The organism is Alteromonas sp. AWM4_230 (assembly GCF_056158305.1).
On sequence record NZ_JBSWTB010000001.1, the window covers coordinates 777,240 to 834,910 of the forward strand.

Annotated in this window: 52 protein-coding genes (2 of these 52 cut by a window edge); 34 read left to right on the top strand and 18 right to left on the bottom strand. The window is 45.0% G+C overall.

All coding sequences use genetic code 11. The annotated features are described in order from the left end of the window. On the bottom strand, nucleotides 1-515 hold the 5' end (the start) of the coding sequence (gene queG, locus ACXACS_RS03345; protein ID WP_474804064.1) for a tRNA epoxyqueuosine(34) reductase QueG. It extends 628 nt beyond the left edge of the window; only the first 515 of its 1,143 coding nucleotides appear in the window; it begins with the start codon at nucleotides 513-515; its stop codon lies beyond the left edge, outside the window. A gap of 6 nt (nucleotides 516-521) precedes the next feature. Between queG and ACXACS_RS03350 the strand changes: the two genes are divergently transcribed. The 15 genes from ACXACS_RS03350 (at nucleotide 522) to ACXACS_RS03420 (ending at nucleotide 18,599) form a co-directional block, all read left to right on the top strand. After that, nucleotides 522-2,021, top strand: coding sequence for an NAD(P)H-hydrate dehydratase (locus ACXACS_RS03350; protein WP_474804067.1), 1,500 nt, complete (start codon nucleotides 522-524; stop codon nucleotides 2,019-2,021). Between the two features lie 69 nt (nucleotides 2,022-2,090). Then, complete coding sequence (tsaE, locus tag ACXACS_RS03355; RefSeq protein WP_474804070.1) at nucleotides 2,091-2,573, top strand: tRNA (adenosine(37)-N6)-threonylcarbamoyltransferase complex ATPase subunit type 1 TsaE; 483 nt, start codon at nucleotides 2,091-2,093, stop codon at nucleotides 2,571-2,573. Between the two features lie 85 nt (nucleotides 2,574-2,658). Then, nucleotides 2,659-4,008, top strand: coding sequence for an N-acetylmuramoyl-L-alanine amidase (locus ACXACS_RS03360; protein WP_474809203.1), 1,350 nt, complete (start codon nucleotides 2,659-2,661; stop codon nucleotides 4,006-4,008). A gap of 94 nt (nucleotides 4,009-4,102) precedes the next feature. After that, nucleotides 4,103-5,968 (top strand): DNA mismatch repair endonuclease MutL, encoded by a 1,866-nt coding sequence (gene mutL, locus ACXACS_RS03365; RefSeq protein WP_474804072.1) that lies wholly within the window; start codon nucleotides 4,103-4,105, stop codon nucleotides 5,966-5,968. After that, complete coding sequence (miaA, locus tag ACXACS_RS03370) at nucleotides 5,952-6,905, top strand: tRNA (adenosine(37)-N6)-dimethylallyltransferase MiaA (RefSeq protein ID WP_179984844.1); 954 nt, start codon at nucleotides 5,952-5,954, stop codon at nucleotides 6,903-6,905. Before mutL ends, miaA begins: the two co-directional genes overlap by 17 nt. Nucleotides 6,906-6,983: 78 nt before the next feature. Beyond that, the gene (hfq, locus tag ACXACS_RS03375) at nucleotides 6,984-7,232 is read left to right on the top strand and encodes an RNA chaperone Hfq (protein WP_014951092.1); all 249 of its coding nucleotides are present in this window, start codon (nucleotides 6,984-6,986) and stop codon (nucleotides 7,230-7,232) included. 17 nt (nucleotides 7,233-7,249) lie between these two features. Then, entirely contained in the window at nucleotides 7,250-8,539 is a 1,290-nt protein-coding gene (gene hflX, locus ACXACS_RS03380; protein ID WP_474804077.1) for a ribosome rescue GTPase HflX, read from the top strand. 67 nt (nucleotides 8,540-8,606) lie between these two features. Continuing rightward, nucleotides 8,607-9,758, top strand: coding sequence for an FtsH protease activity modulator HflK (gene hflK / locus ACXACS_RS03385; protein WP_474804079.1), 1,152 nt, complete (start codon nucleotides 8,607-8,609; stop codon nucleotides 9,756-9,758). Between the two features lie 5 nt (nucleotides 9,759-9,763). Continuing rightward, complete coding sequence (gene hflC, locus ACXACS_RS03390) at nucleotides 9,764-10,645, top strand: protease modulator HflC (RefSeq protein WP_474804081.1); 882 nt, start codon at nucleotides 9,764-9,766, stop codon at nucleotides 10,643-10,645. A 295-nt stretch (nucleotides 10,646-10,940) separates the two neighbouring features. After that, on the top strand, nucleotides 10,941-12,542 hold the full coding sequence (locus ACXACS_RS03395; protein ID WP_474804084.1) for an AbgT family transporter: 1,602 nt from the start codon (nucleotides 10,941-10,943) through the stop codon (nucleotides 12,540-12,542). Nucleotides 12,543-12,752: 210 nt separating this feature from the next. Further along, complete coding sequence (gene hemH, locus ACXACS_RS03400) at nucleotides 12,753-13,832, top strand: ferrochelatase (protein ID WP_474804086.1); 1,080 nt, start codon at nucleotides 12,753-12,755, stop codon at nucleotides 13,830-13,832. A 93-nt stretch (nucleotides 13,833-13,925) separates the two neighbouring features. Next, the gene (locus ACXACS_RS03405) at nucleotides 13,926-14,327 is read left to right on the top strand and encodes a DUF4112 domain-containing protein (RefSeq protein WP_474804088.1); all 402 of its coding nucleotides are present in this window, start codon (nucleotides 13,926-13,928) and stop codon (nucleotides 14,325-14,327) included. 132 nt (nucleotides 14,328-14,459) lie between these two features. After that, a complete protein-coding gene (locus tag ACXACS_RS03410) occupies nucleotides 14,460-15,344 on the top strand; it encodes a dioxygenase family protein (protein ID WP_474804090.1) in 885 nt (294 codons plus the stop codon). A 151-nt stretch (nucleotides 15,345-15,495) separates the two neighbouring features. Continuing rightward, entirely contained in the window at nucleotides 15,496-17,136 is a 1,641-nt protein-coding gene (locus ACXACS_RS03415) for an acetolactate synthase large subunit (protein ID WP_474804092.1), read from the top strand. Nucleotides 17,137-17,168: 32 nt separating this feature from the next. Then, nucleotides 17,169-18,599 (top strand): aldehyde dehydrogenase family protein, encoded by a 1,431-nt coding sequence (locus ACXACS_RS03420; RefSeq protein ID WP_474804094.1) that lies wholly within the window; start codon nucleotides 17,169-17,171, stop codon nucleotides 18,597-18,599. Nucleotides 18,600-18,741: 142 nt separating this feature from the next. Here the strand turns inward: ACXACS_RS03420 and ACXACS_RS03425 are convergent, their stop codons facing one another. Then, nucleotides 18,742-19,107 carry a DUF2237 family protein gene (locus ACXACS_RS03425; RefSeq protein WP_269918491.1) on the bottom strand — a complete coding sequence of 122 codons (366 nt, stop codon included), beginning with the start codon at nucleotides 19,105-19,107 and terminating at the stop codon, nucleotides 18,742-18,744. 175 nt (nucleotides 19,108-19,282) lie between these two features. On the opposite strand from ACXACS_RS03425, the gene ubiG reads away from it, so the two are divergent. The 5 genes from ubiG (at nucleotide 19,283) to ACXACS_RS03450 (ending at nucleotide 23,713) form a co-directional block, all read left to right on the top strand. Next, nucleotides 19,283-20,032, top strand: coding sequence for a bifunctional 2-polyprenyl-6-hydroxyphenol methylase/3-demethylubiquinol 3-O-methyltransferase UbiG (ubiG, locus tag ACXACS_RS03430; RefSeq protein WP_474804097.1), 750 nt, complete (start codon nucleotides 19,283-19,285; stop codon nucleotides 20,030-20,032). Between the two features lie 252 nt (nucleotides 20,033-20,284). Then, nucleotides 20,285-21,259 (top strand): esterase/lipase family protein, encoded by a 975-nt coding sequence (locus ACXACS_RS03435; protein ID WP_474804100.1) that lies wholly within the window; start codon nucleotides 20,285-20,287, stop codon nucleotides 21,257-21,259. Then, on the top strand, nucleotides 21,259-22,257 hold the full coding sequence (locus ACXACS_RS03440) for a lipase secretion chaperone (protein ID WP_474804102.1): 999 nt from the start codon (nucleotides 21,259-21,261) through the stop codon (nucleotides 22,255-22,257). Before ACXACS_RS03435 ends, ACXACS_RS03440 begins: the two co-directional genes overlap by 1 nt. A 188-nt stretch (nucleotides 22,258-22,445) precedes the next feature. Next, on the top strand, nucleotides 22,446-23,054 hold the full coding sequence (locus ACXACS_RS03445) for a glutathione S-transferase family protein (RefSeq protein WP_474804104.1): 609 nt from the start codon (nucleotides 22,446-22,448) through the stop codon (nucleotides 23,052-23,054). Beyond that, nucleotides 23,054-23,713 (top strand): glutathione S-transferase family protein, encoded by a 660-nt coding sequence (locus ACXACS_RS03450; protein WP_474804107.1) that lies wholly within the window; start codon nucleotides 23,054-23,056, stop codon nucleotides 23,711-23,713. The genes ACXACS_RS03445 and ACXACS_RS03450 overlap by 1 nt, the downstream gene beginning before the upstream one ends. On the opposite strand, the gene ACXACS_RS03455 is transcribed toward ACXACS_RS03450, so the two are convergent. Beyond that, complete coding sequence (locus ACXACS_RS03455) at nucleotides 23,706-24,605, bottom strand: LysR family transcriptional regulator (protein ID WP_474804110.1); 900 nt, start codon at nucleotides 24,603-24,605, stop codon at nucleotides 23,706-23,708. The genes ACXACS_RS03450 and ACXACS_RS03455 overlap by 8 nt on opposite strands. 164 nt (nucleotides 24,606-24,769) lie before the next feature. Here ACXACS_RS03455 and ACXACS_RS03460 point away from each other — a divergent pair, with 164 nt between their 5' ends. Next, nucleotides 24,770-25,486 carry a hypothetical protein gene (locus ACXACS_RS03460; RefSeq protein ID WP_474804113.1) on the top strand — a complete coding sequence of 239 codons (717 nt, stop codon included), beginning with the start codon at nucleotides 24,770-24,772 and terminating at the stop codon, nucleotides 25,484-25,486. A gap of 32 nt (nucleotides 25,487-25,518) precedes the next feature. Here ACXACS_RS03460 and ACXACS_RS03465 read toward each other — a convergent pair whose 3' ends face one another. Next, nucleotides 25,519-26,424: a homocysteine S-methyltransferase family protein gene (locus tag ACXACS_RS03465; RefSeq protein WP_474804116.1), complete on the bottom strand. Its 906-nt coding sequence runs from the start codon at nucleotides 26,422-26,424 to the stop codon at nucleotides 25,519-25,521. A 27-nt stretch (nucleotides 26,425-26,451) separates the two neighbouring features. Beyond that, nucleotides 26,452-27,624 carry an ROK family transcriptional regulator gene (locus ACXACS_RS03470; RefSeq protein WP_474804119.1) on the bottom strand — a complete coding sequence of 391 codons (1,173 nt, stop codon included), beginning with the start codon at nucleotides 27,622-27,624 and terminating at the stop codon, nucleotides 26,452-26,454. Between the two features lie 362 nt (nucleotides 27,625-27,986). Here ACXACS_RS03470 and ACXACS_RS03475 point away from each other — a divergent pair, with 362 nt between their 5' ends. Further along, nucleotides 27,987-28,958 carry a carbohydrate kinase family protein gene (locus ACXACS_RS03475; RefSeq protein ID WP_474804122.1) on the top strand — a complete coding sequence of 324 codons (972 nt, stop codon included), beginning with the start codon at nucleotides 27,987-27,989 and terminating at the stop codon, nucleotides 28,956-28,958. 114 nt (nucleotides 28,959-29,072) lie between these two features. Here ACXACS_RS03475 and efpL read toward each other — a convergent pair whose 3' ends face one another. The 4 genes from efpL to ACXACS_RS03495 all read right to left on the bottom strand — a co-directional run bounded on the left by efpL (nucleotide 29,073) and on the right by ACXACS_RS03495 (nucleotide 33,978). Next, the gene (gene efpL / locus ACXACS_RS03480; RefSeq protein ID WP_025257482.1) at nucleotides 29,073-29,648 is read right to left on the bottom strand and encodes an elongation factor P-like protein EfpL; all 576 of its coding nucleotides are present in this window, start codon (nucleotides 29,646-29,648) and stop codon (nucleotides 29,073-29,075) included. A 97-nt stretch (nucleotides 29,649-29,745) separates the two neighbouring features. Continuing rightward, nucleotides 29,746-31,476, bottom strand: a complete 1,731-nt coding sequence (locus tag ACXACS_RS03485) for a cisplatin damage response ATP-dependent DNA ligase (protein WP_474804125.1) — start codon at nucleotides 31,474-31,476, stop codon at nucleotides 29,746-29,748. Further along, nucleotides 31,476-32,492, bottom strand: coding sequence for a ligase-associated DNA damage response exonuclease (locus tag ACXACS_RS03490; protein ID WP_474804128.1), 1,017 nt, complete (start codon nucleotides 32,490-32,492; stop codon nucleotides 31,476-31,478). Before ACXACS_RS03490 ends, ACXACS_RS03485 begins: the two co-directional genes overlap by 1 nt. A gap of 274 nt (nucleotides 32,493-32,766) precedes the next feature. Next, nucleotides 32,767-33,978, bottom strand: a complete 1,212-nt coding sequence (locus ACXACS_RS03495) for a DUF418 domain-containing protein (RefSeq protein ID WP_474804131.1) — start codon at nucleotides 33,976-33,978, stop codon at nucleotides 32,767-32,769. A 298-nt stretch (nucleotides 33,979-34,276) separates the two neighbouring features. Between ACXACS_RS03495 and ACXACS_RS03500 the strand changes: the two genes are divergently transcribed. The 3 genes from ACXACS_RS03500 to ACXACS_RS03510 all read left to right on the top strand — a co-directional run bounded on the left by ACXACS_RS03500 (nucleotide 34,277) and on the right by ACXACS_RS03510 (nucleotide 38,885). After that, a complete protein-coding gene (locus ACXACS_RS03500) occupies nucleotides 34,277-36,766 on the top strand; it encodes a ligase-associated DNA damage response DEXH box helicase (protein ID WP_474804135.1) in 2,490 nt (829 codons plus the stop codon). Nucleotides 36,767-36,952: 186 nt separating this feature from the next. Then, the gene (pdeM, locus tag ACXACS_RS03505; protein ID WP_474804138.1) at nucleotides 36,953-37,657 is read left to right on the top strand and encodes a ligase-associated DNA damage response endonuclease PdeM; all 705 of its coding nucleotides are present in this window, start codon (nucleotides 36,953-36,955) and stop codon (nucleotides 37,655-37,657) included. Between the two features lie 178 nt (nucleotides 37,658-37,835). Further along, the gene (locus ACXACS_RS03510) at nucleotides 37,836-38,885 is read left to right on the top strand and encodes a Gfo/Idh/MocA family protein (RefSeq protein ID WP_474804141.1); all 1,050 of its coding nucleotides are present in this window, start codon (nucleotides 37,836-37,838) and stop codon (nucleotides 38,883-38,885) included. 120 nt (nucleotides 38,886-39,005) lie between these two features. On the opposite strand, the gene ACXACS_RS03515 is transcribed toward ACXACS_RS03510, so the two are convergent. The 3 genes from ACXACS_RS03515 to folM form a co-directional block, all read right to left on the bottom strand. After that, nucleotides 39,006-39,899 carry a carbon-nitrogen hydrolase gene (locus ACXACS_RS03515; protein WP_474804144.1) on the bottom strand — a complete coding sequence of 298 codons (894 nt, stop codon included), beginning with the start codon at nucleotides 39,897-39,899 and terminating at the stop codon, nucleotides 39,006-39,008. After that, the gene (locus tag ACXACS_RS03520; protein ID WP_474804147.1) at nucleotides 39,886-40,950 is read right to left on the bottom strand and encodes an agmatine deiminase family protein; all 1,065 of its coding nucleotides are present in this window, start codon (nucleotides 40,948-40,950) and stop codon (nucleotides 39,886-39,888) included. Before ACXACS_RS03520 ends, ACXACS_RS03515 begins: the two co-directional genes overlap by 14 nt. A gap of 145 nt (nucleotides 40,951-41,095) precedes the next feature. Continuing rightward, entirely contained in the window at nucleotides 41,096-41,803 is a 708-nt protein-coding gene (gene folM / locus ACXACS_RS03525) for a dihydromonapterin reductase (RefSeq protein ID WP_474804150.1), read from the bottom strand. A 162-nt stretch (nucleotides 41,804-41,965) separates the two neighbouring features. Between folM and folE the strand changes: the two genes are divergently transcribed. Further along, nucleotides 41,966-42,649 carry a GTP cyclohydrolase I FolE gene (gene folE, locus ACXACS_RS03530; protein ID WP_474804153.1) on the top strand — a complete coding sequence of 228 codons (684 nt, stop codon included), beginning with the start codon at nucleotides 41,966-41,968 and terminating at the stop codon, nucleotides 42,647-42,649. 83 nt (nucleotides 42,650-42,732) lie between these two features. Here folE and ACXACS_RS03535 read toward each other — a convergent pair whose 3' ends face one another. Both ACXACS_RS03535 and ACXACS_RS03540 read right to left on the bottom strand, forming a co-directional pair. Further along, the gene (locus tag ACXACS_RS03535) at nucleotides 42,733-42,960 is read right to left on the bottom strand and encodes a hypothetical protein (RefSeq protein ID WP_474804156.1); all 228 of its coding nucleotides are present in this window, start codon (nucleotides 42,958-42,960) and stop codon (nucleotides 42,733-42,735) included. Nucleotides 42,961-43,329: 369 nt separating this feature from the next. Continuing rightward, the gene (locus tag ACXACS_RS03540) at nucleotides 43,330-45,279 is read right to left on the bottom strand and encodes an alpha-amylase family glycosyl hydrolase (protein ID WP_474804159.1); all 1,950 of its coding nucleotides are present in this window, start codon (nucleotides 45,277-45,279) and stop codon (nucleotides 43,330-43,332) included. A 336-nt stretch (nucleotides 45,280-45,615) separates the two neighbouring features. Here ACXACS_RS03540 and ACXACS_RS03545 point away from each other — a divergent pair, with 336 nt between their 5' ends. Beyond that, nucleotides 45,616-46,833, top strand: coding sequence for an MFS transporter (locus ACXACS_RS03545; protein WP_474809204.1), 1,218 nt, complete (start codon nucleotides 45,616-45,618; stop codon nucleotides 46,831-46,833). A gap of 140 nt (nucleotides 46,834-46,973) precedes the next feature. Beyond that, nucleotides 46,974-47,789, top strand: coding sequence for a mechanosensitive ion channel family protein (locus ACXACS_RS03550; protein WP_474804162.1), 816 nt, complete (start codon nucleotides 46,974-46,976; stop codon nucleotides 47,787-47,789). Between the two features lie 69 nt (nucleotides 47,790-47,858). Here the strand turns inward: ACXACS_RS03550 and gloA2 are convergent, their stop codons facing one another. After that, a complete protein-coding gene (gene gloA2 / locus ACXACS_RS03555; protein ID WP_474804165.1) occupies nucleotides 47,859-48,242 on the bottom strand; it encodes an SMU1112c/YaeR family gloxylase I-like metalloprotein in 384 nt (127 codons plus the stop codon). Nucleotides 48,243-48,261: 19 nt separating this feature from the next. Next, a complete protein-coding gene (locus ACXACS_RS03560) occupies nucleotides 48,262-49,212 on the bottom strand; it encodes an aldo/keto reductase (protein WP_474804168.1) in 951 nt (316 codons plus the stop codon). Between the two features lie 274 nt (nucleotides 49,213-49,486). Here ACXACS_RS03560 and ACXACS_RS03565 point away from each other — a divergent pair, with 274 nt between their 5' ends. From ACXACS_RS03565 to ACXACS_RS03580, 4 genes are all read left to right on the top strand, one after another. Then, entirely contained in the window at nucleotides 49,487-50,023 is a 537-nt protein-coding gene (locus tag ACXACS_RS03565) for a lipocalin family protein (protein ID WP_474804171.1), read from the top strand. Between the two features lie 97 nt (nucleotides 50,024-50,120). Then, nucleotides 50,121-51,167, top strand: a complete 1,047-nt coding sequence (gene pyrC / locus ACXACS_RS03570) for a dihydroorotase (protein ID WP_474804174.1) — start codon at nucleotides 50,121-50,123, stop codon at nucleotides 51,165-51,167. Between the two features lie 198 nt (nucleotides 51,168-51,365). Continuing rightward, nucleotides 51,366-52,745 (top strand): ATP-dependent RNA helicase DbpA, encoded by a 1,380-nt coding sequence (gene dbpA, locus ACXACS_RS03575; RefSeq protein WP_474804177.1) that lies wholly within the window; start codon nucleotides 51,366-51,368, stop codon nucleotides 52,743-52,745. Nucleotides 52,746-52,782: 37 nt separating this feature from the next. Continuing rightward, nucleotides 52,783-53,181, top strand: coding sequence for an ACT domain-containing protein (locus ACXACS_RS03580; protein WP_474804180.1), 399 nt, complete (start codon nucleotides 52,783-52,785; stop codon nucleotides 53,179-53,181). On the opposite strand, the gene ACXACS_RS03585 is transcribed toward ACXACS_RS03580, so the two are convergent. Next, the gene (locus ACXACS_RS03585; RefSeq protein ID WP_474804183.1) at nucleotides 53,178-53,870 is read right to left on the bottom strand and encodes a lysoplasmalogenase; all 693 of its coding nucleotides are present in this window, start codon (nucleotides 53,868-53,870) and stop codon (nucleotides 53,178-53,180) included. The genes ACXACS_RS03580 and ACXACS_RS03585 overlap by 4 nt on opposite strands. 118 nt (nucleotides 53,871-53,988) lie before the next feature. Next, entirely contained in the window at nucleotides 53,989-56,055 is a 2,067-nt protein-coding gene (locus tag ACXACS_RS03590; RefSeq protein WP_474804185.1) for a M13 family metallopeptidase, read from the bottom strand. Nucleotides 56,056-56,326: 271 nt separating this feature from the next. Here ACXACS_RS03590 and ACXACS_RS03595 point away from each other — a divergent pair, with 271 nt between their 5' ends. Together ACXACS_RS03595 and ACXACS_RS03600 are read left to right on the top strand one after the other, a co-directional pair. Then, nucleotides 56,327-56,950, top strand: a complete 624-nt coding sequence (locus ACXACS_RS03595) for an RraA family protein (protein ID WP_474804187.1) — start codon at nucleotides 56,327-56,329, stop codon at nucleotides 56,948-56,950. Between the two features lie 226 nt (nucleotides 56,951-57,176). Then, on the top strand, nucleotides 57,177-57,671 hold the 5' end (the start) of the coding sequence (locus ACXACS_RS03600; protein ID WP_269919007.1) for an ABC transporter ATP-binding protein. It continues 1,347 nt past the right edge of the window; 495 of the gene's 1,842 nt are visible here — the first part of the coding sequence; its start codon is at nucleotides 57,177-57,179; its stop codon lies off the right edge, out of view.

Consider the following 57,671-nt stretch of genomic DNA (forward strand, 5'->3'; position numbering starts at 1 on the left):
GAGCCCGCTTCTTTATTAAGTGTCAGGCTGTGCTTACCGGTCCACCCAATACCCGCTTTTTCCGCAATAGCATGTTCCAGAACTGGTGCTGAATCCACAAACGGACGGTATTGGGTATGCGTAAGGGAGGCGGTTATTTTTTCGCCGAGCTGCTTTAAGCGCTTACGTAACACCTTGTGATAGTCACGGCCTAGCGCATAGCGACTGATATAGCCTATTTCTGGCTTTTTTAAATGCTTAGCAAACGAGGCGTCAGGAGGTAAGTAATTCATGCGAACACTGATTACACGCAATGTACCTGGAACCAGTTCATCTGGCCGGGCACGCTTCATCCCATGGCTTTCCATAAAGGCCATATCACCGTGGTAGCCATTGTCTAACCATTCCTGTAGGTGTGACTCGTGCTGATGTAGATCAATATCGCTGATGCCAACCTGTTGAAAGCCTAGCGCTGTACCCCAAGCCTTGATATTGTTGGTCAATTCAACAAGGTCGATAGAACTAATTTCGGACATTTGCTTATGCTAGATACTCAATTAACGTCAAGTTTATCATACAAACTATTTCGGGCCGATCAGGTTAGGGAAAATGAAGGGCAAGCCGCCGCCGACTCTGGCTGTGATATGTTCACCTTAATGCAAAGAGCCGGTGACGTGGTATTTAAACAATGCTTAGAGCTAATGCCTAATTCAGACGTTTATTTAGTATTGGTGGGCCAAGGTAATAATGCGGGCGATGGCTATATTGCAGCGATCAACGCAAAACTCGCTGGTAAGCAAGTTCACCTATGTGCGGTAGAGCCTGAACGTACTCTCGACGGCGATGCGGGTAAAGCACAGCAGCGCTGGCTTGATGCTGGCGGCAGCATTAATGGGTTTGACGCGGCGTTGTTAGACAGATCAGATGTAGTTATTGATGCGCTTCTTGGTACAGGTATCAACAGTTATATACGCAATGAATTTGCTGATGTTATCGATGCCGTTAACTCGTCATCAACCCCCGTGGTGAGCGTGGATGTGCCTTCAGGACTAGATGCTAACACAGGTCAAAGTCTAGGGCGCTGTGTTCAGGCTGATATAACGGTGACCTTTGTGGGTATAAAGCCCGGGCTTGTCACAGGTGCGGGCAAACAATCATGCGGCAAACTGGTTTACGCTGATTTAGGTATAGGTAAAGCCTTTCAAGCGTTAGCCAAAGCGAGCGCGACCATGCTGAATATCGATCACTTCAAGGGAATGGGTCCTCGGGAGATCAACAGCCACAAAGGGACTTACGGACGACTGTTATGTATAGGCGGTAACCGAGGCACTGCAGGGGCAATTCGACTTGCCAGCGAAGCGGCCCTTAGAAGTGGCGCGGGTATGGTGCGAGTGTATACCCATGAATCGTCGGTGGTTCAGGTAAGTGCAGGCAGACCTGAACTTATGGTGACCGACTTCAATTTGGAAGATGCATTAGCTTGGGCAACCTGTGTGGTAATTGGCCCGGGTCTTGGGCAAGATGACTGGGCTGAAGAAACATTCGAAACCACAATGAAGCATTGTCAAAGTCACAACAAGCCTGTGGTTATCGATGCTGATGCGCTTAACCTTTTGTGTCAGCAGTCCACAGCGTACACCTTGTCGGACAGTATCTTAACGCCTCACGCGGGTGAAGCAGCGCGCTTACTGGGTGTTTCTATTGACGATGTTGAAAGTGACCGCTTTAACTATGCAAGACAGTGCTCACAGCGATACCACGCCGTTTGTGTGCTGAAAGGGGCGGGCACGCTTATCGATAACGAAAAGAAAACCTGGGTTTGCCGTCACGGTAACCCCGGCATGGCCACGGCAGGAAGTGGTGATGTGCTAAGCGGAATTTTAGGCGCACTGCTTGCGCAAGGCGTTGAAACAGATATTGCAGCAAAATATGGCGTAGTGCTTCATGCTAAGGCTGGTGATGATATTGCCCAACTGTATGGTCAACGTGGTATGATAGCGAGTGATTTGTTCGACGCAGTACGTGCGCTTATCAACCACTAAATAGGTTGGTTTTGTCTTAAACGGGCAGGCATCTACTGTGTTTCTTTATACTACTGTGGAATATTGTTGATGTCTTACCCGCATACCTCTTTTTTTGCTAATGAAGTAGATGATACCGCTCAGCTTGCCAGGGATTTAGCGCAAGCGGTTTCGAGTCAACTCCCTACCGATGCTGTTATTTATCTTGACGGCGACTTAGGGGCAGGGAAAACAACATTTAGCCGTTATTTTATTCAGTCCCTAGGTCATTCAGGTAGCGTTAAAAGTCCAACCTATACATTGGTTGAACCTTATCAGTTGGATAGCGTCAATATTTATCACTTCGATTTGTATCGCTTGGCCGATCCGGAAGAACTAGAGTTCATGGGAATTCGAGATTACTTCGGCTCCGGGGCAATCGCGCTTATTGAATGGTCGGAAAAAGGCGGCGAATACTTGGCATCCCCAGACTTAGTGATTAGTATAAATATTACACCAGCGGGTAGGCAGTTCAATTTGGAAGCGAAAAGTGCCCACGGTGCTAAATTGCTTCAGCAATGCAAACGCGTGTAGCGAATATTTGAGCTGAAAGAGACATTGAACAATTAGTGGCTCCGACGTTTACGAGAGCGGCATGACAATAACAAAAAGGCTAATTATGGTGCGCAGTATAGTTTCGGTATTATTCTTGTGTTTCGTAGTGCAGTTTGCACACGGCGCACAAAATAACATCGACGGAGTAAGGATATGGCCGTCGCCGGACAATACGCGCGTTGTTTTCGATATGAAAGCCGCGCCAGAGTTCACCTATTTTACGCTCAAAAATCCCCTTAGACTGGTTATCGACCTTAAAAATACCCGCGATTCAGCAAAGCTTTCAGGCATAGAAAATAGCGGAGATTTAATCAAAAAGCTGCGCTACTCAACGCCTAAAAATAAGTCATCGGCTAGGATAGTTGTCGAACTTAACAGAAATACAAAGCCCTCGTTGTTTGCTGTAACGCCCGACGGCTCTCTTGGGCACAGGCTTGTGGTTGATTTGCCCGACAGTGCACCTAAAACATCCGCAACACTGTCGGCATCGACATCAACGGGCTCAGTGGTGATTGACGATAAAAGTAGCGCACGTGATAGAGATATTATTGTCGCCATTGATGCTGGGCACGGTGGACATGACCCAGGCTCAGTTGGGCCCGCAGGAACATATGAAAAGCATATCACGTTGAGCATAGCCAAAAAGCTTGAAAGCAAGATCAATCGGGAACCCGGTATGCGTGCAATAATGACACGCGGCAGTGACTATTATGTATCACCTAACCGTCGCCCTGAAATTGCCAGAGAGAAAAAAGCAGACTTACTTATCTCTATCCACGCCGATGCGTTTAGTCAGCCACAACCGCGAGGCGGCTCGGTATGGGTACTTTCAACGCGCAGAGCTGACACCGAACTAGGCCGTTGGTTAGAAAAATCAGAGCGTCACTCTGAGCTGTTAGGCGGTGCCGCTGAAGTCATTAATGATAAATCTAGCGAAAGATACCTTACGGAAACTATTCTGGGCTTATCTATGGATCACAGCATGGCGACTAGTCATGACTTAGGCAATAAAGTGGTAGAAGAACTAAAGCAAGTGACCAGTCTTCATAAAAGAAAGCCACAAGCTGCAAGCTTTGCCGTGTTAACTGCGCCCGATATCCCTTCAATTTTGGTTGAAGTTGGTTTTATATCGAACCCGCAAGAAGAGAAAAACCTAAACTGGTCTAAACATCGCGAACGCTTAGCGAATGCAATGTTTAATGCGACTAAGCGTTACTTCAAGCAAGTTCCCCCTGATGGTACACTATGGGCACAAGAAAGGGCGAACAACCGTACGCACAAAGTAAGAAGCGGCGAGTCGCTTTCACTATTGGCACAGCGCTATAACGTGAAAGTAAGCAGCATCAAAGCAGCTAATGATCTCTCAAGTGATGTTGTACGCGTTGGGCAGGTACTAAATATTCCGAGAACATAAACCCGGGTTTTGTTCCATCGGCTTTTTCAGCGCTCGTTGCACTTACATGTTGTATCGCCACCAATCCATACAGTTATTATCATAGGGTAGCCCTTTGCCTATACAGCTTTTATCTCCCCAACTCGCTAACCAAATTGCCGCTGGTGAAGTGGTTGAACGACCTGCCTCTGTCGTGAAAGAGCTGCTGGAAAACAGCCTCGATGCCGGCGCTACCAAAATAGAGATCGATATTGAAAAAGGCGGCCACAAGCGCATTCGATTAAAAGACAATGGGTCAGGCATTGTAAAAAGTGAACTGCAGTTAGCGTTGAGTCGCCATGCAACCAGCAAAATCACCACTCTTGATGACTTAGAACAAATTTTGTCCCTTGGTTTTCGCGGTGAAGCACTTGCTAGTATTAGTTCGGTGAGTAGGTTGACTCTGACATCTCGAACAGAGTCTCAAGCCGAGGCATGGCAGGCGTATTGTGAGGGCAGGGAAATGGCGGTAAATATTCAGCCAGCGGCCCACCCTGTTGGCACCACCATTGATGTAGCAGACCTGTTTTACAACACGCCAGCAAGACGTAAGTTTTTACGCACTGAAAAAACCGAATTTCAGCATATCGAAGACGTTATTAAGCGTATTGCGTTAAGTTACCCCAAAGTTTCTTTTGTTTTAAAGCACAACGACAAAGTGATTAAGCGCTTTATCGCCGACAAAGAAGGCAGCTTACAAACACGGATAGGCGCCGTAGTTGGGCAGAAGTTTGTTCAAAATGCTGTGCACATAAATACGGAATATGAAGGTCTTCACATAGACGCATGGCTCGGCAACGAAGCTATGTTGCGCAGCAGCAATGATTGCCAGTTTAGTTTTGTGAACGGTAGGGGCATGCGCGACAAGCTTATTATGCATGCTATCCGGCAAGCGTATGAAAGCGTCTGGGGCGTTATCGAGCAACCGAGCTTTGTGGTGTATTTAGATGTTAATCCTAAAGATGTTGATGTGAATGTTCATCCTGCTAAGCACGAAGTTAGGTTTCAGCAAGGCAGGCTGGTGCATGACTTTATCTGTAAAACGGTGAGTGATGCACTACACGCCATGACCGACGAGCAGCCACTGACAGGAATAGATACAAATCGCGCTTCGGGCTCTGATTTCATGGCTACACAGGTAGAACACGACTACATTAGGCCCCTACAAGAACAAACGCCTGATAACGCACGCGCTTTTAATGAAACCTCTCATTATCCTGCGGGGGCATATTCGCAAAATGATACGCAGAGTAACGGTCAATATCCCGGCAGTGCGAAACCTTCGTCAGCGGGAAGCTTTAGTGGGGGCGGCGGCGCTAAGCTTTTGCAAGGCAGAGGGCAAAGTCGAGGGCCAGGCGCGGCTTATCAATCTAGTTATAACGCCTTAATGACGCCAAATAGTAACATCGCCGATAGTGATAACGGCGAACAGCGGGCTCATGCTCACGTTAATCTTTCTCCCTTGTGTAGAATTTACCCAAAATCAGAAAAAATTTACCTTCTTTTTGCAACTAAAGTTGCAAGTATCTGGTTAAGCGAACTATTTTTAAAAGCGAAGCATGGGCAGCCGCTATTGATGCCTGTCGCCGTTTCACTTGAAAATGTGGATGAAAAGCTTGTCGAATTATTAAACGCATCGCATTTTGAAATTAACAAGGTAGCTGGAAAGTACCGCTTGCAGCAGGTGCCTGCCGGAACAAGGCATTTACCTTGGCTAAAATGGTTTGAATCCTTTTTATCCATCAAGGGTAGCGGTGAATTAGATTCTTTTGAAGGTGCGATGTCATCGCTCGTTTTAAAAGAGCAAGTGTTCGACGACGATGTATCAAATATGCTCTGGTACTGGTTGGATCAGCAAAGCGAAGCGAAACAATGGGAAATTATTGAGCAATTTGCTAAAGTGCGCCCCTTAAATTTAGTGCTAGATGTGTGGGGAGAATAACGTGTCCAATGGCATAAATTCTGCATTACCTGTAATAGCAATTATGGGCCCCACAGCGTCAGGCAAGACGGGGTTGGCGTTAGATATAGCAGCTCAGGTCGATAGTGAAGTAATTAGTGTAGATTCAGCCCTTGTATACAAAGGCATGGATATTGGCACAGCGAAGCCGACGCAGGAAGAGCAAGCGGGGGTAGTGCACCACTTAATTGATATTATCGACCCGGCAGATAGCTATTCGGTGTCGCAATTTGTAAACGATACGAATGGGCTTATCGGCGATATTTTAGCTCGAGGCAAGGTGCCAATTCTGGCTGGAGGTACAATGATGTACTTTAATGCCTTGATAAATGGAATTTCGCCACTACCTAAGTCAGATGAAAAGATACGAGATGATATAACACAGCAGGCACAACGCTTGGGTTGGTCTAAATTACACGATGAATTACGTGGTGTAGACCCAATCAGTGGTGAGAGAATCCACCCCAATGACCCACAGCGTATTACTCGTGCACTGGAAGTGTATAGAAGTACCGGCAAGACGTTGACATATTGGCAACAACAAGAGGGTGAAAAGTGCCCTTATAACATTGCACAATTTGCCATAGCGCCCGCAGACAGGGCAGTGTTGCACGAACGGATCGCGACCCGGTTCGATATGATGTTAGAGCAAGGGTTCGAAAAAGAAGTATCGAAACTTTATGAACGCAGTGATCTACATGAAGATCTACCTTCTATACGTTCAGTAGGGTATCGACAAATGTGGCAGTACCTAGACGGCCAATTGAGTTACGCAGAAATGCGTGAAAGAGGTATTATCGCTACAAGGCAGCTTGCCAAGCGTCAGCTTACGTGGTTACGGGGCTGGGAGCAGGTTACATGGCTTGACACATTTGCTAACGATAATTTGATTAAAATTACAGCGAAAGTCACACTTTAAATGTTTGAGTGTGGTATACATTAGACGTGCAGTGATAGTGAAATTTCTATCATGAATAATAAAAACTAAGGATATCAAATGGCTAAAGGGCAATCTTTACAAGACCCATTCTTGAACGCTTTGCGTAAGGAACGTATTCCAGTATCAATTTATCTGGTAAACGGTATTAAACTTCAGGGGCAGGTTGAATCATTCGACCAGTTCGTTATTTTACTGAAGAACACAGTAAGCCAAATGGTGTATAAGCACGCGATTTCTACTGTTGTTCCAGCACGCGCTATCACTATGCCTAGCGCAGGAGATTCTGAAAATACTAAAGGTGAATAATTTAAAAGGTAACGCGCTTGTTTGACCGTTATGAAGCCGGTGAACAGGCTGTACTTGTTCATGTTAATTTTTCCGACGAGAACAGTAAAGAAGACTTAAGTGAGCTTGAATTACTTGTGTCTTCAGCAGGGGTAAATGCGGTCGAAGTCATCACGACGTCACGCAGTGCGCCTCATGCTAAGTTTTTTGTCGGATCAGGTAAGGCAGAGGAAATAGCAGCAGCGGTAAAAGCACACGATGCCAACGTTGTTATTTTTAACCACGCGCTTTCTCCTTCTCAGGAGCGTAATTTAGAAGCGGTGTGTAAATGCCGGGTGTTAGATAGAACAGGGCTTATTCTCGATATTTTCGCGCAGCGCGCGCGAACTCACGAGGGTAAGCTTCAGGTTGAACTAGCCCAGTTGAGACATATCTCAACCCGTCTCATCAGAGGATGGACTCACCTTGAGCGTCAAAAAGGTGGTATTGGTCTTCGCGGTCCGGGTGAGACACAGCTAGAAACTGACCGTCGATTGCTTCGTGGTCGTATCAAAGCCATTCTTCGTCGCTTGGAAAAAGTGCAAAAGCAGCGTGAGCAAGGTCGTCGCTCGCGCAAACGCGCTGAAATTCCAACGGTATCCTTAGTTGGCTATACGAATGCGGGAAAGTCGACGCTATTTAACACCATTACCGACTCACACGTTTACGCTGCTGACCAGTTGTTCGCAACGCTAGATCCTACGTTACGTAAAATCGAGTTAAAAGATGTTGGCCCCGCAATTTTGGCCGATACGGTTGGTTTTATTCGTCATCTTCCCCACGACCTAGTTGCTGCGTTTAAAGCAACGCTTCAAGAAACACAAGAAGCTGATTTACTGCTTCATGTTGTCGATATTGCCGATGCAAAATACCGTGAAACCATGGATGAGGTGAACGACGTACTTGAAGAAATTGAAGCAGGTGACATTCAACAATTACTAATCTGTAATAAGATTGATAAACTAGACGACGTTCAGCCGCGTATAGAAAGAAATGACGAAGGCGTTCCCGTTAGAGTGTGGTTGTCTGCACAGACGGGTGAAGGGACGGAATTGTTAAGCCAAGCTTTGACTGAATGTTTAGCTAAAAGCATGGTGAACTATACGTTGAAGATTCCACCCGCACAAAGTCAATTGCGTGGCGTGTTGTTCGAGCTAAACTGTATTGCAAGCGAAGAATACGACAGTCAGGGAGACTGGGTAGTTGATGTAAGAATGCCCACTGCCGATTGGAACAGGCTTGAAAAACGTCTGGAAAACGGAATATCAGAGTATGTTGTGCGACATTAAGCAGTGCTAAACACTGTATTGAGCATGCAAAATTCAAAAATATAACAGTAATCTATGGAGTATCAGCATGGCTTGGAATGAGCCGGGTGGCAATAATAACGACCCGTGGAAGAATCGCGGTGGGAAAGAGCAAGGTCCCCCAGATTTGGACGATGTTTTTAAAAACTTATTTGGTAAGTTTGGAAAGTCAGGTGGCAACGGTGGTGGTTCAGGCAAAAGCCTAGGCGGCATCGGTGCTGGTATTCTAGTAGGTTTACTTGTCGTGATCTGGTTCATTAGTGGTTTTTATACCATTCGTGAAGCTGAGCGCGGCGTAGTCCTTCGTTTTGGTGAGTATCACCAACAAGTTGAGCCGGGTCTTCGCTGGGCGCCTACGTTCATCGACTCTGTTATTCCTGTTGATGTTCAATCAATACGCGATCAGTCGTCATCAGGCTCTATGCTTACTGAAGATGAAAACGTAGTGAGCGTTCAAATGGAAATGCAATTTCGCGTTGTTGATCCATACCGTTGGACGTTTGCCGTTGAAAGCCCTGAGCAAAGCTTAAGTCAATCTCTTGATAGCGCTATCCGTTATGTGGTTGGTCATTCTACAATGGATGACGTTTTGACTGACGGACGTGAAGTAACCCGTCAGCGTGTATGGGAAGAACTACAAGCTATCATCGAACCATACAATATGGGTGTTTCTATCATTGATATGAACTTCCGTGATGCTCGTCCACCTGAGCAAGTTAAAGATGCATTCGATGATGCTATCGCTGCCCAGGAAGACGAACAGCGTTTCATTCGTGAAGCAGAAGCTTATGCTAGAGAAATTGAGCCTCGTGCACGCGGTCAAGTCAATCGCATGAATGAAGAAGCTCAAGCCTATAAAGAGCGCGTTACGCTAGAGGCACAAGGTGAAGTGGCTCGCTTTAAAGAGCTGCTTCCTCAATACGAACGCGCCCCTAAGGTTACTCGCGAGCGTATTTACCTTGAAACCATGGAAGAAGTACTTAGCAATACCAGCAAAATCATGGTTGATAGCAAAGGTGGCAATAACATGATGTATCTACCGCTAGATAAAATTATGGAACGCCAGCAATCTACAAGTAACAAAAATACGCGCAACACGCTGGAAGGCTTACAAGCACCAGTAACCGATGCTAATGGCCGCAGCCGCAACAGTTCGCCAAGTTCAGGCTTGCGTGGCGATAGCTACAGAGAAGGGAGATAAGCATAATGAAGAATATTTTTATTGCAGCATTCGTTCTTCTTGTTTTGCTTGCATCAGGTTCTCTGTTTGCAGTTAAAGAGGGCGAACGCGCTATTGTTATTCAGTTTGGTAAAGTTCAAAGAGACGACGCGACTGGCGATACGAAAGTGTTCGAACCAGGTCTTCATTTTAAACTTCCGTTTATCGATTCAGTACGTGTGCTTGATGCGCGTATTCAAACGTTAGATGGTTCACCAGACCGCTTTGTAACAAGCGAGAAAAAAGACCTTATCGTTGATTCTTACGTTAAATGGCGTATTGAAGACTTTGCCCGTTACTACCTATCAACAGGCGGTAATAAGCTTCAAGCCGAAGCACTACTAAAGCAAAAAGTGAACAATGGTCTACGTTCAGAGTTTGGTACACGTACTATCGCGCAAATCGTTTCTGGCGAGCGTTCAGCATTAATGAACCAAGCAATGGAACAGGCGTCTACATCATCAGACGAGCTAGGCATTGAAATTGTTGACGTACGCGTTAAGCAAATCAACCTACCTACTGAAGTGAGTAACTCTATCTTCCAACGTATGCGCGCAGAGCGTGCTGCTGTTGCTCGTGAGCACCGTTCAGAAGGTCAGGAACAAGCTGAAGTAATTAAAGCTAACATTGATGCAAAAGTAACAGTAATGCTAGCAGATGCTGAGCGTAATGCTCGTCAATTGCGTGGTGAAGGTGATGCGATTGCAGCTCAAATTTACGCTGACGCTTATTCTAAGAATGCAGATTTCTACAGCTTCTTGCGTAGTATGGATGCATATAAAGAGAGCTTTAACAGCAAACAAGACGTTATGGTAATTGCACCTGACAGTGACTTCTTTAAGTATATGAATCAGTCTAACGGCAACTAAAAACCAAATGTTTTTATAAATATAAAGGCCAGTCTTTTAGACTGGCTTTTTTATATCCACTCGAAAGGTAACTTGCTGATTCACAGAGGCTATTTTTTTATTTCACGAGGCCAATTTGGCAAAGTGTACAGTGAGTTTACCTCTCATTTTCCCTATCCACTGCCAAATTTTCACTAAATCGGGTAAAATACCGCCTGAATATTATTAAAACACGTCACTCATTAAGTACGAAGTTAGCGCCGTCCCAGCGATAACTTTGATGCAGTAGGCGTAAATAAACGACAGAGGGAAGATTTTGACAACGGAAAACAAGAGTACAGCGTCTGCCGATAATAACGGCGGACAAGGTGGGTTATTCTCGCGATTTCTCGCTACGGTGGAATGGTTAGGAAATCTACTTCCACACCCAGTAACATTATTTGCGCTGCTTTCACTTTTCATAGTGGTACTAAGCGGCATATTAGGTTACTTCGACATTGCGGTTGCCGACCCTCGCCCTGTTGGTGCGAAGGGGCGTGAAGAAGACGGCATGATTGAAGTCATATCGTTAATGAGCGCAGAAGGTTTGCAGCGAATAGTGACTGGGCTTGTCACTAACTTCACCGGGTTTGCGCCACTTGGCACCGTGCTTGTTGCCCTTCTTGGTGTATCGGTAGCTGAACATTCGGGCCTTTTGTCGGCAGCAATGCGCGCATTAGTTATGAATGCTTCAAAACGCGCTGTAACCTTTGCTATTGTTTTCGCCGGCATTATTTCAAACACTGCCTCTGAGCTCGGTTACGTGGTGCTCATTCCGCTTGCAGCGATGATTTTCCACTCTCTAGGACGCCACCCGCTAGCCGGTCTTGCGGCGGCCTTTGCAGGTGTTTCTGCAGGTTACAGTGCAAACCTATTGTTAGGGACGGTCGACCCACTATTGTCCGGCATAACAGAAGCGGCAGCGCATATGATTGACCCTGATTACATGGTTGGGCCAGAAGTAAACTGGTACTTTATGTTTATCAGTACTTTTGTAGTGGCCACTATGGGGGCGCTAGTTACTGAAAAAGTGGTAGAGCCAAGACTGGGAAAGTTTGACCCATCTGAGGCATCAATCGATTTAGGTAAGCAATCAATGGATGCGCCTACAGACTTAGAAAAGAAAGGTCTGCGTTGGGCGGGAATATCTTTTGTTGTGGTTTGCGCAATACTGGCGTTAACAGTAGTACCTGAAAACGGTATTTTGCGTCACCCTGAAACGGGTGAAGTGGCGGGCTCTCCGTTCCTTAAAGGCATTGTTGCCTTCATCTTCATTACTTTTGCCATTCCAGGTTTTGTTTACGGTAAAGTGACTAAGTCGATGAAAAATGACAAAGACGTTATTGATGCCATGTCTAAAAGCATGGGCGCTATGGGTCTTTACATAACGTTAGTATTTTTCGCTGCGCAATTTGTTGCGTTCTTTAAATGGACGAACTTAGGCACAGTATTAGCCGTTAAAGGTGCTGCACTATTGCAAGCGGCAGGGTTAGATGGCCCAGCCGTATTTATCCTATTCATATTGATGTGTGGTGTGGTTAACTTATCGTTAGGTAGTGCATCTGCGCAGTGGGCAGTAACGGCGCCTATTTTCGTACCTATGCTTATGTTAATTGGGTACGCGCCAGAAGTTATTCAGGCGGCTTATCGTATTGGTGATTCAGTAACTAACGTTATAGCACCTATGATGAGCTACTTTGGACTTATCCTTGCCATGGCCGCTAGATACAAAAAAGACTTAGGTATGGGCACGCTTATTGCCATGATGTTGCCTTACTCTATGGTCTTCATAGTAGGTTGGACTATCTTATTTTACATCTGGGTATTTTTACTTGGCATGCCGGTAGGTCCGGGCGCAGCCACTTACTATCAGCCCTAAGTAAATAATTAGCTTTATTGCCACAATATTTATTAGGTGGCAGTTAAACAGCGGTATGTGTTTTTAAATATTATTTTTAAACATATGCCGCTTTTTTAATGCCTAAAATCTATTAGTGCAATCGTAGTTTTTTGGCGTTATAGCAGATCATAATCTAAGGTAATTCAGTATAATACGGATATAGCGCAGTACTTCTCGGACTATGAATACATGAAATACAAATCAAACAAAGGCTTTACCCACGGGCAATCAGATAAAATTGGTGTTCTTGTAACGAATCTGGGGACGCCAGAAGCGCCAACTAAACAGGCTCTACGCCCATATTTGAAAGAATTTCTATCAGACCCTCGCGTGGTCGAAGTACCTAAAGCGATTTGGTGGTTTGTATTAAATGGCATCATCTTAAACTTTCGCCCCAAGCGTTCGGCAGAGGCCTACTCTACTGTGTGGACCGAAGAAGGTTCACCGCTAATGGCTATTACGAAAGCGCAAGCATCAGCGATAGCAGAACGTTGTAAAGCACAATACGGCGATAATGTTATTGTCGACTTTGCTATGCGCTACGGTAAACCTGCTATAAGCGACACTATCGATGCTATGCTGGCAAAAGGCGTACGCAAGCTTGTAGTGCTTCCGCTCTATCCACAGTACAGTGCGTCGACGACGGGCTCTACCTTTGATGCTATTGCAAAAGATTTTACGTCGCGCCGCTGGCTCCCAGAGCTTCGTTTCGTTAACCACTACCACGACCGCGACAATTTTATTGCTGCACTTGCCAATAAAGTAAAAGCGCACTGGGAAGTACATGGCCGCGCAGATAAACTCATTTTGTCCTATCACGGCATTCCGAAGCGCTACTTGATGAATGGCGACCCTTATCACTGTGAATGCCATAAAACATCGCGTTTGCTTGCCGAAAAGCTCGGGCTCTCGCACGACGAGTATATGACAACGTTTCAGTCTCGTTTTGGTCGTGAAGAGTGGTTAACACCGTATACAGATGAAACATTGAAATCATTACCTGAAAAAGGGGTTAAATCGATTCAGGTTATGTGCCCCGGTTTTTCAGCCGACTGTTTAGAAACCATTGAAGAAATTGGTGAAGAGAATCGCGAATACTTTATGGAAGCCGGCGGTGAGCGTTATGAATATATCGCGGCACTTAACAGTGATAAAGAGCACATAGATGTGCTTTTTGACATAGTGAAAGAAAATCTACATGGCTGGGCGGTAGAATCAGACAACGGTTTACGTGCGGGCTTAGCGAGAGCGCTGGGCGCTGAAAAGTAGCGTTTGAAAAGCTGACAGCAAACGTTTCGAGAAAAACCAATAGGGAAATCACTCTTGGTGGCGCATTGATTAAATTAAAAGGGAGATAAGGTCGTGGAAGGCAAAGCACCAAAGGAATTACTTAAAGCGCAAAAACTGGCGAACTTGCTGGACACTGCCGTAAAGCTCCCTTTTATTCCGATAAAAATAGGCTTGGATTCAATCGTGGGCCTTATCCCTGGAGCCGGTGACGCGCTGATGCTCTTCGTTTCACTTCGAATAGTTTGGCTGGGAAAATCATTGGGTATGCCCAAAGCGTTAATAGCTCAAATGGTAAAAAACTCAGCAATCGACTTTGGCTTAGGTTTTATTCCATTTGTTGGCGACATCGTGGATATATTCTATAAAGCCAATCAGAAAAATGTTCGTATCATGGAGCGCTGGTGGATAAGCGAAAATAAACATGAGGTAGATAAAGTAACACAGAAGGCGCTATCCGAATGGAGTGCTGAATAACCTAGGTTTAGTTACCCAAATACCTGCGCTTTTTTCACTTTGCTTATTTACAGTGTAAAGCTTGAGTAAATAAGAGAACCTTGTCCTTTAGCTAAATGTCTTTTTTGCAAAGACAACCAAGGGCAATGTACGATGACATCAAACAAATTAACGGAAGAGCCGCTCAAACGACGCCGCTTTATGAAAACAGCGGTGGGACTTACATTGGCTCCTATTGCGATCGGGTTGTGGGGTTGTGGAGGTTCTAATTCCACCTCTGCAAGTTCCACAGCATCTACCTCCTCATCTTCCAATAACGACACCGATTCAAATGCCGAACCTGAAGAAGATTTTGACGGTTGGGCAAGCGGTGGCACGTCAGCTATGACGTCAGACTTTCCAGACGATAGTTTATTTGACACTGCTTCTGTATGCAGTGTGGCTCTCACAGGTTCTCAAACGGAAGGCCCGTGCTATTTTCAAAGTGATTATCTTGACGACATATCATATGAGCAAACAGGTTTGCCGATGATGTTGTGTCTTCAGTTAATTGATGAAGCGTGTAATCCCCTATCGGGTTATGAAATTGAAGTATGGCATTGCGATGTAGACGGCGTTTATTCAGGAGATACCAGTGATAGTGCTGATGCCAGCGGATTCAATTCGGCATTTTGCACGGGAAATGAAGTGGATGCATTAAGTGCGAAGTGGTTCAGAGGTATTGCGGTGACAGATACTAGCGGAAGAATAAACCTAAAAAGCTGTTTTCCCGGCTGGTATAGCAGCCGAGCTATCCACATTCATTTTCGTATACGTCGCAACAACACTGATCAATTGGTTTCTCAATTTGGCTTTTCCGATAGCTTTTGCCAAGATATTTGTACCAATCATCCCGACTATAGTCACCGGGGTGAGCCAGACACGTTGCTGGGACAAGATACAGTGTTTGGCAGTGACTACAATGAATATACATTTAGTGTGTCACAAAACGAAGATGGTTCTTTGCTCGCATACAAGCGCATAATAATCAGTGATTAGACTTCCATTTTCTCTCCTATACACTATTTTTTAACATGCCCGTTAGCAACGGGCATTTTATTACGCACAGTAAACCCATTCGCAGCATTGTTTCGTAGCACATCTCATAAGAACTTTATTTTCTGCTCAAATTACAAGGAGCGTGCAGCACATGAAAGCGTCCGATTTATTTGTTAAAGCGTTAGAAGCAGAAGGCGTGGAATACGTCTTTGGTATCCCAGGTGAAGAAAACCTCGACTTACTTGAGTCGTTGCGCGAGTCCTCTATTAAACTGGTGCTGACTCGTCACGAGCAAGGCGCTGGTTTTATGGCTGCTACATATGGCAGGCTTACCGGAAAAGTGGGCGTGTGCCTTTCGACCTTAGGGCCTGGGGCCACTAATTTAGTCACGCCCGCTGCCTATGCTCAGTTAGGCGCCATGCCAATGTTAATGATTACTGGGCAAAAGCCAATCAAAACCAGCAAACAAGGTCGCTTTCAAGTTATCGACATAGTGGACATGATGCGACCTATCACCAAATTTACCAATCAGGTTGTTAGTGGAGACAGAATTCCTTCAACGGTTCGAGAAGCGTTCCGTCTTGCTTCTGAAGAGCGGCCCGGCGCGGTACATATTGAGCTACCCGAAGATATAGCAGCAGAGCAAACTAGCGCGCAGATATTAACGCCAAGCAGTACGCGAAGACCGATAGCTGAATATAAAGCGATTACTTCGGCAATTACGATGATAGAAGAAGCGCAGTCTCCGCTCTTGCTTATAGGCGCCGGAGCAAACAGAAAGCTAACAGCGAAAATGCTCAGGGAGTTTGTTAATAAAACCTGCATTCCATTTGTTACCACTCAAATGGGTAAAGGGGTACTAAACGAAAGCGATCCGCGTTTCGCCGGGAATACGGCATTATCTGATGGCGACTTCGTGCACCGAGCGATAGAACGGGCTGATCTTATCATTAATGTGGGTCATGATGTGGTAGAGAAGCCGCCGTTTTTCATGCATCACAACGACAAAAAAGTGATTCATGTCAACTTTGATTCGGCTGCCGTAGACCCTGTTTACTTCCCGCAACTCGAAGTGGTTGGAGATATTGCTAACAGCATCTGGCAAATTAAAGAAGGCATTACCCCCCAGGACGATTGGAAGCTAGATTTCTATAAAGATGTGCATCAGGCGTATGTAGAACACCGCGCTGAAGCAGAAGATGACAATCGTTTTCCTATTTTACCCGAAAGATTTGTTAGAGATATTCGAAAGGTCATGCCAGATAACGGCATTGTCACCTTAGATAACGGTATTTACAAAATTTGGTTTGCGCGTAATTATCCTGCTTTTCATCCCAACACCCTGCTTTTAGATAACGCTCTTGCCTCAATGGGAGCGGGCTTACCATCTGCCATTGCGGCTAAATTAGTAAAACCGGAGGCGCCAGTACTCAGCGTATGTGGCGATGGTGGTTTTATGATGAATAGCCAAGAAATTGAGACAGCTGTAAGGCTCAACCTAGACTTGGTGGTGATCATCTTGCGTGACGACGCGTACGGAATGATTAAGTGGAAGCAAGCAAACATGGAGTTTGACGAATTTGGTTTGGACTATGGCAACCCAAATTTTGTTAAGTATGCGCAAAGCTATGGTGCTCAAGGCTGGCGTGTGGACGATACAGACGTACTCATTCACATGGTAGATAAGTGTTTAAACACAAAAGGTGTGCACATTATCGATTGCCCTGTTGATTACAGCATGAATGACGAAACATTAAACCACACAATAAAAGAGTTGAGTGCCAAGCTTTAAAACACAGTATTGAAAAGGTAAGGAGTTAAAAAATGTTGAAGGAAAGCTACCCCTACTATTTAGCCAGTGAACCCGAATACGCGAACACCGACCTAGAGGTAACCAATAAATACACAGGCGAAGTAGCGACTAAAGTTGCTATGGCTGATGCTGATACCATTGATAAAGCCATAGCTGCGGCAGAGAAAGCGCAGCCTGCCATGGCCGCAATGGCGCCTTTTGAAAGACAGGCAGTGTTAGAGCACTGTGTTAAACGCTTTACTGAGCGCGCAGACGAACTGGCGCAAGCTTTGTGTATTGAAGCAGGTAAACCTATTAAAGATGCCAAGGGCGAAGTGACCCGATTAATAGACACCTTTAAAATTGCCGCAGAAGAATCGGTTCGTATCAATGGCGAAACGGTAAATTTAGAAATATCAGCGCGGGCAAAAGGTTATCAAGGCATGACCAAAAAAGTCCCCATTGGTCCGTGCTCGTTTATATCCCCTTTTAACTTCCCGCTAAACTTGGCTGCCCATAAAGTGGCACCTGCCATTGCCGCTGGTTGCACATTTGTACTTAAACCGGCCTCGCGAACACCTATTGGCGCACTAATTATTGGCGAAGTATTGTCAGAAACAGATTTGCCCAAAGGGGCGTTTTCAATTCTGCCGTGTAGCCGTGATGGCGCTGACTTGTTTACCACAGACGAAAGACTAAAACTGCTAAGCTTCACGGGCTCTCCAGATGTGGGTTGGGCACTTAAAGCAAAGGCCGGTAAAAAGCCAGTTGTGCTGGAACTAGGCGGTAATGCAGCCTGCGTAATTGATGAAGATGCTGACATTGAAGACGCGATCGACCGGGTGATTGTTGGGGCTTACTATCAGTCTGGTCAAAGCTGTATCAGTGTTCAGCGCCTTTTAGTACATAGTAAAATATACGATGAATTTAAATCGCGCTATGTAGAAAAAGTAAGAGCATTGGTGTCTGGTGACCCTTCAAATGAAGATACTTTCATCGGCCCCATGATTTCTGAGGGCGAAGCTGAACGTTTGCATGGTTGGATTACAGAGGCCAAAGAAAAGGGCGCATCTATCTTATGTGGCGGTACTCGCGAAGGCGCAATGCTTGAAGCTACGGTTATGGAAAACGTGCCCAAAGACTGTGATGCCAGTGCCGAAGAGGCGTTTGGTCCGCTATCTATTCTAGAGCCTTTCGACAACTACGACGACGCGCTTAAAGAAGTAAATAACAGTCGTTACGGACTTCAAGCTGGTGTGTTTACTCGCGATATTTATAAAGCACATAAAGCTTGGGATGAACTAGAAGTGGGCGGCGTTGTTATTGGTGATGTGCCTAGCTGGCGGGTGGATAACATGCCTTATGGCGGCGTTAAAGATTCAGGACTAGGTCGAGAGGGTATTCGCTACGCGATAGAGGATATGTCTGAGACGCGTCTTATGGTTATTCGAACGCCCCAGTAAGCTAAGAAAGCTTTTTATTAATAAATAAAAAGAGCATGTTTAGGCAAACATGCTCTTTTTTTATGGTTAGTTTCATCAACCAATACCTGGTGTGAAAGGCTCACGTTGAGGCTCATCAGTGGAAAATATCTTGTCCAATCCCCTAGTTTTTGTCAGCCGCATATTCTTCTAATAAAGATAGCGGAATGATATCTAGGGCTTTTTCATGGGTAGCTTCCAGTCGCACCTTGGGCGCAACACCGGCTTCGTAAGCTTCTAACCAACGAGCAGCGCACAGGCACCATCTGTCGCCGTCGAGTAGACCGGGGAAAGACATGCTAGGCCAGGGGGTTATTAAATCGTTACCCTGTCGTAAGGAAAACTGTAGAAATTCATCGCTAACCACAGCGCATACACTGTGATTGCCCACATCAGCATCGGGTACATAGCAAAAACCTTCACGGGTAAACCCCGTATTTCCGCAGCATAGCTGGAGCGGTCGACCATATACATTTTTTGCGTTTGCCAAAATCAGAACCCTCTTTCACAACGTATATTCTTATAATGTGTTTTTATCTAGGTGCCTATTTAGAATATAAAGGTGTACGTCTTAAATGCTCACCCTAATGTATTCACCTTATGACCCTGAACATTATGGGTCAATAGAAAAGCACTAGTGTACTTACGTTTAAAGGTAAAAAATCGTGCTCGATAAAAGTAAAAAAACCGGGGAAGTTAACTTTTCTGAAGAAGAAATTTCGCGCTTTGACTCACTGGCAGAGTCATGGTGGGACCCCAGCGGCAAATATAAAACAGCCCTTGAGTTTAATCGAGCGCGCTTGGATGTCATTAAAGCGCAAATAGAGGATCATTTCGGCAAAGGTAACCTCCCACCGGATTATTCGTCTTTGTCTATTGTTGATATAGGTAGCGGCGGCGGGCTTATTAGCGAGCCTCTGGCCAAGCTTGGTGCAAAGGTAACTGGCATTGATGCAAGTGCAGTAAGTGTGGAAGTGGCAAAACGCCATGCGGAAAAAAATGGTGTATCGGTAACTTATAAACACATGTTGTCCAGTGAACTAGTTAAAGAAGCACAGCAATATGACATTGTTATAAACGCTGAAGTGGTAGAGCATGTGCCAGATCAGCAGCAGTTAATTGATGAATGCGCTAGCTTGGTCAAACCGGGCGGGCTGCTTATTCTTGCCACTCTAAACCGAACACTTAAAAGCTTTGTAATTGCTATTGTGGGGGCTGAATACGTAATGCGGTATTTGCCTGTGGGAACCCATGATTGGCAAAAGTTTGTAAAACCTAGTGAATTAGAAAAATGGGTCGGTGAAGACTTCACACTGAAACATCAGATAGGTATGAAACTCGACCCTTTCAAGGGAGAGTGGCTAACCACTTCTAGCCTTGCGGTAAACTTTATCCAATCCTATTCCAGAAGTTGATAACGGTTTATTAATTGTGTTTATGGTTCGTATTTCGAGTGAAAATGGTATGGGCGAGTATACTCTCGCGTGAGTACTATCTTGCTGAATTTAATAGATATTGATAGTTAGATGACGATAAATATCACAACTTGATGTTTATCCTCCTTATTAAAGTTTCAACATAAAGGTTGATCTTTACAGTGTGTTTACATAATTATAACAAAGGTCTGACCACAGACCACAACGTTATAATTATGAGGCACACACACGATGAGAATATCCAAAGATAATAGAGCAAGGAATGCTCTCATTGTTACTTTGCTTGCCATAACAGGCGCTGTCAGTACCCTAGTTGTAGGGGCAGGACAAGCCTTCGCAGGAACATACGCAAAAACTGAAAACCCCATAGTATTGGTCCACGGCCTGTTTGGCTTTGAAGACATACTCTTTGTAGATTATTTTTATAAGGTTCCGCATAAACTCAGCCGCAACGGCGCTGTGGTATATATTGCTGAAGTTTCACCAGCAAATTCCACAGAAGTGCGCGGCGAGCAGTTGCTTGAGTATATCGACGAAGTACTCGCCTTGTCTGGCGCAGACAAAGTGAATCTAATTGGACATAGCCACGGCGGCCCAACGGCACGTTACGCCGCAAGCGTGGCGCCAGAAAAAGTTGCTTCGGTAAGCTCTGTCGCCGGTGTTAATTGGGGCAGTAAAGTCGCAGATGAATTACGGGATGCTTTCGCTGAGGGCTCAGTGGGAGAAGGCGCCGCTGGCGTCGTTGTTAATGCATTTGCCAACATTATTGAAATTGCGTCTGGGTCAGATCCCCGTGAAAAGCCCACCGACTCAATCGCTGCACTTGATTCTCTATCAACTGCAGGCTCAGTAGCGTTCAATCAAAAATACCCTGAAGGCATGCCTACCGCCTACTGTCGCAACGACGGTAAGATGTTGGCTGAAAATGGCGTGTATTATTTCTCATGGAGCGGCGGAAGAACTTATACCAATGCTTTAGACATTGTCGACCCTTTCCTAGCTATTACTGGCACTGCGTTTAAAGAGCCAAACGATGGCTTAGTCTCAACGTGTAGCTCGCACTTGGGCAAGGTGCTAAAAGATAACTACAAAATGAATCACCTCGATGAAGTAAACCAGAGTTTTGGAATTACGCACTGGTTTGAAACCGACCCGGTAGATGTGTTTGTACGCCAGGCTAATCGTCTTAAAAGATTGGGCTTGTAGTGACAAAAGGTAAAGTACGCCATGCGTATTCAATACTCACAGGGCTAGTTGCTCTGTTAGTATTGGGTACTGTTGTTTATATCCAATTTGCACCTGACACCAAAAAAAACGGGGCTGGGCATTCCTCCGAACGCTTGGAAGTTAGCAGGCAAAAAGAAACCAGTGGAAAGCTGGGCGAGAAGGGAACAACGCGTAAGGAGACAGATGCGCGCCTCCATCTAAAGAGCGAAGCAGAAAGCGCAAATAAAAGCCTTACTCCTTTTAAGCTTAACTATTCAACCAAAGACGCTTTCGACCGCTTTATATTTACGCGTACAACAGACGACCCGCAAACCGTTAAGTTTGCCTATACCACCTACGTTAGCAACGTGTTTACGCCAACTACCCAAGCGGTAGCGTCTGACTTATTTACCCGATATGTAGATTATAAAGTGGCGCTTTCTTCCATCGAGACGGAGGTCGACTTGGCTACTCATAGTTTACAGGATGTGTCTTACAAACTTGATGAGCGCGAGGGGATAAGACGGACCTACTTCGACGACACCGAATACCATTATTTATTTAGCCAAGAAGCGCAGGTGGACGAGGCGGCGCTAGCGCGTTTACAACTTGCTCAGGAAAGCACGCTGTCTAGGCATGAAAGAAAAGCGCTTATTGTTGAGTCACTGAAAACGGGAAATCAAGCCGAACGCGATGTTTTCCAGCCAACGCTGAATATACATCGCATCAACGAGATAAAACGCAGTTATAGCAATATTAATGATCGGTATAACGCAGTGGCGGCAGAGTTTGGAAGTACGGTAGCAGACCGCTTTGCGAAAACCTGGGAAAAGCAGGCTAACTGGAAAAACAAAATTGCAGATTATCAGGCGTTTCGCGAAAGCCTATCGCAGCAGGCACTTTCGCCGAGCGAGGCAGAGGATGCCCAGCGCGAATACCTGTCTGCACGCTTTACTGATAATGAAATAAAACGTCTTAAGGTGATTACGGGCTCATAACTAATGATCGGACCCCAATCCTGGCTTTTCATTGTTTTTCAGTATTTAAAAATACCCAAGAGGTATAACCATAAAAGAACTGAATAGTTCTGTGCATAGACAGAGTGATTTGAAAGCGGTATGTGCAATTACTAATCTAGAACCAACCCTATATTTAGCAATCTGTCATAAGGTCTGTGGCAATCATTATGAAAATATACGAAACGAAAACCGCACCTAACCCACGTCGAGTACGCATGTTTTTAGCCGAAAAAGGCATTGATGTTGATTACGTGCAAGTCGATATTCAAAAAGGTGAAAACCTAAGTGCAGAAATGCGCGCTAAGAACCCGTTAGGTAAAATACCCATTTTAGAGCTTGATGACGGTACCTGTATTGCAGAAACCGATGCGATCTGTACTTACTTTGAAGCATTGCAACCAGATCCCCCTTTAATGGGAACAACGCCCGTTGAAAAAGCAACGATATCTATGTGGCAGCGCCAAGTAGAGTTAGCCTTCATGATGCAAATTGGCATGTGCTTTCAACATACCACAGGTTACTTTAAAGATCGTATGACACCTGTACCTGAATATGGCAAAGAAGCGGGTATCAACGCGTCTAAATATCTCAATATTCTAGAACGCCGACTTGGTGTAAAAGAATACATCGCTGGCGATACCTTTTCTATCGCCGACATAACCGCGTTATGTGCTATGGATTTCGCCCGAGTGGTAAAAATTCGTATGACTGACGACCACGTTAATTTAGCGCGCTGGTATGAGGCCGTAAGCAACCGAGCGAGTGCAAAAGCCTAATGATAGATTTATATACCGCAGCCACCCCTAATGGTTGGAAAGCGTCAGTAGCGCTTGAAGAAATGGGACTTGAATATACAGCTCATGCTGTAAACTTAATGAAAGGCGAGCAGAAAACCCCTGAGTTTTTAGCCATGAACCCGAACGGACGTATACCGGTTATCGTAGATAGAGAAGCCGATGGCCACGTTGTTTTCGAATCCGGCGCAATTATGATTTATCTCGCTGAAAAGACCGGAATGTTCTTACCCCGCGATGCTAAGGGAAAGAGCCAAGTTATCCAGTGGTTAATGTTTCAGATGGGTGGAATAGGCCCTATGATGGGGCAAGCCAACGTGTTCCATCGTTATCTAGAAGAAAAAATTCCCGTAGCAATAGCGCGTTACCAAAACGAAGTGCGACGTTTATTCACCGTACTGGATAATAGGCTAGAAAATCGTGAATATCTGGTAGACGACTATAGTATTGCTGACATGGCTAACTGGTGCTGGGTGCGCACTTATGAATGGTCAGGTGTTAGCATTGAAGGCTTGGACAACCTAATACGCTGGAAGAACAGTATTGAAGCGAGGCCTGCAGCGCGACGTGGCGTGGAAGTGCCTAATAAGATAGATAAAGAGGCGCTGCTTAAAGGCGCCAAAAATGTGGTTACTAAATAACGCTTTTAACTGAATCGACAAACCGATTGAGCCAGCCTGATGCCATACTCGGTTTGTAAATCAACTCAAAATGCTCTTCATGGCAAAAGTCATAATCTGATACGGACACGCAAGTAAGATCATGACTTTTCGCTATGAAGTCAGGTACGTAGGCCAAAGCCAGTCCTTGCCTGACAATAGACAGCAGTGTGCCAAAATCATTACATCGATAGTGTATAGAGCGGGGGACTTTGTCGTCTCTCCACCCATCAGAGCCTATGCCCCGTTTTATTCCACAAAAAGGTGAAACGTCAGGGCAAGCAAAAGCGAAAGCGAACAAACTTTGACTTGTTAATATACCGTTCTTTGCTTCAGCTACCGCAGGGTGATTTTTTGCGGCCGCAACCACATAGGTAGACGACCCTAATAATATGCGATGCAGTGACGGGTCTTTCTCTCGTTCTTCCATTGCAAAAGAGGTGGCGATAGCCACGTCGCTACCCCCTTTAGAAACGCTATCCAGCGCTTTCCCTTCCCAGCAAGCGTGGATATTGACGTGAAAGCGATCTTGTGAAGAGGAAGGTTTAGCAAGCAAAGTTGGCAAGTAATATTGAAGCAAGAGTGATGGGCCAGAAACGGTAATGTTGTATAAAGCAGTATTACCCCTAAACTCACTGAGTGCCTGATCGGCTTCGTGCACAAGATGAGTGGCATAAATAAGGAATTTGTTTCCCCGTTGGTTGAGTCGAATATGTTTACCTACGCGGTCAAACAGTTGGCTTTCTAACTGTTGTTCTATGCGTTTCACCACTTTAGACAATGCGCCTGTGGTAACCGATAAGTGCACAGACGCTTTATTCAAGTTCTCATGTTGGGCAACAACAATAAATTTTCTTAAGTCTTCAATATCCACGGGTTCGCCGCCTCATTGTTTCCGGTTGGGAATTAAACATGTATTTATTGTAGCTTAATTGTAGGTGGTTACTGTGCCAGTATCGCCATAATAAAATTGTTATTAAGCGTAAAAGGTTTATGAAGCGTCTTCATTTGGCTGTCTTGTGTTTATATATGGTGTGCATGGGAGCAACGGCGACAACCACAAAAGAACTAAGTGCAGATGGCATTAGTAAAGCATCCAATGCTAGTTCTTCTATACACGCCGGTCATAAAAACCACAAAAGAGTTGGTTCTCACGGTATGGTGCTATTTACAGATGGCGCTGAACTCTATGCGAGTCACTTACCCCTTTATTATTCGCCACATGATTACCAAATTATTTATGCAGTAGGAAGTCCGCATAAAGCTACGCTAATTGCGTATCTACAAGCAGGCTCAACCTCTCACAGCAACATGGTGACCCTGTTACCAGAAAATTTTGATTTAAATAAACTTGTTGATGGTGAAAGATTTTCTATCTCAGCACAGTTTTATAAAGGTCATTTTGAGCGAGGTGGCACTAAGTGGTTGGGTAAATCGGAACTGACATTTGAAAAGCTGATGTTTAAACGTCGCTTGGTAAAACAATACAAACCGCCACATTCTGACGACGATAGCGTTACATATCAGCCTGATGAAAAGTGGACTAGCATCAGCCTCGGTGACAAGTATTTATACATTCACCTCATTGGCGAACGCCCATCCTTTGATGCACTGTTTATCGTTGACGATTGTCAGGAAACCTTAGGAAACATGCTGGGCGAAAGTGTTCCGAGCAAGGCGCAAATTAAAGAGTTTTTTACTCACTGCGAATCGCCTTTTCTAGTGTACTTTGAAACACAGGATTTTGCGCACTGACGCCGCTGATCTGCACTAGCGTGATTTCAGTTTTAAGATTTTACGCTATCACTTATGGCTTTGATATGTTCAGGGCCTATGCCGCAACAGCCTCCAATGATACTGGCACCTGCCGCTAGCCACGATTGAGCGTAATCTGCATAGCGCTGTGGCGTTATATCGTCACGCAGCTCTGACAAAAGGGCGTTAGCTTCATGCTGACGCTTCCTTTCTGAAAAGCTATTGGCGTATGCACCAGTAGCAATGTTTTCATTCAACTGTCGCGTAATTGTTAGTGCATTTTCCATTTCTTCAGGCTGTGAACAATTAAAAAGTACGCTTTCAACACGCTCCAGCAAAGGCGCGATTTTTTCTAGCGGCTCGCCTGAACGAAGAGTTACAGGCTCGTTTGACGACGCTCTATTATGCAAAGAAAACGACAGCCAAATGGGACGAGAAGACAGTGTTTTTATTAGTGAAACTACGGCATCAGCTTCTTCAATAGAGCAAACCGTTTCAATAAGCCAAACATCCACAAAAGGCGCTTGCGCTTTGATAAGAGGCGTTAAAATCTCTGCCACTCGTTCTGCATCGAATAAGTCTGGGCGGTACGAGCCAAAAGCAGGTGGCACACAGCCCGCGACTGATAACTTGTTGCTTTTATCCTGCTGAAAAGTAACGGCTTCCTTTGCTAGCTTAGCCGCAGACTCGGCCAGCGAAAATGCTTGCTCGTTAAACGCGGTTTCACCAATATGAAATGGAACGAGGGCATAGGCATTGGTAGTGATGACAGTGGCACCAGCATTTAGAAAGTGGGTATGAACCTCACGCACTAGCTCAGGGGTCTGCATTAATGCCAGTGCGGACCATTCCGGCTGCCTAAAAGGTGCACCAATCTTTTCAAGTTCACGACCCATACCACCATCTAGAATATGAATCACTTTGCTACTTACTGTCATGAAAACCTTAACTGCACATCTGAATAGTTAGAAATAATTAGCCTGAAGCGCTAAGTTTGCGCTTCCAATCGATTGGGCCTTTACGCCCACGTGACCGGGGCTAATTTGCGCGGGAGTAATTCCTCGCATATCCAAGTCTTTCAGCGCACTTTGGGTTGCTTCAACTAATAATTCTTTTATGTTGCTGGGTATGGCGCCGTCAATGATTACGCCATCTAAATCCAAAAGGCTCATCGCGCACTGTGAAGCGAATGCCAGCCCTTTGGCTGTCTCGCGCACCCAATTTTTTACAAGTGAATCATTGCACTGCCAGTAAGAGGGGGACTCATAAATGTGCTTAGCGTTTTCCCCCGCTTTTTCTAACTCGCTTTCCAATAGATAAAGTGAAGATTGCGTTATTAACTGACGCTGCTGATTTTGACTAAAAAAAGGCAACGAGCCAATAGCGCCGGCATTACCTGTTTTGCCATTGATAAGCTGATTGTTAAGTACCAGTCCACCGCCTAAAAACGTACCAACAAATATGTATAAAAAGCTATCGTAACGCTTTGGATTGCCGAACGACATCTCCGCGCTACACGCTGCTCCTGCATCATTTTTAATGAAAACAGGTAGGTTTAATAAGCTTTCAAGTTCGGTTTGTGGGTCAAACTCTTTCCATTCTTCTAACTCTTTTTTCGGCGCGCCTGCTTCCTCTGCCCAACTCCAAATTTCAAAAGGCATAGCTACGCCTAAGCCTCTAACCATCTTTTGCTGTGCTGCATCTAGGTTTTTGATTAGAACATTGAATGCACGCTCTGCAAAGTTCAGTAGGTTGCTTACCGTTGGATAGGCGAACTTTTCGTGAAGGGTGGCTTTAACATTGCCTTTTAAGTCGAGCAAGGTTATGTCGAAACTACGGCGACCAACTTTGAGGCCGATACTGAACGCACCGTTAGCATTCAATCCGAAAGGTACCTTAGGCTGCCCTACACCGCCTTTTATAGGCTTTAGGCGTTTGACCAATCCATCGGTTTCTAACTTCTTGATAATTACCGTTGCAGATTGCGCCGACAGCCCAGTCAATTGTGCAATTTCAGCTTTAGGTAAGGCAATGCGTTGCCGTATTAAGGTTAAGATCGCGCGCTCATTCGCAGAACGATCATCAAGTAACTCTGGTGCGTTTTGTTGTGGCAGGTGAAAAGCCGATTCAATATTCAAAGTAATTACTATCTACCGTTAAAAAAGAAAAGAGTTTAATAATACCAATGCGCATAGATAATTGCCCATTCAGAAGGCGCTGGCAAGTTTCCTAGCGAAGCGTGGGAATGCAGGAATGTGTCCCCTTTCAAACTTCCAAAATGAAGCTATGAATCTTACCAGACCTTTCAGATAAAAATTTTAATCTTTTTAATACAATAGGTACACATCCTACAATCCTTTTAAAAAAAGTAAATCAATTGGGTTGATTTAATAGTTTTGTTCGTCAATACTATGCCGCAATTAATTAACGATTCGTTAACCTTACGTATTGTGCGCACTAGGTAAACGTCCTTTATTGACATTTTTTGAGCGAGGCTGGTATGAAAATTTTGTGTTTAGGTGAAGTGCTTATTGATATGTTAAGCCAAGGTGCAGCGCCCAAAGATGGCAACATACCAGCCATGAAGCCTTTCCAGCCTTATGCTGGTGGCGCGCCCGCTAACGTGGCGGTTGCTGTTGCCCAACTGGGTGGAGAAAGTGCGATGGTATCGAAGGTGGGTGACGATACTTTTGGCGCCTTTCTTAAAGAAATGCTTGAACACTACAAAGTAAATACGGACTTTGTGTGGGCCACACAAGAGGGTAATACGGCACTGGCGTTTGTGAACTTGGATGCAGACGGCGAGCGTTCGTTTGACTTTTATGTCGATAACGCTGCACATAAACATATTTCAGAGCAAGACTTGTCGACAATTGATTGCGACAAAAATACCGTGCTTCACTTCTGTTCAGGTTCAATTTCAGGCCCTGAACTTATTCCTGGCACCGAGTTTATTTTAAACAAGGCGAAGGAAAACGGCATGATGGTGTGTTTAGACATTAATTATCGCCCAGCATTTTGGGATGACACTGCAAATGCGCCAACACGTATTGATGAAGCGGCAAAGAAAGTTTCTATACTTAAGGCAAGCCGTGAAGAGTTATCAGAGCTTTATGGCGAAGAAAATGCCGATGCAAAAGTACAGCAGTGGCTAGATAGCGGTGTGAAGGTTGTATTGGTGACAGACGGTGGCGAGCCTATTCACTATATTACCAAGTCGTTTAGCGGCACGCTGGCATCGCCAAAAATGGACGTAAAAGATACCACTGCAGCCGGTGATTCATTTATCGGTGGGTTTCTGTACTTCCTTTCGACCAAAGTTAAGAACGCGGATGAGTTCGATGCGTGGGCTGAAAACTTTGAAAATGTTAGCGAAGCGACTGAATTTGCTATTCGCTGTGGTGCTTACACAGTAACCCAGTACGGTGCATTTAGCGCACTGCCTACACAGGCTAATATTGCTAAGCAATAAGCGGTGAATAACCTTTTCAAAAACTGAGTTAATGGCAATAAGAAAGGGTTCGATTGAACCCTTTTTTGTTTTTTAAAGCTTTACCTGCAGCATAAGCTAATACGGGAAGTCGGCCTAGTGCTTATCGGCTCTGCTTTGGAACTTACGTTCTTCGGTATTAACCTTTATCCATTCGCCGGTGCTGATGTATTCTGGCACTTGTACTACTAGGCCGGTCGAAAGCGTCGCTGGTTTGGTACGAGAAGTAGCAGATGCACCTTTAATAGACGGGTCGGTCTCAACTACTTCTAGCTCTACGCTCATTGGCAAGTCCAAGGCAACCGGGACTTCGCTAACAATGACAACTTGAATGCCATCGGTTTCTTCGTTAATAAACAGAGCTTCGTTCTCAATGCTCTCTTTGTTCAAGTGATAAGGGGTGTAGTCTTCCTTATCCATGAATACATATTCTTCGCCATCAATATACGAAAACATAGCAGGACGACGAATTAAGTCAGCCATATCTAGGGTGTCTGAGTCTTTAAAGGTTTCATCGTATTTGGCGCCTGTTACTACATCGTACATGCGCATGCGATAGATGCTGCCACCAGCACGACCTTGAGGGACAGAGCGTTCAATGTCTCGCACGATGCAAGTTTTTCCGTCAAATACCACAGTGTTATTCTTTTTAATTTCACTAGCCTTAGGCATGGCGATTTCCTATTGTTTTATTTTCTTAAGGTGCAAGCCTTGTTTTCTCGACCCATTCTCTGCGATTTTACACGACTAAGAAAGTGTTTTTGCTGGCTCAGCCTTCTATTAGTGCTTTAACGTTCGCTAAGGTATCGGCTTCATTAGCGGGCTTGTCCCAACGAATTCTATGTATACGGGGAAAGCGCAGCGCGACCCCTGATTTGTGCCTTGACGAAGGGTGTACAGCGTCAAAAGCCACTTCAAGTACCAGCTCTTTTTTCACTTCTCTTACCGGGCCAAACCGCCCCACGGCATTGCGCCTTACCCAATTATCCAGTTTTTTGAGCTCTTCATCGGTGAACCCGGAATACGCCTTTCCGATAGGCAGAAGCTGACTGTCCTCCCAAGCGCCAAACGTGTAGTCAGAATAAAAGCTGGAGCGCTTGCCGTGCCCTCGCTGCGCGTACATCATTACCGCATCAACAACTAGCGGGTCGCGCTTCCATTTAAACCACTGGCCCTTAGGTCTGCCAGGTACATACTTACTATCTAAGCGCTTTATCATCAGCCCTTCTACCGCACGATTTTGGCAGACTTGGGCGTGAAGCTGGCGCAAGGTTTCAGGGGAAGTGGCATTGAGTGTTTCAGAAAGAAACAAACGGCTGTTATTCGTTTTGCTAAACCATTCTTCAAGGGCGTGGCGCCTTGCTTTTAGTGTTTTATCGGTTAGATCTTCACCATTAAGCACTAAAGCATCGTAAACGATTAGTCCCACTGGAGAGGAAGACTGTAACGCTTTACTCGGTTTCTTTTTATTAAGGCGCTGCTGAAGGGCATTAAAGGTATCCACGTCTGGCTGTGTGGCGGATGAAGCCTGTTTACCGCTTTTATCACTACTGGTGCGTTGACTAGCCGCACTTTGGGCAATCGATTCTTCAGATTGATGTAAGCCATGTTCTGCATTATGAATAACCAGCAGTTCTCCATCTAGCACCATATTGCCGCTTACAGACTCAAGCAGATCAGGAAATGAGTGGCTGATATCATCGCCAGTACGAGAAAAAAGAGCTTTTTCAGGTTCATCGCCATCGACCTCACTATCTTTCTGAGGCTTATCATCAACAGTTTTATTCGACTTAACAACAAGCTGCACGCGAATGCCATCATACTTGTTCTCAATTTGCCAAGCGTCTTTGGTGAAAGCGTCGATATCGCCATCTTCAATGGGGTGAGAAAGCATAACTGGATGAAATGTGACGGCATTTTCAATATCAGGCTTGTCAGCTTTTCCTTCTAGCCAGCTAAGCATATCAACGTAAGGAGGAGTAACCGCATGCCACAGTGTTTCTATTTCTTTGATGTCTTTATTGCCATAGTCGGCCAATATTTGTTTTATGGAGCGAGCCGACACACCTATACGTAACCCCCGAGTGCCCAACTTTAGCAACGCCCAGCGTTGAGCAGGCGTCATTATTGTTAGGTAATGGGCTAGCGTCTCAGAAACTTTCTGTTTACTGACCGAAGCGAACGTTTCTACCACTTCGGTTAGCGTGGGTAGCGAATCTGTTGGCTCGCTATAGGGCCATAAATGGGCTACGGTTTCACTAACCTCACCCACATAATCATAGCTCATGGCAAAAAGCTCAGGGTCGGTATGTTCAGTAATGAGCTTTTTTACCGTATTGCGCTTAAAAAAGTCGAACCGCAATGTACCTGCCAAAGCAGCAATTGCCCAGCCTCGGTCAGGGTCTGGTGTATTGGCTATGTAGTTAGCTATAAGCTGCGCTTTGGCTTTGTTTCCAGCCGTGAAATACAGCTGTTCAAGTAAGTGACTGAATGCTTCCACTAATCGCCTCCTTGCTCTTCTTCATCATAACCGACTAGCGATAGCGCTCTGGCTTTAAACCCCATTTTTTCTGCCTGATACATTAGCGCATCTTCTCTGCCGTGGGTTACCCACACTTCTTTCGGATTGACTTCTTCAATGGTTTGCAGCAATTCAGGCCAGTCGCAATGATCAGAGATAATAAGCGGTAGCTCGGCATTTTTTTGCTTAGCGCGAGCGCGAATTTGCATCCATCCAGATGCCACAACAGGGCGTACATTAGGCAAGCTTCGTGACCATCTATCGGCAAGTGCAGAAGGGGGCGCAATGACTATTTCGCCGGCTAAGGTCTTTTTATCTGCAACCTCAGACACCGGAATCAACTCACCTAAATCTATTCCTAATTGCTTGTATAGGTCACACAGCTTCAGCTGCGCACCATGTAAGTAGATGGGCTTGACGTAACCCGCCTCGCGCAGCGCTAATATAACTCGTTGACATTTACCCAATGCATAAGCGCCTACTAAATGGCATCGCTCGGGAAACACTCGTAATGAGTGAAGGAGCTTTTCGATTTCATGTTCAATAGGCGGGTGCTTAAAGACAGGAAGCCCAAAGGTGGCTTCGGTAATCAATACGTCGCAAGGTACAACTTTAAAAGGCGGGCAGGTAGGATCGTGACGGCGCTTATAATCGCCGGAAACCACCACGCGGTAGCCTGCATATTCGATAAGAATTTGTGTAGAGCCAAGAATATGTCCTGCTGGATAAAATGTGGCTTTTACATCGTTAAAATTAATGCTTTCACCTATAGCTACAGCGTGCTGGTGAGTAGCCATATCTTCACCGTAGCGGGTTTGCATAATCGCCAGTGTTTCTGGGCTTGCATACACACTGTTATGACCTGCCCGTGCATGGTCAGCGTGGCCGTGTGTGACAAGCGCGGTGGCGACTTCATTCATTGGGTCGATGTAAAACTCACCGGGCTCGCAATAAAGGCCAGTATCGTCAGCTTTTAACCAGGTTGATGGGTGCACTACTCATAGTCCTGCCAAATCAGAGAATGCTTTTTACTACGTATTTAACCCCCTGAATCGACCACTTGGGTCGCATTCACTATTGGTTCAACCCACATTCATCTATCAAATTTGGGTTGGGCTATGATACTGACGAAAGCCAATTAGGCTCGGCTATTTCGCTAGGCACTTTCAGATTCTAGATAGTTACGCCAATATGCCAAAGGACCAGGTTTTACCTTGGTCCTTTTTGGTTGAATCGGATTTATATAACGTATTTTAGTACAGATGTTAGCTATGAGGTTTTATTTGCCTCTGTCGCTAATTCTTGCTCTGCAACTAAGCCGTCGTTTTGCTTGCTCTGTTTCTTCTTATAAAAGCTGCGCAGGTATAGCCTTCTCCATGCCGCTTCAAATGGCCCTTGTTCAAAATGCTTAGTTATAAAATTCGCCAGCAACATTTGAATTGCTGTGAGCGCAAGGGTAATTAACATCAAATCGAGCAGCGTCACGGTATAGGCAAAGTCGGGATAGTAAGCGGGCATAATCACACGAAACAACACAGCTAGAACAATAGATTGCGTTAGGTAGAGGGTAAACGCTACCTTGCCGCAGTTAATAAGTGACTGATACCACCAAGTGGTTGTATTTTTCACCTTGATTAACAGGTGTGCGTAGGCAAAAGCACAGAAAATTGCTGGGATACTGGTAAACATGGGAATAACATCCGACGTTACTTGCTCAAATATCAACTGAGGTATAACCGTAACGACAGATGTGGCTATGGCAATTATAGACACTTTCAAAAATACAGTAGATGAAAACCCAACGCTAAAGAAACCACTTCTATAAAGATAAGCACCAAACATCATAAGCCCCATCGACTGCCATAGCATGGTAAAAGGTGCTGCAATAACGGTAGCAAGAACAAAAGAAGCTTGAACCCCAATTTGGAACAAATAACTACTTTGCCATTGTGTAACCTCTTCGGCGTAAGCTTCGCTAGACCTAAATGGAAGTGCGCCACCGTAGTCGTATCCAAGCGTAAGCACTATGCCAAAAACAAGCATAATGATGCTTCCCACGACTAAATATTTAACGCTTTTTGTGCGAAGCGCTTCTTGGTCTAACGTTAAGTGTTTTAGTACAAAGTAGGCGCAAAAACTGTAATAAAGCAGTATGTCGCCGCCAAATATGAAAACGCCATGTATTAACCCAAATAAAAATAGCCATTTAAGCCGAGATTTAGAAAAGTCTAAAAAGTTGTGCCCACGCTTTTGGCAAGCGTCGAATTGAATAGCTAAACCTGCTCCAAACAACAGGCAAAATAAGGTGCGAAATCTGCCATCTAAGAAAAGCGCGCTAAGTGTCGAGATAATCTCATCTGATAAAAGTGGCTCTTCAAAAAACGCGTAGCCGGTGTGAAAGTTTTGATGGTATGCAATGTTTAAAAACAAAATGCCAAGGATTGCTAAACCTCTAATGGCATCTATGGATTGAATTCGCATTTACGTTCCCTGTAATCATATTTTGTAGTTTAACGAGTGTAGTGTACTCGTTTTCGAAGTGTCGATAATTAAAGTGTATCCGAATATTAACTATTGCTAATAACCTTAATCCACTAATAAATAAAAAGTACAGGAGGTACTTATTTTTTCAAGAAAGCCATATTGCGCTGAGTTTGGGCGCTGAGTTTTGGCGTTGAGCTTTGACGATTATTGCAAAGGTAAAAGTAAGGTGTTGGCGTATATAAACTTAACTAAAGAATTGGCGTATAAAGCGGAAAAGGCATAACAGATACTGTAAATGACATTACTTCCCTGCGCTTTCTCTAAGTGGTTTAAGCAAAAAGGCTGGCAACTACGTGATTATCAACAGACCATGTTGGTGGAAAAAGATAAACATGACTGTACGTTACTGATAGCACCGACAGGGGCGGGTAAAACCTTGTCAGGTTTTCTGCCAAGTTTGGTAGAGCTTAGTGAGTTAAATGAATCAGCTGAAAACAAGGGTAATCAGAGTGGGTTTAATGGTTTGCATACCCTGTACATTTCACCACTTAAAGCGTTAACCCAAGATATTCATCGCAATCTGTTACAGCCTATTGAAGAAATGTCGTTGCCTATCACCGCGGAAACCCGCACCGGCGATACACCCTCTCATAAGCGTCAGCGGCAGCGTAAAAAGCCGCCTAATATTCTACTTACTACCCCCGAATCCCTTATGCTGATGTTGAGCTACGCCGATGCCGATAAGCTTTTCGGCAAGCTAAAACGCGTGATAATCGATGAAACCCACAGCTTAATGGCTAATAAACGCGGCGACTTTTTATCTCTTGCCTTAGCGCGATTAAGCGTGCTTTCTCCAAGCTGCAAACGCATAGGTTTGTCAGCGACCGTGGCATTTCCTGAAACTTTGGGCGCGTGGCTGGCAGGCAGTGACAGCTTTGCCAATATCATTAAAGTAAAAGCGGGGGAGAAGCCAAAAGTTGAGATGCTGCACTCTAAAGCACGCATGCCTTTTGGTGGCTTTATGGCTCGTTACGCCATTGATGATATCTATGCGGCCATAGAAATAGCACAGACCACGCTGGTTTTTGTCAATACACGAGCCCAGTCCGAGCTTCTATTTCAAATGCTATGGGAAGCAAATAAAGCGGCGCTTCCCATTGCGCTTTATCACGGCAGTTTGAGTAAAGAGCAAAGGCGCAAAACCGAAGCAATGATGGCAAGCGGTATGCTAAGGGCAATTGTGTGTACTTCTGCGTTAGAGTTAGGTATCGACTGGGGCGACGTCGACAAAGTCATTCAAGTAGGTGCGCCTAAAGGCGTAAGCAGGCTGCTGCAAAGGATAGGGCGAGCGAACCACAGGTTAGATGAACCTAGCGAAGCGTTACTTGTCCCAGCAAACCGGTTTGAAGCGCTGGAATGCCAAGCGGCCATTACTGCTATAGAAAAAGGTGAGCTTGATGGTGAAAGCCCACAGCCGGGCGCCCTAGATATCATTCCACAGTTCATCTTGAACTGTTTATGTAGCAAAGCTGATAGCCCAGATGCCTTGTATCAAGAGATACTTACCGCCACGCCTTATCAAGGGTTAGATAGAGACGATTTCGATAAACTGTGGCGCTTTACCCAAGACGGAGGCAGTGCCCTTAATGCTTATGAACGATATCAGCGTTTAACACGAAACGATGATGGCACTTTTGCGCCCGCAAATCGGCGAGTTATACAAAGACACAGGCAAAACATAGGCACAATCGTTGAGGCAGGGCGTTTAAAGGTAAAGCGTATTCGTAGGGGGAACCAAGGCAAGATCATTGGCGAGGTAGAAGAGTACTTCGCCCAGCAGTTAACGCCCGGAGATACCTTTTATTTCGGTGGAGAAGTACTGCGCTTTGAAGCTATCCGCGACATGCAGCTTCACGCCAAGCCAGCAAAAGCCAAAGAGCCTAAAATACCCAGCTACGCGGGTGGGCAAATGCCGCTATCTACCTATTTGGCGGAAGGCGTTCGGGCAATTCTGGCTACTCAGAAATCATGGAAAGCACTGCCCGCACAGGTACAAGAATGGCTCAAGCTTCAGCAGGCGTTTTCTCAGTTACCTAGCCCTGAAAAGGTGTTGGTGGAGCAGTTTCCATTTAGGCAGGCGCACTACACCTTGTACTACACATTCGACGGTCGCAAAGCGAACCAAACCTTAGGTATGTTGTTAACGCGGCGAATGGAAAAAATGGGCATAAAGCCACTGAGCTTCAGTGTGACTGATTACGGGTTATCGGTAGCATCAGTGAACGCCATCACACAAGGGCAGTTACAGCAGCTGTTTCAGCCTGATATTCTAGGCGACGAGCTAGAAGATTGGATGTTACAAGCGCCTATGCTAAAGCGTTCGTTCAGGCAAGTAGCGGTAGTTAGCGGGTTGACCGAACAGCGTTATCACGCCAGTCAAAAAACCATGAAGCAAGTAACGTTTTCTACCGACCTTATTTACGATACATTGCGTGAACACGACCGCGACCACATATTACTTAAAGTAGCGCGGGCTGATGCTGAGCGTGAGCTTCTCGACTTACGGCGACTCGCTAATTTACTTATTCGGTATGTAGATTCAGCGACATTGGTAAATCTGGAAAAGCCCTCTCCCATGGCCATACCTATAGTGCTTGATGTGCGCAGTGAGCAAGTAAAAGGCGCTGGCGCACAGGCCATTATTGAGCAAGCTAACTTATACGCCGAAGCTGAAACTATGTTAGATGAAGTTCGGGCATTACTCTCAGGGGCTAGCGTTGAATAGGGTGGGGTTAAACAGAATATTCAAACTCCGCTTTTTCATATTAACGATATACGTCCGCCAGATGCTTTACTTAACAAACATTTGCAGTAAGTCCGTTGAACAGGAAAGCTAAATAGTATTTCGCTAAATAAACGTCAGCGTTACCGGAGTACTAAAAACTCGCAAACGAAAAATAAAGAGGATAATTTGGCAATAACCGACGCGTGGCTGACGGAGAAAGTCAGTCAGCGCCATATCACTATTACGAAATATGCAGACTACTTGTGGTTATTAGACGCGCGTGGTGTGGCATATTTACCCGCATGCGACTGGCTGATTGTGTCTGATCTTCACTTAGAAAAAGGCAGCTATTTACGCAGCTATGCGAACCCCATACCTAGCTTAGACTCCACCGCCACGCTTAAACGCTTAGAAAGCATTATTGATGATTACCAGCCTAAACGAGTAATCAGCCTAGGCGATAGCTTTCATGACAAGCATAGCATGTCTCGTATGACCTTTGATGACCGTCGGCATTTATGTAGGCTTGTTGATAGCGTCAATGAGTGGATATGGGTTGAAGGTAACCATGACCCTGATTTACCTGAAGGCATTCCGGGCACGCCACGTTTTGAAGTGGTACTAGATAATATGGTATTCAGGCATGAGTCGGATTTCAACGAAAAGCGACCGCAAGTTATCGGCCACTATCACCCTAAAAAGCGCACCACTATTTCTCGCCGCCGTTACTCTGGTAAATGCTTTACTAACAACAACAGCCTATTTGTGATGCCTGCCTTCGGGCAATTCACCGGCGGGTTAGACATAGACGAAGATGTAATGCTAACGCTTCTGCCCAAGTCGACCCGTCAGGTTTTCATGCTCTGTGACGGCATAGTCTTCAAAATATAGCACACCAAAAATGGGGTCAGAGTCAGCGGGACATTTAGACATTGACCTTCCTTCTAAAAGCCTAAGTAAACAGTGAGGGGGTCAGAGTCAGGACTCTGACCCCCTCATTGTTTTAAGCCTAGTTTAGCGCGCTGAGTTCCCATATACTTTTTCAACTGAACAAAAAAGGAACAGGAAAATGTATCGATTCGGAATTGTCGGCGCAGGAATGATTGCGGATTTTCATGCTCAGGCCATCCACGCTATTCCCAATGCAGAACTAACAGGGATTTATTCACGTTCAATTGATAAAGCAAATGCGTTCTCTAAAAAGCATAGCTGTACACCTTACGACGACTTTACGTCGTTTATAACGTCTCCTGAAATTGACATCATTACTATATGTACGCCTTCAGGCTTTCATTTAGAGCCTATATCCGCCGCCGCAAAAGCGGGCAAGCACATCATTTGTGAAAAGCCGCTGGAAGTTACAGCTGACAGAGTCGATGAAATGATTGCGGTGTGTGCTGAAAACAAAGTGATACTAGCGGGCATTTTCCCTCGTCGGTTTAATGCGTCGTCACAGTTACTTAAGCAAGCTTTAGAAGCAGGGCGCTTCGGCAACATTGCCATGGCAGATGCCTATATTAAATGGTGGCGAACCCAAGAGTATTATGAAAGCGGTGCCTGGCGTGGTACTTGGAAGCTTGATGGCGGTGGCGCGTTGATGAACCAGTCAATTCATACAATTGATTTACTCCTTTATGTAATGGGGGATGTAAAGTCTGTGCGAGCAGAAACCAGGCTGGTGGCCCATGATGGTATAGAAGTGGAGGATGTTGGAATTGCGATGCTAGAGTTTGAAAACGGAGCATTAGGCGTTATTCAAGGTTCAACAGCTTGCTGGTCTAAAAGCGGTCATCCGGCAGAGATACAAATCACTGGCTCTCAGGGCTCTGTTTTTATGAGTGACGACAAATTTCGAGTCTGGGAGTTTGCTGACGAAAGTGAGGAAGACGAAGAGATCAGATGCAAGTATGGGCTTTCTGAAAATGAAGCGGGAGCTGGAGCGGCTGATCCATCCGCTATCGATTTCGTGTGGCATCAGAGAAACTTCGAAGATGTATTAAATGCCCTTGATAACGGCACCAAGCCGCTTGTGGATGGATTTGAAGGGCGTAGATCGATTGCGCTACTAAACGCTATTTATCGCTCAGCGAAAAACGGCGGTGAAAAGGAACTTGTGTAAAAATGGGGTCAGAGTCAGCAGGACATTTGGACTTTGACCTTTCTTATAAAAGCCGAAGTAAACAGTGAGGGGGTCAGAGAGCTGACTCTGACCCCTTTGGTTGGGTTACCTTTATTTGGATTAATCGCGCCAGCGCTTGGTTAGTTCGTCGTAGGCGTCTATGCGGCGGTCGCGGAAATAAGGCCAAATGCGCTTAACTTGTTCGGTACGTTCCATATCAAGCTCTACTGTTAGCGTAGTTTCACCATCAGCTTCGGCTTTTGCCAAAATCTCACCTTGCGGGCCTGCTACAAAGCTTTGTCCCCAAAACTGAATGCCTGGGTCACCTTCAACAGGTGACGCTTCAAAGCCAGTGCGGTTTGCCACGATAACCGGTACCGAGTTTGCCACAGCGTGAGAGCGCTGAATGGTTTCCCATGCACCATGTTGACGGCTACGCTCTTCTGCTGTGTCAGTTAAATCCCAGCCGATAGCCGTAGGGTAGAACAGCAAGTCTGCACCTGCCATTGCCATCAGGCGAGCTGCTTCTGGGTACCATTGATCCCAACATACCAAGACGCCAAGTTTACCTACGCTGGTTTCTATAGGCGTAAAGCCCATATCGCCCGGAGTGAAATAAAACTTTTCGTAAAAACCAGGGTCGTCAGGAATATGCATTTTACGGTATTTGCCCGCAATTTCTTTACTGCGGTCAAACACGACTGCGGTGTTGTGATACAAACCTGAGCCGCGTTTTTCAAAAAGCGACGTCACTAAAACGATATTGTGCTTTTCGGCGAGTTCACCAAAAAAGTCTGTCGCTGGACCTGGTATTGGTTCAGCCAAATCAAAGGCGTCAGTATCTTCTTGCTGGCAAAAATACAGGGTGCTGTGCAGCTCTTGAAGCAAAATACACTCGCAACCTTCAGCCGCTAATTTGGCAACTTGCTCGGCACTTTTATTCCAGTTCGTTGCTTTATCGTTATCGGCAACGGCCTGTTGTACCAGACCCACTTTTAGCTTAGCTGGGCGCATGTAATGACACTCCTTTCTTTAAGGTGGTGATAATCGAATCTTTTAACGTATCTGTGGGTACTTGCATAGAAATACAATGCAAGCTGCCGTATTGTCTTACGAGTACACTACAATCAATTGGTTCAACAATATGATTGGGGTGTGCTTTTTGCACAGTCTCGATGGCTTCAGCATCTTCTTTTTCACCATACACAGGCAATAAAATCGCGTTATTACAAATCAAGTAATTTGCGTACGATGCCGGCAAGCGATCTCCTTCATCGTTTACAATATGAGGCAGCGGTAAATGAAATTGTTTATGTTCAGGCAATTCAAGGGCGCACTCGTCACATAACGCCTTCAAACCTTCGAAGTGACTATCATTAGGGCGGTTGTTACACGCCTGAATTACTAAGCCTTTATTCGGGGTAAAGCGCACTAGGGTGTCAATATGGCCATCTGTATCATCGCCTTCTAAATGCCCATGCTGCAATATGGTGACCTTACTGCAGCCCAGCATATCTTTAAAGGTATCTTCGTAAGCGCTTAGCGACATATCTCCGTTGCGTTCAGGGTTTAGTAGGCACTGAGCAGTACTTAATAGGTGCCCGTTTTCATCAATCTCTAACGCACCGCCTTCTGCCACAATAGGGCTGCTGCGCAGTGCAGAATTGCACATGGCGGCGAGGTAACGCTGATTGACAAGGTTATCTTCTGAAGCGTTGAACTTGTTACCCCAACCGTTGAAACGAAATTCTACGGGCGAGCCGTTACCTTCACTGTCTTTACACGTGATAAAGCTGTAGTCGCGCATCCAGGTATCATTAAAGGATGCAGGAACAATAAGCACTCGGGCATTTTCGGGTAAACGGGACTTAAGATCATCAACGTCACTTGGCGCGCATAATAAAATGACACCCGCGTTATTGCGATTCACTGCTGCAATCACATTCAGGTAGGTTGCTCTTGCTTCTTCCAACCATGGAGCCCAATCGGTTTGTGCATGTGGCCATGCCAACATAACAGCATCAATGTCGTGCCATTCAGGCGCCATAATACGGTTGCCGTTCATAGTAGAAATCCAAGTCGCTTTAAAATAGGGAGTGGATTATAGCCATGCCGCAGTACCAGACCAAGGCTAATGGCGATGAAATTAATTGGCGGTGACGATTAATATAAACCAACCAAAACGTAAGCTTAGCTTAAAGGCTATAATTTCACTTTAAATGTCGCCCGCCATTAAGGTGTAGTGTTTGTCCTGTCACGTAGTCGCTGTCAAATAGATAACGCATGGCTTTAACAGCCTCTTGGGCACCCGGTACTATTTCGAGTAGCGACTTCTTCACTGCTTTTTGTTTATAAGCTTCGTCATCACCTTCATTAAACATAAGTAGAGCCGGTGCAATACTATTCACTTTCACCTTTGGAGCCAGCTTTTTTGCAAAAGACAAAGTGAGATTATGCAACGCAGCTTTACTCGCCGCGTAAGCCATATGCTTTTCACTGCCGGTATCTTGCACATAATCAGTCATGTGAATAATGTCAGCTTGTTCTTCACAACCGCACAGCGCTTCTTCTAATGCTAGATTAATGCGATAGGGAGCAACCGCATGAATCATCATCATTCGTTCCATTAAGTGTTGCTTATTACCATTATCTTTCTCTTGAGCCCAATCTGATGCATTGTGAATGATCCCTCGATAGGTTTTACTGATTGCCTTAATCTCATCAATTGCTCGATCAATAGCCGCCTCAGTGCTAAAATCCGCCTGTAAGACTGTTGCACCTTTTTCTTCAAGCATTGCAATACTAGAGCGATGCGTTCGATAAGTCACAACAACGCGATGACCTTGTTCGAGTAAACTTTCGGCCATCGCTAAGCCCAATCGTTGGCTGGCGCCTGTTATCAGTACAGGTGAGTTCAAGATAGTGTCCTTCTTTTCTAAGAGGTAACAGTTTTATTATTCCGTGCTAAATGCACGTGTGGTAGCAACAACATTAAATAAAAGTCATGTTGTCGTATAACCGAACTTTTACGAGTTGAACGGCGTATCAGTTCAAAAAAAGCAGTAACAACGGATAAAACAATGTTAGCAAAAGAAGCGGTAATTGTGCGTGATGCACTAGACCCCTCTATATCAGAGCCGGCACAACGTGTACGTGAAGCATTAGAAGCCAAGGGTTTAGAAACGCCCATGGTGGCTAATGGTCTTTCTGACGAACAAAAGCGCCAACGAATTGAAAGTGCTATGCGTGACGTAATGGACACGCTTGGACTTGACCTTACTGATGACAGCTTGTGCGACACGCCTAGCCGTATTGCCAAAATGTACGTCAATGAGATTTTTGGAGGCTTGGATTACCGCAAGTTCCCTAAGATTACTGCTATTGAAAACAAAATGCAGATAGACCAGCCTGTTCAGGTATCTGACATTAGCTTAACAAGTACCTGCGAGCATCACTTTGTAACCATTGATGGCACAGCCACAGTATCTTACATACCTAAAGATACGGTGATTGGTCTTTCAAAAATAAACCGTCTTGTAGGCTTCTTTGCTCAACGTCCTCAGGTACAAGAGCGTTTAACGCAGCAGGTGTTAGTTGCACTGCAAACATTAACGAATTCAGAAGATGTTGCTGTAAGTATTAACGCTACGCACTATTGCGTGAAAGCAAGAGGGATTCGAGACACTAATTCCTACACGAAGACGTCAGCGTTAGGTGGCCGTTTCTTAACAGACAGCGAATTGAAACGAGAGTTTTTCCGTTAAGCAAGTCGGGAAAGGCTTCACTAGATAAACTAGAAAAGCCGCTTTTTAAAGCGGCTTTTTCGTAGATACCTAGCGTTGATTTCTTACTTGAAAAGGTGTTCGCTATCTAAAGCGTCAACAATAAGATTAATTCGGCCACCAATACCATCGGCGGGAATAAGACTTAGTACTTTGTTACAACAACCACAAGACTCATGTTGTTCGAGGTACATGTCTCGAGATGCGTTTAGTTGAAAATCATTAATTGCGCCGCAATAGGGGCACATGTATTCCAATGCTTTAACACTTTGCATAGCTTTATCCGTTACCATGTTTTACATATCCATATGACGTAAGTCGAAAACCAGTGTGTGAACAAGTAATTTGTATTACCTCGACGTTTTAGCTTTTAAAGAAAAAAGCTAAAAATCTGCAAGATACAAACCACACACATCGGTTAAGCGCTACTTTCGCGTTAACTAGCCTGTAAATAAGCTGAATAGCCGCCTTGCGGGATTATCTCACAAAGATTTTGGATAACCCTTATCCACGACTAAAGTATAGTCCGTAATTCTTTTACTGCCTGTGTAATTTAAGGTTATTTCGTAAGTCGTTGGCTTCGAAGCTAATTAATTTTATTGGCGGTAACCCACCCGCCGCGATGGGTACAACGAGTGGGTCACAATGTATGAAAGGTCGCGTTAGTTGGCTAAAAGCCATAGCTGCTGATAGGGGGCGAGTAATAAAGGTGCAGCTTCCATAGTCACAGTTTCACCTGACAGCAGGTCTGTGGTCGATGTACAGTTGACTGTCGCCAATAGAGAACGCTGAAGCTGTTGCTCATGTTCACTGAAATTACAGATAACAAGGAGCTTTTCACCTGCATCATTCTCGCGCATAAAAACAAAACAATGTTGATTGTCAGCATCTAATATATGTGTTTGAGCTTGGCCAAAAACGGAATACTGTTTTCTAGTTTCGATCATTTTTTGCAAGCCTTTAAATACGCGAAGGCTCGCGACTTCCGCTTCACTAGACGGTGCTGTCTTACCTAGGGCCAATGCGGTATCTTCTTCATTAACCGCGATGCGATTAACCCATCTGTCGTCATGCTTTTTACTTTCGTCTTTGCGGTAGCTGTAGTCGTTTAGCTTTCCAATTTCATCGCTGGAATAAAGTAAAGGGATGCCGCCGATACTGAAAGTTACTCCATATAACAACAACATGCGTTTAACGGCTTCGTCGATACCTTGTGCGTCACCGTTTTTAAGTGCGCCTTCTAAGCCGCACAGCGATGCCAGTGAACCACATACACGACAATCGCCATTACTTGGATTTTCTGCAAATGGCACACCGTTAGCAAAACTTCCCTCAAAGCGACCAGTATAAAATTGGTTGAGGAAATAGCGATGATCGAAGGGGTTTATACCCAATTGATTAGCGACAGCATCATCGAACGTCCAGCCTATGTCGTCGTGACAGCGTACGTAGTTAACCCAAGTACACTCGTTTGAAATAGCGAAGCTCTTTTTCATAGAGTGTGTAAGCAGGCGCGTTTTACGTGTAGCTAAAGAGTTCCACAGTAATGCCATTAATAACGGGTTATAAGAAAGCTGGCATTCATCTTTATCGATATACTTCAGCACCTCATCTGGATGAACAATAGCTTCTGACTTAAATACCACCGCTGGCGCAACAATTTGCAAACAGCAGTTGAACGCTTGAATCAGTACGTGTGCTTTCTCCTGATTTTCGCAGTCGGTCCCCACTTCTTTCCAAATAAACGCAAGTGCGTCTAAACGTAACGCTGCGCTACCAATGTTAGCTAGAAATAGCATTTCAGAGGTAATGGCATTAAAAACTTCAGGGTTGCTGTAGTTTAAATCCCACTGAAAGCTGTTGAAGGTCGTCCAAACCCATTTTTCAATCTGTTCGTTAAAAGTAAAGCTGCCTCTTCTAACTTGAGGAAAAATCTCTCTTAACGTTTGTTCATATTGATCGGGAATAGTTCTGTCATCAAATAAGTAGTAGTAATTTTGATATTGCTTGTCGCCATTTAATGCCGCTTTTGCCCACGCATGTTCATCAGAGGTGTGATTAAACACAAAATCTAGCACCAGGTTAATTCCTTCCTTTTGAAGGGCCGACGAAAGCTTTTCCAAATCTTTCACAGTACCTAAAGAGGGATTTACCTTGCGGTAGTCCGAAACAGCATAGCCGCCGTCACTGTCACCTTGCGGCGCGTCATATAGCGGCATTAAATGTACATAGGTTACACCTAGCGCTTTAAAATAAGGAATTTTATCGTGTAAGTCTTTTAGCGTTGGCCCCATTAAATCTACATAGCAGGCCATGCCTACCTGTCGCTCGTCACGATACCACAAGGGAGCTTTTAGCCTTTCATTATCAAGCTTTTTAAGCGCTGGCTTTCGACTTTTTAACCCATCTCTTAATATTTCAATGAGTTTTTGTAAATGAAAATAGCAGTCATACTGATGTCCATAAACGCAGGTATAATGTTTAAAAAGTCGAGGGAAATGCGCTTTTAATCGCTGGGTAAACGTCGTTGCATCTTTCTTGGTAAGTCCAGATAAATCGGTAGATGCCAAGATGCGCTCTAAACACATACTGCTATCGGCAGCGTAGCTCATAGAAAACTCCATAGTATGACGCGGTTGAAGGGCTAGCGAACCTATTCTAATTAACAGGTTTACAGGCTTTTTAAATTCTGTTAACTTTCATCTTAAACGATTAAGTTAATTTTTCCAAATGAGATGTTAAATTTGTTATCAAATTTATTACATCGTCGTTTTTGATTACTAAATATGTGAAATAAGTCAGTGCTTCAAACATCTATTGTTTGTCAAAACTGACATGTTTTTTTATACGTGCATACGGATATAAATTTTCGTCATGCCGCTGTTGTGAGACTGACTATGCCTAACCAAGACCGTAGTAGCAGAATTATCCGGTGGTTAACCTACCTAATGTTTATGATGTTTGCGATGACATCAGATTCAGTAGGCGAGATTATCAAAGAAGTGAAGGTGGCGTTTTCCGTCACGAATGCGCAAGCAAGTTTAATGCATTCTCTGCCTATGCTGGGTATCGCCCTTTCTGGTTTGTTCCTGGGGTTTCTAGCCGATAAGTTAGGCCGTAAGCCAACCATTATTATAGGGTTAGCATTGTTTGGGTTAGCTTGTTACAGCTTCCTTATTGCTAATGACTTTATGTTGATTGTTAGTTTGATGAGCTTGTCAGGGGTGGCCGTTGGTATTTTCAAAACAGGTGCGCTGGCCCTTATCGGTGACATTTCAACTTCAACAAAACAACATACTGCAACGATGAATGGTGCAGAAGCTTTCTTTGGTGTTGGCGCGATTATAGGCCCTTTAATTGTAGCCTACCTTATCCATCAAGGAGTAGCATGGCAATGGCTTTACGTTATTGCGGGCGGCGTTTGTACTGTTCTTATTGTCGGTGCGCTGCTGGTCAAATACCCGGCTTATTCTCGTGACACGTCTTCTGGTGAAAATAAAGTATCCATTGCGCAAAGCTTAAAACTGGTAAAAAACCCTTACGCGTTAGGCTTTTCAATTGGCGCATTTTTATATGTTGCGGCAGAGAGTGCTATCTACGTGTGGATGCCTAGTTACCTAGTATGCGACGCAACTACGCTTAAAGCGACCTACGACTGTTACAGTGAGGGGGTTTCTCAAACTTTGGCTATTTATTCGGTAACCGCATTTTTTATTTTGCGTGCCGCAGGCCGTTTCTTGGGAATTTGGATGATGTCTCGCTTCAACTGGGCGTTGGTGTTGATGTTGTTTACAGGCGCTATAGTACTGTGCTTCGGCTTGGGGTTATGGGGTGGAAAGCAGCTCGCGCTTTATTTGTTCCCACTCACAGGTATTTTCATGTCGGTCATTTACCCTACGTTCAATTCAAAGGGAATAAGCTGCTTCCCTAAACATCAACACGGTAGTGTGGCAGGAGTTATATTGTTCTTTACTGCTGCTGGCGCAGCGGCTGGCCCTTTTATCATGGGGCTTGTAAGTGACGCTAACGGCGGTGATGCAAAATACGGCTTCATGGTCGCCACGGGTTTTGCCGCGTTGCTGTTTATCGGCTTAGTATATAACTTCGTTAAGAACCCCACCAAAGAGCGTTTAGCAGAAATTGAAGCGAGTGAGTACGCTAACTAAGTGAAAATAGCCGCGAGGCTAGTCGCTCGCGGTGTTAGTTAACCTAAACGTGCCGGACTTATGTTCGGCACTGGTTTTTCGTAGCGTTGTTGTTTAAGCTTCCCAATATTCCCTCATTTATCAATCTGTAATAACGTCCCATGGATGAATTAAAACAAGCCCAAGCCCTTTACGACACGCTGGTTGAATTTGCTGTGACCTACAGTTTCCAAATTGTAGGTGCCATTATCATTTTCTTACTTGGCTGGTGGGTGGCAAATAAAATAGGCCATGTGGTTGAAAACCTCATGGTGAGCAAGAAGATTGATATCACGCTTAGCCGATTTACCGGCGGTATATGCAAGCTGGTGGTACTTGGTATAGTCATCATTATCGCGCTTGGTAACGTGGGGATAAGCGTTACCCCGTTAATAGCGGCACTTGGTGCAGTGGGGCTAGGTGCCGGTCTTGCTATTCAGGGCATGCTGGCAAATTACGCCGCAGGTTTTACGATAATCATTACCCGCCCGTTTGTCGTTGGGGATACTATTCGCGTTCGTGGCGTAGCTGGCGTTGTTGATCAGGTTATGCTGCCTTATACCATTCTTATTGATGAAGATAACGTGCACATACAGATTCCCAATAAGCTAATTGTTGGGGAAATCTTGCATAACTCTGCTGAAAACATGCTTATAGAACTCGAGATAGGCGTTGCTTACTCCAGTAATGTAGATAATGTCATTGAAGTAATTCGACATGCAGTTGCATCTGTTGACGGTGTTAGTGCAGAAAAAACACCTGCTATTGGTGTCGATAATTTTGGTGACAGCAGTATTAATTTTGGAGTTCGAGTTTGGGCTCCTGCGACAAGGCATTTCGAAGTGCGCTATGCGCTTAATCAAGCCGTTTTTAACGCGCTTCAACAGCACAATATTGATATTCCATTCCCGCAACGAGAAGTCAGAATGCTGGACTAGGATAAGGTTATTTTAGCAGACCTATTGTTAGATAAATGCCGAACAGCCACTCAGCCGTTCGGCATTTTTTTATAATTCGTAAAGTTCTAGCGGTAACCCGTCAGGGTCTTGAAAAAACGTAAAGCGCTTACCGGTATATTCGTCGGTCCTAACCGGCTCACATTCCACACGCTTGTTAGTTAAGTGATCAATCATTTCATCAAGGTTGTCTACTTTAAATGCCAAGTGTCTAAGCCCTTGTGCTTCCGGGCGCGAAGGTCTTTGCGGTGCCCCTGGAAACGAAAATAACTCAATTTGACTACCGTCAGGCAGGCCAAGGTCGCATTTATATGAGTCCCTGGCTTCTCTGTAATTTTCGTCAATGATGGAGAACCCTAACACCTCGGTATAAAACGCTTTTGAACGGGGATAGTCACTACAAATAATAGCAACATGGTGAAAGCCTTTTAGCATGCTATTTCCTTACTAGTGCTTACGGCATTTCTTGGCCACGAGCGACTTCAAACAACTTGTACCAGTGTTCGCGAGAAAGATGAACGTCCATCGCTTTGTGGCTCGATTTGATACGTTCTACATTGGTGCTGCCTAACACAGGCGCGATATTGGCAGGGTGTCGCATTAGCCATGCTAAAACAATGGCTTCAGGCGTTGTTTGATATTCGCTTGCAAGCTGTGCCACTAAATCTGCGGTAGCTGCATCTGCACTAGTCTCGGTTTTCGCCCCTGTATATTTTCCTTGAGCCAAGCTTCCCCAAGCCTGAAGCTGAACATTATTCATCATGCAGTATTCAAGGGTTCCTGGTGCATAACCCATATTGCGATTTGCCGCGCTGTTGCTGGTTATTCCGTCTTCTAACCAGTCTCTAAAGCCAAGACTCATTTCAAGTTGGTTAGCTACAATAGGTGTCGACAGTGCTGATTGAAGGTAGTTTATTTGGTGCCCATGCATATTAGACACACCTACGTGCTTAATCTTTCCCTGTTGCTGCAGCAGTAGTAAGGTGCCAGCCACTTCTTCTAGCTCCATAAGCGGGTCGGGGCGGTGGAGCAACAGTATATCGAGTTGCTCGATACCTAAACGAGAAAGTATACCTTCGACCGAGGTGTGAATATGATTTGCCGAGAAATCATAGCGCTTTGGTCCTAAATCGTCCTCAAAGCGTATTGCACATTTAGATTGAATAATCATTTGATCTTTAAGCTCTGGCGCTTGCTTCAGGGCTTCACCAAAGGCAGTTTCTGCTTTACCGAATGTGTAAATATCGGCATGGTCAAAAACGTTAATATCTAAGTCTAGTACAGCGTCGATGATTGATCTTGCTTGGGTAACATCGGCTTTAGTGACGGGGTCATTATTCCAACCACCACCTAAGCCCATACATCCATAAATTAGGCGGCTTGCATGTGGAAAGTGTGCATTCATATAGTTTTCTCCCTTTAAAGGTGTGAGTGAACAAAATTGCCTTTGCACTCATAGAAGCTTTGGCGCTTATTCTTATTATCAACTGGGCTGTACTCTAGTATGACGTGTTGAATAATAAAAGCTTGATTAGTCGAGTGTCTTTTAACTAGCGACAGTTAACGCTTAGGATATTTATGGTGTGAATTAGCAATAAAGATCACAACTGCTGGTGTAGGCGTTTTAATATCGTAGTGAATATTCATCGCTACAAACTCATCACAAGAGAAGAGGGTTTATGTTGAAAAAATGGTTTTTATTGGCAATTGCACTACTTGTTGGGTTAGCTGGCTGCACCGGAGTACCGGAAAACGTAAAGCCAGTTAAAGGTTTCGAACTTCCTAGGTATTTAGGGGAGTGGTACGAGATCGCGCGCTTTGATCATAGCTTCGAAGAAGGGTTAACTGAAGTTACAGCAACTTACAGTATGCGCGATGATGGTGGCGTGAAAGTGATTAATCGCGGCTATTCAAAAGAAGAAGGTAAGTGGGATGAAGCCGAAGGCAAAGCGTATTTTGTAGAGAACGAAACCACAGGACATTTAAAGGTATCCTTCTTTGGCCCGTTTTACGCGAGCTATGTCATTATGGAGCTAGACAAAGAAGGCTATCAATATGCACTGATAACAGGCCCGGATAAAGATTACCTTTGGATATTAGCGCGGACGCCTTCAATTTCAGACGAAGTTCGCATGCGTTTATTAGAAAAAGCGACCGCGGCTGGGTACGATGTTAGTAAGCTTATTTGGGTAGAGCACGGCCAAGTGAAATCATAGCTGCTATCAAGCGAGTTGTTCTGCGCGCAAATTGGGAATTGTGCTATTATTGCGCGCAATTCCCCTCTGTTTGAATAAGTATTAAGAGAGACAAGGCATGCAAACGCTCAACATTACTACGCCAGACGATTGGCATCTTCATTTTCGCGACAACGAAATGCTGGCTGAAACAGTGCCTGCAACTGCGCGTTGTTTCCAACGCGCTATCGTTATGCCGAACCTAGTACCACCCGTAGTTAATGCTGAAATGGCGATGGCATATAAAGGGCGAATTGAGGCTGCGCGACCTGAAGGCAGTAACTTTGAGCCGTTAATGACTTTATTTCTTACCAACCAAACTACGCCGCAGGATATTATCGATGCAAAGCAAGCAGGCGTAACCGCATGTAAGCTTTATCCAGCAGGCGCGACGACTAATTCAGACGCGGCGGTAAAAGGTATTCAGGCTTTATATCCGGTATTCCAAGCCATGCAAGAGCAAGGTTTGCTTTTGCTAATTCATGGTGAAGTTACCGAGCATCACATTGATATTTTTGACCGTGAAAAAGTGTTCATAGACACACATTTAGGTCCCATTGTTGAAGCATTTCCTAAGCTGAAAGTGGTGTTTGAACACATTACCACAGCAGATGCTGCTAGCTTCGTAGCGGGCGCGAGCGAATTTGTGGGCGCAACTATCACGCCTCAGCACTTATTACTTAATCGCAACGATTTACTGGTTGGTGGCGTACGACCTCACAACTATTGCCTGCCGGTACTTAAGCGCAATACCCATCAAAAAGCGCTGCGCGATATGGTGGCAAGTGGCAATAAGAAGTTCTTTTTAGGCACTGACTCTGCACCTCATGCTAAGCATAAAAAAGAGAATGCTTGCGGGTGCGCAGGTTGTTATAGCGCGTGGTCTGCAATAGAGCTTTATGCTGAAGTGTTCGAGCAGCTTGGTGCAATAGATAAGCTTGAAGGCTTTGCTAGCCATTATGGTGCAGATTTTTATGGTTTACCGCGAAATACAACTACAATGACGTTAGTGAAAGAGTCTTGGACGGTGCCAGAACAAGTAACCCTAGCCGATGGCACCGATATGGTTCCATTTTTTGCGGGGCAAACACTACAGTGGAAATTAGAAAAGGCATTTCAAGCGTAAGCTTATTCTATACAGTTTGTACGCGTGCCCTGAGGAACGTTTCCATAAGGGCACAAACGCTCTTCTACACCCATTCAAACGATTTTACTGACACTTTTCCATCATCTCACTTTCCTCGAAAGGTGGCATGATGAACCAAGAATATGGCGTAACTCATCATATAGAACATGGTGTAGTTAACTTTTGGAACCCAAATTAATGACCGTTGAAACAGTTAAGCATTTAGATATAAACCCTGCCATCGTTAAAGCACTAGACTCTCAAGGCATTCACCAACTTTCTCCAATCCAGGCGCAGTCGCTTCCCGAAGCGCTTCAGGGAAAAGATGTGATTGGTCAGGCGCAAACAGGTAGCGGTAAAACCTTATGCTTCGTGATCCCAGCCTTGCAGCACATTGAAGTTAACGATTTTACTACACAAGCTATTATGCTTTGCCCAACCCGTGAGCTTGCCGACCAAGTCGCGCAGCAGTGCCGTAGTGCGGCTAAAAATATCGGTAATATTAAAGTAACCACCTTATGTGGCGGGCAACCCATGGGACCGCAAATTCAGTCGTTAAAACACAGTCCGCACATTATTGTAGGTACTCCTGGTCGCGTGATGGATCATGTGGAAAAGCGCCGTATTGATTTACGTAATGTAAAGCTGCGTGTGCTTGATGAAGCCGACCGCATGTTAGATATGGGCTTTGAAGATGATTTACGCATTATCTTCGGACAGACGCCAACGCAAGTGCAAACACTATTGTTTTCCGCAACTTTCACCGAGCAAATTGAGCGTGTGGCGAAGCAGTACTTGCATGACCCAGTAACCTGTAAAGTAGAAGCGCAAGAGAGCAAGCCGGCAATTACTCAGTTAGGCTATAACGTGTTGCCTCATACTAGAATGCAGGCGCTAAAAGCCGTATTAACCGAATATCAGCCTAAAAACGCCATTGTATTCTGTAACCGTAAAACGCAGGTAAATGAAGTTGTTGAAGAGCTTATAGAAGATGGATTCAGCGCTAAAGGGCTTCAGGGGGATATGGAACAGCACCAAAGAACTTCAGTGCTTATGCAGTTTGCAAGCGACGCGCTACAAGTGCTTGTTGCTACCGACGTTGCTGCCCGTGGATTAGACATCGATGATATTGCCTGTGTTATTAACTACGCAGTAAGCGAAGAGCCGGAAACCCACATTCACCGCATTGGCAGAACGGCACGTGCGGGCGCTCAAGGTATGGCGATAACGCTAGTAAGCGAGGAAGAAGAACACTTTTTACGAAAGATAGAAGTATTGCAAGAAAGTGATATTTCGCTAAAAGGTGCGCAAAGCTTACGTTTTCATAAAAATAAAATTACCCAGCCAGAATTTACCTGTATTTCACTAAGCGCGGGTAAAAAGGAAAAGCTTCGCCCTGGCGACTTGGTAGGAGCGCTTACAAAAGATGCAGGCATTCCTGGCGACGACTTGGGCAAAATTAAAGTGCAAAACAGCATAAGTTTTGTCGCAGTGAAAACGCGAAGCGTGAAAAAAGCCATGGCGCACTTTAGAGAAGGAAAGATCAAAGGAAAACGTATTAGAGCCCGAAAGCTTTAATAGATATGTGTTGACGTTATACAATGGAAGGTTGAGTGTGATCGCTGAAACTGACTTGAGCGTGTTACTGAAAAATTTGAATCCTGTGGCAAGTAGTGAAAATTACGTTTTTACTACTTTGCCTGCTGACAGATTAACCAAAACGTTAATTTCAATAGCTAAGGGTATGTTTCAGGAACGCGAGGGCACCACGCTTATTCTTCCGGTTGCCGCAGCCGAGAAAGCTAACCTGCAATTTGAAGGTTACTATCGCTGTATAACCTGCGAAGTCCACTCTAGTCTAGAGGCGGTAGGTATGACGGCAGCTATGTCCACCGCGCTGGGTAAGGCAGGAATTAGCGCTAACGTTGTGGCCGCTTATTATCACGACCACATTTTTGTGCCAGCGGAAAAAGTCGACTTGGCGATAGAAGTTTTAACTTCGCTGTCTCACTAGGCCCTCCCATTCTCTTCCTGATTTTTTTCTTTTCCCGAGAACGCATTAACCAGCCCCATGGTTAAGCAATATTGGGCACCATAGTAAGTTGTCATTACCCAAAAGGTAGATAGTGGAAGCGGGGTTTTGAAAACCGACTGAGCGAGAATGGCATCTGATATCACAAAAAGTAACGCACCGGTTACGATTAGCTTGGTTTGAGCTAACCACACCGCGGTTAAGCCCATCAGCGTGATTACGCTAATGTATGCCACTACAGGGTAAAACAACGAACCTGATGCAGGCAGAATATGACCGGCCATCACTGCCGTAAAACTAACAATGGTAAGGCTAATTAGCCATTTCACATTGTGTGAAATAATATCGCTTGAGAGCGCTTTGGGTTTGTGGCGATTTAGATTGGCAAAACACGCGGCATAAGATAAATGCGCGAGAAAAAAGCAAGACAGGCCTGATATAAAACTTTCTGCAAAGGGCAATGCCAGACTAACATCTCCGGCAAGACTAAAAAGTAACGCCGTCAACACCATGTATCGCGGCATGGCGCTAAGTTTTGTATAGGCGAAAACTGCCAGTACCCCAATAGGTAGAGCTTTGGGTAAGAATTGAGCCATATAGGGGGTAAGCGGCAGCGTCGCCAAGTAAAGCAACGCTAAGCTGATAAAGACAATAGTTGTTCTTACATTCATATTTAGCCTTTTTAAACCTGCTCAGTCATACACTTCAACACGAAAAAAAGCCCCAGTTTGACGAACAAAACACGGGGCTTTAACTGTCGTATTATCTACGCGTGCATGTGTGTGCAAATTACCAAATTTTCACGCGTTCTTCTGGCGGCAGATACAACGCATCGTCTTCGGTAACGTTAAAGGCTTCGTAGAATTCTGGTACGTTGCGCACAGCGCCGTTAGTGCGGAACTTCGTAGGGGAGTGGGTGTCTGTCTGTACTTGACTGCGCAAGGCTTCTTCACGGTATTTGCTGGCCCACACTTGGCCGTAACCAATGAATACACGCTGATCGCCAGTGAAACCATCTAGTTCAGGTGCTTTTTCACCATCAAGAGACAGGTGGTAAGCTTTAAGAGCGATGCTGATGCCGCCAAGGTCGCCGATGTTTTCACCTAGGGTATATTCACCGTTCACGTGCAAGTCAGGCAGCACCTCAAACTGGTTATACTGTTCAATCAAGTTTGCAGTGCGTGCTTCAAACTCGCCGCGATCTTTATCGGTCCACCAGTTTCTAAGCACGCCATCACCGTCAAAGGTTGAGCCTGAATCATCGAAGCCGTGGCCAATCTCGTGTCCGATTACTGCGCCAATACCACCATAGTTAACCGCGTCTTCGGCATTCATATCAAAGAACGGAGGTTGAAGGATGGCCGCAGGGAATACAATTTCGTTCAGCGGTGGATTGTAGTAAGCATTAACAGTTTGTGGCGTCATGCCCCATTCATGGGTCCACACTGGGCCGCCTTGTTTCTTCAGCATCTCTTCATATAGCACGTCAGAAGAACGCTTAAGATTTCCGAATAAGTCTCCGGCATTAACCGTCAGTGCTGAATAGTCTCTCCACTGATCTGGGTAACCAATTTTCACGGTAAACTTAGATAGCTTATCTAGTGCTTGCGCGCGAGTTTCGTCTGTCATCCAGTCTAGGTTTTCAATACTTTCTTTGTAAGCCAGCAGTAGGTTGTTAACCATTTCCATCATGCGGTCTTTCGCTTCAGGCGGGAAATGCTGTTTTACATAAACCTTACCGATAAGCTCGCCTACATGGGCATTTGAAAGGCTTACTGCACGACGCCATTGAGGCTGCTGCTCTTCTACGCCGCGAAGCACTTTACTGTAGAAGTTGAAGTTTGCTTCATCAAGCTCGGCATTCAATTGACTAGCTGAAGCGTTTAAAACGCCCCATTTAAGAAACGTCTTCCAGCCTTCTAGCGAGGTTTCGGCTATGACGCCATCAATGTTTTGCATGTAGTCTTTTTGCAAAATGCCTAGTGAAGGAATGTCGCTAATGTCAGCTTCAGCAAGATAGGCATCCCAGTTAAACTTAGGCATCAATGCTTTAAGTTCTTCAATCGAAAGCTTGTTATAGTTTGCGGCAAAGTTACGGGCTTGCTCTTTCTTCATGTGCAGTTGAGCAATTTTAGTCTCAAGCTCGAAAAGCATATCGGCACTTTCTTTTGGTGCTTCGAAACCCGCAAGTTCAAACATAGTTTGAATATGCTTAACGTATGCGTCACGAATGGTTTGTGATGTTTCGTCGTCTTTAAAATAGTACTCGCGCTCAGGAAGTCCAAGACCGGCTTGCCACGTGTACATCAGATATTCTTTTGGAGACTTGAGGTCTGGGTATTGGGTTAGGCTAAACGGTGTACCGTAGCCATAGCGAGCAGCATAAGCAAAATACTCAGCAAGGTCAGTGTAGTCTTCAATGGCTTCAATCTTAGTTAACTCAGGCTTTAGCGGCGTCGTACCAAGTTCGTTGCGGGTTTCCATGTCCATATAGGCACGGTAAAAATCACCCACTTTTTGTTCGTCACTGCCCGCTTTAAAATCACCTTCGGCAGAAGACTTAATAATATCCATTACGTGGTCTTGTGCTTCATCGCGAAGAATAACGAAAGAACCGTAACTAGACTTATCAGCTGGTATTTCAAAATTATCAAACCACTTACCGTTTACGTAGCGGAAGAAGTCATCGCCAGGGTCTACAGACAGATCCATATTCTCTTTAATGACGCCTGAAGAAAGCTGCTGCTGAGCTTCTTCAGTGGCAGCGCTTTGGTTTTGTTGTTCTGTCGATGAATTTTGTGGGCTACAGGCCGTTAAGGCCAGTGCCACGCTTAAGCTTAAAACGCTACGTAACATTTAGAGTTTTCCTTTTCATTCTGACTGGGCAATGTTTGGACTTGCCGCTTATAGTTTTTAGCGCGTTGTTAGGCCCTTTACATCCAAAAGAATGACCTTTGCATCCACAAGAATATCGGGGCGCAACACGCACGGTTTTTCTAACGTTTTAGCATGATGGTAGGGATAGAAAAAGTGTTTATAGTGAAAATACACAGCTTGTAACAACTTGGCAGACTAAGTTCGCTATAGTGTTCTGTATTGACCTCATCACAATATTCAAGGAACGGCAATGGACTTACATAAAACTCCTTTTGAAAGCGTATCACCGTGCGAGTACGCAGACGCCCTGCCAAGAGAGCAGTTCATGCACTACGGGATTAAACCATTGTGGTACGGTATGCCTCGTATTGCGGGTCCAGCATTCACCGTTAAGTGTGAGCCGGGTGACCATCTTATGCTGCATGCGGCGATATATCGCGCAAGCCCTGGTGATATCATTGTGGTTGAAGCTGACGATAACTTTGCCGTTGCGGGCGGCAACGTCTGCGCAATCGCTCAGTCGCGCGGCATTAAAGGCTTCGTGATTGATGGCGTTATCCGAGATCTTGCTGAAACCCGTGACAACAAATTTCCAGTGTTTGCCAGAGGCGTTATACCCAAGCCTGGAGCGAAAAAGTGCATATCGCCGTTAAATGAGCCTATCACATGTGGTGGTGTAACTGTTAACGCGGGAGACATTATTGTGGCGGACGAGGAGGGCATTGCAGTAATTCCAAAGGATGAGGCGCTAGCTGCCTATGACATTGCCCAAAAGCGCGCACAAAAAGACGGTTCTATGTCGCTCGAACAGTGGCAGGCTGAACACACTGAAAAAGTAGAAGGCATACTCGCTAAATTAGGCTTTGCAGAGTAAACCTTTGCAGAAAATGAGCCATATTTTGACAGGTGTTCGATGAGCTATTCACTAAGCCCTTCATTTAGCAATTAGCTTGTCCAAATATTAACTAATGTTAAGTGAGCTTTGCGGTAAAAAAGTACCGCAAAGTTCAACACACTTTCAGTTATCGTGTAGAATTGTGACCTAAGCATTTTGGGCATACGTAAACGTGCTCTGTCACCGAATAATTAACGAGTTCTACATGTTTTCATTTTTTGAAAAGCTGACCCAGCCTTTCCCCGATACACCGCCTACTCAACCACCAACAGGTATCATTGCATTTTGTAAGTACTACACCAAAGGCATGTGGGGCGTCATCCTTACAGTTTCGGTGCTTAGTGCGATTGTGGCCATGTTAGAAGTAGCGCTGTTTGGATTTCTAGGCCAGTTGGTTGACTGGTTCTCAGAGCAAAGCCGTGAAACCTTTTTAGAAGACCAAAAGTTCACGCTTATTGGCATGGGTTTAACGGTTCTCGTTTTTATTCCTTTGTTTATTTTGCTTCGCTCGCTGTTTTCTCGTCAGTCCTTGATGGGTAACTATCCCATGCGCATTAGGTGGCAGGCGCACCGCTATTTGCTTGGACAAAGTTTAACTTTTTTCCACGATGAATTTGCCGGACGTGTGGCCACCAAGGTAATGCAAACCGCATTATCGGTGCGAGAAACGGTAACTAAAGTGCTCGATTTGCTGGTGTAC

Excerpts from the sequence above, each read along its gene's own strand:
- ACXACS_RS03560 (WP_474804168.1), bottom strand. The coding sequence starts at position 49,212 with ATGAATGCACACTTTCCACATGCAAGCCGCCTAATTTATGGATGTATG.
- ACXACS_RS03500 (WP_474804135.1), top strand. The coding sequence starts at position 34,277 with ATGACATTACTTCCCTGCGCTTTCTCTAAGTGGTTTAAGCAAAAAGGC.
- hflC (WP_474804081.1), top strand. The coding sequence starts at position 9,764 with ATGAAGAATATTTTTATTGCAGCATTCGTTCTTCTTGTTTTGCTTGCA.
- ACXACS_RS03595 (WP_474804187.1), top strand. The coding sequence starts at position 56,327 with ATGGACTTACATAAAACTCCTTTTGAAAGCGTATCACCGTGCGAGTAC.
- tsaE (WP_474804070.1), top strand. The coding sequence starts at position 2,091 with ATGTCTTACCCGCATACCTCTTTTTTTGCTAATGAAGTAGATGATACC.
- ACXACS_RS03545 (WP_474809204.1), top strand. The coding sequence starts at position 45,616 with ATGTTTATGATGTTTGCGATGACATCAGATTCAGTAGGCGAGATTATC.
- ACXACS_RS03585 (WP_474804183.1), bottom strand. The coding sequence starts at position 53,870 with ATGAATGTAAGAACAACTATTGTCTTTATCAGCTTAGCGTTGCTTTAC.
- ACXACS_RS03565 (WP_474804171.1), top strand. The coding sequence starts at position 49,487 with ATGTTGAAAAAATGGTTTTTATTGGCAATTGCACTACTTGTTGGGTTA.
- hflK (WP_474804079.1), top strand. The coding sequence starts at position 8,607 with ATGGCTTGGAATGAGCCGGGTGGCAATAATAACGACCCGTGGAAGAAT.
- ACXACS_RS03360 (WP_474809203.1), top strand. The coding sequence starts at position 2,659 with ATGGTGCGCAGTATAGTTTCGGTATTATTCTTGTGTTTCGTAGTGCAG.
- pyrC (WP_474804174.1), top strand. The coding sequence starts at position 50,121 with ATGCAAACGCTCAACATTACTACGCCAGACGATTGGCATCTTCATTTT.
- ACXACS_RS03510 (WP_474804141.1), top strand. The coding sequence starts at position 37,836 with ATGTATCGATTCGGAATTGTCGGCGCAGGAATGATTGCGGATTTTCAT.
- ACXACS_RS03410 (WP_474804090.1), top strand. The coding sequence starts at position 14,460 with ATGACATCAAACAAATTAACGGAAGAGCCGCTCAAACGACGCCGCTTT.
- ACXACS_RS03550 (WP_474804162.1), top strand. The coding sequence starts at position 46,974 with ATGGATGAATTAAAACAAGCCCAAGCCCTTTACGACACGCTGGTTGAA.
- folE (WP_474804153.1), top strand. The coding sequence starts at position 41,966 with ATGTTAGCAAAAGAAGCGGTAATTGTGCGTGATGCACTAGACCCCTCT.
- ACXACS_RS03520 (WP_474804147.1), bottom strand. The coding sequence starts at position 40,950 with ATGAACGGCAACCGTATTATGGCGCCTGAATGGCACGACATTGATGCT.
- ACXACS_RS03475 (WP_474804122.1), top strand. The coding sequence starts at position 27,987 with ATGAAAATTTTGTGTTTAGGTGAAGTGCTTATTGATATGTTAAGCCAA.
- gloA2 (WP_474804165.1), bottom strand. The coding sequence starts at position 48,242 with ATGCTAAAAGGCTTTCACCATGTTGCTATTATTTGTAGTGACTATCCC.
- hemH (WP_474804086.1), top strand. The coding sequence starts at position 12,753 with ATGAAATACAAATCAAACAAAGGCTTTACCCACGGGCAATCAGATAAA.
- ACXACS_RS03535 (WP_474804156.1), bottom strand. The coding sequence starts at position 42,960 with ATGGTAACGGATAAAGCTATGCAAAGTGTTAAAGCATTGGAATACATG.
- hfq (WP_014951092.1), top strand. The coding sequence starts at position 6,984 with ATGGCTAAAGGGCAATCTTTACAAGACCCATTCTTGAACGCTTTGCGT.
- ACXACS_RS03465 (WP_474804116.1), bottom strand. The coding sequence starts at position 26,424 with ATGACAGTAAGTAGCAAAGTGATTCATATTCTAGATGGTGGTATGGGT.
- ACXACS_RS03515 (WP_474804144.1), bottom strand. The coding sequence starts at position 39,899 with ATGCGCCCAGCTAAGCTAAAAGTGGGTCTGGTACAACAGGCCGTTGCC.
- ACXACS_RS03450 (WP_474804107.1), top strand. The coding sequence starts at position 23,054 with ATGATAGATTTATATACCGCAGCCACCCCTAATGGTTGGAAAGCGTCA.
- miaA (WP_179984844.1), top strand. The coding sequence starts at position 5,952 with ATGTGTGGGGAGAATAACGTGTCCAATGGCATAAATTCTGCATTACCT.
- ACXACS_RS03420 (WP_474804094.1), top strand. The coding sequence starts at position 17,169 with ATGTTGAAGGAAAGCTACCCCTACTATTTAGCCAGTGAACCCGAATAC.
- ACXACS_RS03495 (WP_474804131.1), bottom strand. The coding sequence starts at position 33,978 with ATGCGAATTCAATCCATAGATGCCATTAGAGGTTTAGCAATCCTTGGC.
- ACXACS_RS03590 (WP_474804185.1), bottom strand. The coding sequence starts at position 56,055 with ATGTTACGTAGCGTTTTAAGCTTAAGCGTGGCACTGGCCTTAACGGCC.
- ACXACS_RS03445 (WP_474804104.1), top strand. The coding sequence starts at position 22,446 with ATGAAAATATACGAAACGAAAACCGCACCTAACCCACGTCGAGTACGC.
- efpL (WP_025257482.1), bottom strand. The coding sequence starts at position 29,648 with ATGCCTAAGGCTAGTGAAATTAAAAAGAATAACACTGTGGTATTTGAC.
- ACXACS_RS03540 (WP_474804159.1), bottom strand. The coding sequence starts at position 45,279 with ATGAGCTACGCTGCCGATAGCAGTATGTGTTTAGAGCGCATCTTGGCA.
- dbpA (WP_474804177.1), top strand. The coding sequence starts at position 51,366 with ATGACCGTTGAAACAGTTAAGCATTTAGATATAAACCCTGCCATCGTT.
- ACXACS_RS03350 (WP_474804067.1), top strand. The coding sequence starts at position 522 with ATGCTAGATACTCAATTAACGTCAAGTTTATCATACAAACTATTTCGG.
- ACXACS_RS03435 (WP_474804100.1), top strand. The coding sequence starts at position 20,285 with ATGAGAATATCCAAAGATAATAGAGCAAGGAATGCTCTCATTGTTACT.
- ACXACS_RS03460 (WP_474804113.1), top strand. The coding sequence starts at position 24,770 with ATGGGAGCAACGGCGACAACCACAAAAGAACTAAGTGCAGATGGCATT.
- ACXACS_RS03415 (WP_474804092.1), top strand. The coding sequence starts at position 15,496 with ATGAAAGCGTCCGATTTATTTGTTAAAGCGTTAGAAGCAGAAGGCGTG.